Annotated in this window: 53 protein-coding genes and 1 tRNA gene (1 of these 54 only partly in view); 17 read left to right on the forward strand and 37 right to left on the reverse strand. The window is 70.8% G+C overall.

The features are described from left to right. Positions 1-88: 88 nt before the first annotated feature. Complete coding sequence (locus GE300_RS12290) at positions 89-736, reverse strand: protein-methionine-sulfoxide reductase heme-binding subunit MsrQ (RefSeq protein WP_154446872.1); 648 nt, start codon at positions 734-736, stop codon at positions 89-91. Further along, the gene (msrP, locus tag GE300_RS12295) at positions 736-1,671 is read right to left on the reverse strand and encodes a protein-methionine-sulfoxide reductase catalytic subunit MsrP (RefSeq protein ID WP_154446873.1); all 936 of its coding nucleotides are present in this window, start codon (positions 1,669-1,671) and stop codon (positions 736-738) included. The genes GE300_RS12290 and msrP overlap by 1 nt, the downstream gene beginning before the upstream one ends. A gap of 407 nt (positions 1,672-2,078) precedes the next feature. Here msrP and GE300_RS12300 point away from each other — a divergent pair, with 407 nt between their 5' ends. Then, complete coding sequence (locus tag GE300_RS12300) at positions 2,079-2,567, forward strand: fasciclin domain-containing protein (protein WP_233416975.1); 489 nt, start codon at positions 2,079-2,081, stop codon at positions 2,565-2,567. A gap of 66 nt (positions 2,568-2,633) precedes the next feature. Here GE300_RS12300 and clpB read toward each other — a convergent pair whose 3' ends face one another. Further along, a complete protein-coding gene (gene clpB / locus GE300_RS12305; RefSeq protein WP_154446875.1) occupies positions 2,634-5,237 on the reverse strand; it encodes an ATP-dependent chaperone ClpB in 2,604 nt (867 codons plus the stop codon). Between the two features lie 167 nt (positions 5,238-5,404). After that, complete coding sequence (locus tag GE300_RS12310; protein ID WP_154446876.1) at positions 5,405-5,812, reverse strand: hypothetical protein; 408 nt, start codon at positions 5,810-5,812, stop codon at positions 5,405-5,407. Between the two features lie 116 nt (positions 5,813-5,928). Here GE300_RS12310 and pyrF point away from each other — a divergent pair, with 116 nt between their 5' ends. The 4 genes from pyrF to GE300_RS12330 all read left to right on the forward strand — a co-directional run bounded on the left by pyrF (position 5,929) and on the right by GE300_RS12330 (position 10,074). After that, a complete protein-coding gene (pyrF, locus tag GE300_RS12315) occupies positions 5,929-6,630 on the forward strand; it encodes an orotidine-5'-phosphate decarboxylase (protein ID WP_154446877.1) in 702 nt (233 codons plus the stop codon). A gap of 64 nt (positions 6,631-6,694) precedes the next feature. Then, positions 6,695-7,471 carry a ParB/RepB/Spo0J family partition protein gene (locus tag GE300_RS12320; protein WP_233416976.1) on the forward strand — a complete coding sequence of 259 codons (777 nt, stop codon included), beginning with the start codon at positions 6,695-6,697 and terminating at the stop codon, positions 7,469-7,471. 1,002 nt (positions 7,472-8,473) lie between these two features. Further along, positions 8,474-8,611 (forward strand): hypothetical protein, encoded by a 138-nt coding sequence (locus tag GE300_RS12325; RefSeq protein ID WP_154446879.1) that lies wholly within the window; start codon positions 8,474-8,476, stop codon positions 8,609-8,611. A gap of 200 nt (positions 8,612-8,811) precedes the next feature. Then, positions 8,812-10,074, forward strand: coding sequence for a DNA polymerase IV (locus tag GE300_RS12330; RefSeq protein ID WP_154446880.1), 1,263 nt, complete (start codon positions 8,812-8,814; stop codon positions 10,072-10,074). A gap of 303 nt (positions 10,075-10,377) precedes the next feature. Here the strand turns inward: GE300_RS12330 and GE300_RS12335 are convergent, their stop codons facing one another. Continuing rightward, positions 10,378-11,235 carry an N-formylglutamate amidohydrolase gene (locus tag GE300_RS12335; protein ID WP_233416977.1) on the reverse strand — a complete coding sequence of 286 codons (858 nt, stop codon included), beginning with the start codon at positions 11,233-11,235 and terminating at the stop codon, positions 10,378-10,380. Between the two features lie 138 nt (positions 11,236-11,373). Between GE300_RS12335 and GE300_RS12340 the strand changes: the two genes are divergently transcribed. Further along, a tRNA-Val gene (locus tag GE300_RS12340) sits at positions 11,374-11,448 on the forward strand. A gap of 79 nt (positions 11,449-11,527) precedes the next feature. Further along, complete coding sequence (gene ykgO / locus GE300_RS12345; protein WP_010141322.1) at positions 11,528-11,653, forward strand: type B 50S ribosomal protein L36; 126 nt, start codon at positions 11,528-11,530, stop codon at positions 11,651-11,653. Positions 11,654-11,766: 113 nt separating this feature from the next. Here ykgO and GE300_RS12350 read toward each other — a convergent pair whose 3' ends face one another. Further along, positions 11,767-11,940, reverse strand: coding sequence for a DUF1059 domain-containing protein (locus tag GE300_RS12350; protein ID WP_154446882.1), 174 nt, complete (start codon positions 11,938-11,940; stop codon positions 11,767-11,769). A gap of 87 nt (positions 11,941-12,027) precedes the next feature. On the opposite strand from GE300_RS12350, the gene GE300_RS12355 reads away from it, so the two are divergent. Continuing rightward, complete coding sequence (locus tag GE300_RS12355) at positions 12,028-13,245, forward strand: MFS transporter (protein WP_154446883.1); 1,218 nt, start codon at positions 12,028-12,030, stop codon at positions 13,243-13,245. A 10-nt stretch (positions 13,246-13,255) separates the two neighbouring features. On the opposite strand, the gene GE300_RS12360 is transcribed toward GE300_RS12355, so the two are convergent. From GE300_RS12360 to GE300_RS12410, 11 genes are all read right to left on the reverse strand, one after another. Further along, positions 13,256-14,329: a peptidoglycan-binding domain-containing protein gene (locus GE300_RS12360; RefSeq protein ID WP_154446884.1), complete on the reverse strand. Its 1,074-nt coding sequence runs from the start codon at positions 14,327-14,329 to the stop codon at positions 13,256-13,258. A gap of 54 nt (positions 14,330-14,383) precedes the next feature. Continuing rightward, positions 14,384-15,622 carry a phenylacetate--CoA ligase family protein gene (locus GE300_RS12365; protein WP_154446885.1) on the reverse strand — a complete coding sequence of 413 codons (1,239 nt, stop codon included), beginning with the start codon at positions 15,620-15,622 and terminating at the stop codon, positions 14,384-14,386. A gap of 228 nt (positions 15,623-15,850) precedes the next feature. Next, positions 15,851-16,495 carry a hypothetical protein gene (locus GE300_RS12370; RefSeq protein WP_154446886.1) on the reverse strand — a complete coding sequence of 215 codons (645 nt, stop codon included), beginning with the start codon at positions 16,493-16,495 and terminating at the stop codon, positions 15,851-15,853. 48 nt (positions 16,496-16,543) lie between these two features. Then, a complete protein-coding gene (locus GE300_RS12375; RefSeq protein ID WP_154446887.1) occupies positions 16,544-17,365 on the reverse strand; it encodes an ABC transporter ATP-binding protein in 822 nt (273 codons plus the stop codon). 55 nt (positions 17,366-17,420) lie between these two features. Further along, positions 17,421-18,707, reverse strand: a complete 1,287-nt coding sequence (locus tag GE300_RS12380; protein WP_154446888.1) for an ABC transporter substrate-binding protein — start codon at positions 18,705-18,707, stop codon at positions 17,421-17,423. A gap of 60 nt (positions 18,708-18,767) precedes the next feature. Next, on the reverse strand, positions 18,768-19,844 hold the full coding sequence (locus GE300_RS12385) for a branched-chain amino acid ABC transporter permease (RefSeq protein ID WP_154446889.1): 1,077 nt from the start codon (positions 19,842-19,844) through the stop codon (positions 18,768-18,770). A gap of 40 nt (positions 19,845-19,884) precedes the next feature. Beyond that, positions 19,885-20,277, reverse strand: a complete 393-nt coding sequence (locus tag GE300_RS12390; RefSeq protein WP_154446890.1) for a hypothetical protein — start codon at positions 20,275-20,277, stop codon at positions 19,885-19,887. Positions 20,278-20,394: 117 nt separating this feature from the next. Further along, positions 20,395-21,396, reverse strand: a complete 1,002-nt coding sequence (locus GE300_RS12395; RefSeq protein WP_154446891.1) for a branched-chain amino acid ABC transporter permease — start codon at positions 21,394-21,396, stop codon at positions 20,395-20,397. Positions 21,397-21,399: 3 nt separating this feature from the next. Further along, positions 21,400-21,951, reverse strand: coding sequence for a hypothetical protein (locus GE300_RS12400; protein ID WP_154446892.1), 552 nt, complete (start codon positions 21,949-21,951; stop codon positions 21,400-21,402). After that, positions 21,944-22,759, reverse strand: coding sequence for an ABC transporter ATP-binding protein (locus GE300_RS12405; RefSeq protein WP_154446893.1), 816 nt, complete (start codon positions 22,757-22,759; stop codon positions 21,944-21,946). Before GE300_RS12405 ends, GE300_RS12400 begins: the two co-directional genes overlap by 8 nt. Further along, positions 22,756-24,717 (reverse strand): AMP-binding protein, encoded by a 1,962-nt coding sequence (locus tag GE300_RS12410; protein WP_154446894.1) that lies wholly within the window; start codon positions 24,715-24,717, stop codon positions 22,756-22,758. Before GE300_RS12410 ends, GE300_RS12405 begins: the two co-directional genes overlap by 4 nt. 208 nt (positions 24,718-24,925) lie before the next feature. Here GE300_RS12410 and GE300_RS12415 point away from each other — a divergent pair, with 208 nt between their 5' ends. After that, positions 24,926-25,462: an RNA polymerase sigma factor gene (locus GE300_RS12415; protein ID WP_233416978.1), complete on the forward strand. Its 537-nt coding sequence runs from the start codon at positions 24,926-24,928 to the stop codon at positions 25,460-25,462. Next, positions 25,459-27,540, forward strand: coding sequence for a vWA domain-containing protein (locus tag GE300_RS12420; RefSeq protein ID WP_154446896.1), 2,082 nt, complete (start codon positions 25,459-25,461; stop codon positions 27,538-27,540). The genes GE300_RS12415 and GE300_RS12420 overlap by 4 nt, the downstream gene beginning before the upstream one ends. A 238-nt stretch (positions 27,541-27,778) precedes the next feature. Here GE300_RS12420 and GE300_RS12425 read toward each other — a convergent pair whose 3' ends face one another. From GE300_RS12425 to GE300_RS12445, 5 genes are all read right to left on the reverse strand, one after another. Beyond that, complete coding sequence (locus GE300_RS12425; protein ID WP_154446897.1) at positions 27,779-28,228, reverse strand: Hsp20 family protein; 450 nt, start codon at positions 28,226-28,228, stop codon at positions 27,779-27,781. A 154-nt stretch (positions 28,229-28,382) separates the two neighbouring features. Then, positions 28,383-29,225 carry a trypsin-like serine peptidase gene (locus GE300_RS12430; RefSeq protein WP_154446898.1) on the reverse strand — a complete coding sequence of 281 codons (843 nt, stop codon included), beginning with the start codon at positions 29,223-29,225 and terminating at the stop codon, positions 28,383-28,385. An 80-nt stretch (positions 29,226-29,305) separates the two neighbouring features. Then, entirely contained in the window at positions 29,306-30,598 is a 1,293-nt protein-coding gene (gene glcF / locus GE300_RS12435) for a glycolate oxidase subunit GlcF (protein WP_154446899.1), read from the reverse strand. Positions 30,599-30,607: 9 nt separating this feature from the next. Beyond that, a complete protein-coding gene (gene glcE, locus GE300_RS12440) occupies positions 30,608-31,744 on the reverse strand; it encodes a glycolate oxidase subunit GlcE (protein WP_154446900.1) in 1,137 nt (378 codons plus the stop codon). Continuing rightward, on the reverse strand, positions 31,741-33,174 hold the full coding sequence (locus GE300_RS12445) for an FAD-linked oxidase C-terminal domain-containing protein (protein WP_154446901.1): 1,434 nt from the start codon (positions 33,172-33,174) through the stop codon (positions 31,741-31,743). Before GE300_RS12445 ends, glcE begins: the two co-directional genes overlap by 4 nt. A 100-nt stretch (positions 33,175-33,274) precedes the next feature. On the opposite strand from GE300_RS12445, the gene GE300_RS12450 reads away from it, so the two are divergent. Further along, entirely contained in the window at positions 33,275-34,006 is a 732-nt protein-coding gene (locus tag GE300_RS12450) for a DUF599 domain-containing protein (RefSeq protein ID WP_154446902.1), read from the forward strand. On the opposite strand, the gene GE300_RS12455 is transcribed toward GE300_RS12450, so the two are convergent. Genes GE300_RS12455 through uraH form a run of 4 tightly spaced genes read right to left on the reverse strand, consistent with a single transcriptional unit; the run spans position 34,003 to position 37,451 of the window. Then, positions 34,003-34,866 (reverse strand): sugar phosphate isomerase/epimerase family protein, encoded by an 864-nt coding sequence (locus tag GE300_RS12455; protein WP_154446903.1) that lies wholly within the window; start codon positions 34,864-34,866, stop codon positions 34,003-34,005. The genes GE300_RS12450 and GE300_RS12455 overlap by 4 nt on opposite strands. Continuing rightward, complete coding sequence (locus GE300_RS12460) at positions 34,863-35,816, reverse strand: NAD(P)-dependent oxidoreductase (RefSeq protein WP_267905443.1); 954 nt, start codon at positions 35,814-35,816, stop codon at positions 34,863-34,865. Before GE300_RS12460 ends, GE300_RS12455 begins: the two co-directional genes overlap by 4 nt. Before the next feature lie 38 nt (positions 35,817-35,854). Further along, positions 35,855-37,081: a urate hydroxylase PuuD gene (locus GE300_RS12465; RefSeq protein WP_154446905.1), complete on the reverse strand. Its 1,227-nt coding sequence runs from the start codon at positions 37,079-37,081 to the stop codon at positions 35,855-35,857. 1 nt (position 37,082) lies between these two features. After that, complete coding sequence (gene uraH, locus GE300_RS12470) at positions 37,083-37,451, reverse strand: hydroxyisourate hydrolase (RefSeq protein ID WP_154446906.1); 369 nt, start codon at positions 37,449-37,451, stop codon at positions 37,083-37,085. Between the two features lie 93 nt (positions 37,452-37,544). On the opposite strand from uraH, the gene puuE reads away from it, so the two are divergent. The 6 genes from puuE to GE300_RS12500 all read left to right on the forward strand — a co-directional run bounded on the left by puuE (position 37,545) and on the right by GE300_RS12500 (position 45,700). After that, on the forward strand, positions 37,545-38,963 hold the full coding sequence (gene puuE, locus GE300_RS12475) for an allantoinase PuuE (RefSeq protein ID WP_154446907.1): 1,419 nt from the start codon (positions 37,545-37,547) through the stop codon (positions 38,961-38,963). Beyond that, the gene (locus GE300_RS12480) at positions 38,960-39,781 is read left to right on the forward strand and encodes a bifunctional allantoicase/(S)-ureidoglycine aminohydrolase (protein WP_154446908.1); all 822 of its coding nucleotides are present in this window, start codon (positions 38,960-38,962) and stop codon (positions 39,779-39,781) included. Before puuE ends, GE300_RS12480 begins: the two co-directional genes overlap by 4 nt. Further along, a complete protein-coding gene (locus tag GE300_RS12485) occupies positions 39,778-40,254 on the forward strand; it encodes an ureidoglycolate lyase (protein ID WP_154446909.1) in 477 nt (158 codons plus the stop codon). Before GE300_RS12480 ends, GE300_RS12485 begins: the two co-directional genes overlap by 4 nt. A 239-nt stretch (positions 40,255-40,493) precedes the next feature. Next, positions 40,494-42,257 (forward strand): sulfotransferase, encoded by a 1,764-nt coding sequence (locus GE300_RS12490; protein WP_154446910.1) that lies wholly within the window; start codon positions 40,494-40,496, stop codon positions 42,255-42,257. Positions 42,258-42,314: 57 nt separating this feature from the next. Continuing rightward, positions 42,315-44,573, forward strand: a complete 2,259-nt coding sequence (locus tag GE300_RS12495) for a glycosyltransferase family 2 protein (protein WP_154446911.1) — start codon at positions 42,315-42,317, stop codon at positions 44,571-44,573. A 23-nt stretch (positions 44,574-44,596) separates the two neighbouring features. Beyond that, a complete protein-coding gene (locus GE300_RS12500; RefSeq protein ID WP_154446912.1) occupies positions 44,597-45,700 on the forward strand; it encodes a hypothetical protein in 1,104 nt (367 codons plus the stop codon). Between the two features lie 6 nt (positions 45,701-45,706). Here the strand turns inward: GE300_RS12500 and modC are convergent, their stop codons facing one another. From modC to GE300_RS12555, 11 genes are all read right to left on the reverse strand, one after another. Continuing rightward, positions 45,707-46,795: a molybdenum ABC transporter ATP-binding protein gene (gene modC, locus GE300_RS12505; RefSeq protein WP_154446913.1), complete on the reverse strand. Its 1,089-nt coding sequence runs from the start codon at positions 46,793-46,795 to the stop codon at positions 45,707-45,709. Next, positions 46,792-47,490: a molybdate ABC transporter permease subunit gene (gene modB, locus GE300_RS12510; RefSeq protein WP_325063216.1), complete on the reverse strand. Its 699-nt coding sequence runs from the start codon at positions 47,488-47,490 to the stop codon at positions 46,792-46,794. The genes modC and modB overlap by 4 nt, the downstream gene beginning before the upstream one ends. Then, positions 47,487-48,242: a molybdate ABC transporter substrate-binding protein gene (gene modA, locus GE300_RS12515; protein ID WP_154446914.1), complete on the reverse strand. Its 756-nt coding sequence runs from the start codon at positions 48,240-48,242 to the stop codon at positions 47,487-47,489. The genes modB and modA overlap by 4 nt, the downstream gene beginning before the upstream one ends. Before the next feature lie 62 nt (positions 48,243-48,304). Beyond that, the gene (locus GE300_RS12520) at positions 48,305-49,237 is read right to left on the reverse strand and encodes a hypothetical protein (RefSeq protein WP_154446915.1); all 933 of its coding nucleotides are present in this window, start codon (positions 49,235-49,237) and stop codon (positions 48,305-48,307) included. 3 nt (positions 49,238-49,240) lie between these two features. Next, positions 49,241-50,557 (reverse strand): TRAP transporter large permease, encoded by a 1,317-nt coding sequence (locus GE300_RS12525; RefSeq protein WP_154446916.1) that lies wholly within the window; start codon positions 50,555-50,557, stop codon positions 49,241-49,243. A gap of 3 nt (positions 50,558-50,560) precedes the next feature. Beyond that, positions 50,561-51,085 (reverse strand): TRAP transporter small permease, encoded by a 525-nt coding sequence (locus GE300_RS12530; RefSeq protein ID WP_154446917.1) that lies wholly within the window; start codon positions 51,083-51,085, stop codon positions 50,561-50,563. Next, positions 51,085-51,558, reverse strand: coding sequence for a hypothetical protein (locus tag GE300_RS12535; RefSeq protein ID WP_154446918.1), 474 nt, complete (start codon positions 51,556-51,558; stop codon positions 51,085-51,087). The genes GE300_RS12530 and GE300_RS12535 overlap by 1 nt, the downstream gene beginning before the upstream one ends. Positions 51,559-51,612: 54 nt before the next feature. Next, positions 51,613-52,587 (reverse strand): TRAP transporter substrate-binding protein, encoded by a 975-nt coding sequence (locus GE300_RS12540; RefSeq protein ID WP_154446919.1) that lies wholly within the window; start codon positions 52,585-52,587, stop codon positions 51,613-51,615. A 41-nt stretch (positions 52,588-52,628) separates the two neighbouring features. Next, the gene (locus tag GE300_RS12545; RefSeq protein WP_154446920.1) at positions 52,629-53,882 is read right to left on the reverse strand and encodes an NAD(P)/FAD-dependent oxidoreductase; all 1,254 of its coding nucleotides are present in this window, start codon (positions 53,880-53,882) and stop codon (positions 52,629-52,631) included. Then, positions 53,879-55,573, reverse strand: a complete 1,695-nt coding sequence (locus GE300_RS12550; protein WP_325063217.1) for a thiamine pyrophosphate-binding protein — start codon at positions 55,571-55,573, stop codon at positions 53,879-53,881. The genes GE300_RS12545 and GE300_RS12550 overlap by 4 nt, the downstream gene beginning before the upstream one ends. A gap of 88 nt (positions 55,574-55,661) precedes the next feature. Next, a protein-coding gene (locus tag GE300_RS12555) for an efflux RND transporter permease subunit (RefSeq protein WP_154446921.1) crosses the window boundary here: on the reverse strand, positions 55,662-56,016 show its final stretch. Its footprint extends 2,699 nt past the window's final position; only the last 355 of its 3,054 coding nucleotides appear in the window; its start codon lies beyond the right edge, outside the window — the gene reads right to left on this strand; it ends in the stop codon at positions 55,662-55,664.

Below are 56,016 nucleotides of genomic sequence, written 5' to 3' on the forward strand. Positions count from 1 at the left end.
GCCGCCGGTGAGGGGTTATCTACGGATCCACACCCCGACTCGCAAGACCAAAATGCGCTTTTCAGGCATTTTTTTGGCTGACCCAGCGTCAGGCGGCGGTCCGCAGCTCGCTCCGCGCCCGCCGGCGCCTTGTCCAGGCCCTGTGCAGCGGGCGATAGGCGACCAGCGCCACCGCCAGCGTCAGGTACAGCACCGGCTCGGCGGGCCAGGATTTTACCGCCCACAGGTAATGCACCCCGGCCAGGATCGCCGCCGGATAGACCAGCATGTGGATCCGGTGCCAGGTCTGCAGCCGCAGCCGGCGCACCGCGGCATTGTTCGAGCTGGCCGCCACCGGCGCCAGCAGCAGCAGCACGATCAGGCCGACGACGATGTGCGGCCGCTTGATCAGCTCGCGGCCGATCTCGCCCCAGGCCAGCTGCAGGTCCAGCACCAGCCAGACCGACAGGTGCAGCAGCATGTAGTAGAACGCCATCAGCCCGATCAGCCGCCGGAACCGGATCAGGCTGATCCGGGTCTGGTGCAGCAGCGGCGTCACCAGCAGGCTGGCCAGGAACAGCTGCAGCGCGAACTTGCCCAGCTCCTGCTCCAGCGCCTTCACCGGCTCGGCGCCCAGCCCGCCGGTCAGACCCAGGTACAGCCACCAGGCGGCGGGCACGAATCCCAGAACGTAGCCGGGCCAGATCGGCACCCGGCGCAGCCAGTGGTTCAGCTTCGATGCGACGGTGGTGGTCATCAGAAGTTCCGCGCCAGGTCCATGCCGGCATACAGCTCCGCGACCTGCTCGCCATAGCCGTTGAACATCTCGGTGTCGCGTTTCCTCGACAGCAGCCCGCCGCCGACCACGCGTTCGGCGGCCTGGCTCCAGCGCGGGTGGTCGACCTGCGGGTTGACGTTGGCGTAGAAACCGTACTCGTTCGGCGCCTGCCGGTTCCAGCTGGTCGGCGGCTGCTTCTCGGTCAGGGTGATGCGGACGATAGACTTGATCGACTTGAAGCCGTATTTCCACGGCACCACCAGGCGCAGCGGCGCGCCGTTCTGGTTCGGCAGTTCCTCGCCGTACAGCCCGGTGGCCAGGATCGTCAGCGGGTGCATCGCCTCGTCCAGCCGCAGCCCCTCGACATAGGGCCAGTCCAGCAGCTGGAAGAAGCCGCGCTGGCCGCGCATCTCGTCCGGGCGCACCACGGTCTCGAAGGCGACGTATTTCGCCGCGCCCAGCGGCTCGGCCCGCCGCAGCAGGTCGGCCAGCGGAAAGCCGACCCAGGGCACGACCATCGACCAGGCCTCGACGCAGCGCAGCCGGTAGATGCGCTCTTCCTGGGTGGCGGGGACGATGTCCTCAAGCGCGTGCTTGCCGGGGTTCGCCACCAGCCCGTCGATGGTCACGGTCCAAGGCTCGGTGGTCAGCGCGTCGGCGTATTTCTCGGGATCGCCCTTGTCGAGGCCGAACTCGTAGAAGTTGTTGTAGCTGGTGACCAGCTCCTTCGGCGTCGGCTTGTCAGGGGCGGGACCGGTCCAGGGCGTATACTCCAGCGCCGCCGCGGGCCGCGCCCCGGCGGCGCCGGCCAGCGCCAGCGCGCCGGCGCCGGCGAGCAGCTGGCGGCGGTCCAGGTAGGCCTGTTTCGGCGTGATCTCGGAAGGCCGGATCCCGGCAGTGTGTCGTATCAGCATGGCGATCTCCGCTTCAGGTCGTCAGGGGTGTGCGCCCGCAATGCAGGTGGCGCGGCGCACGCTTCCCCAAAGATACGGTACGGAAACGAAATTTGGCTCACGATCGCTCCATCCCGGCGTGTGCGGCAGCGGCCCGCGACGGCTCAGGTAACTGGAATAGCTTGTAAAAACCCGGAAAACACCGCGCGTAAACCTTTTGTGACTTCAGGTTCCCGACGGCCGCGGCACCGGCGCCGCCGTCGCGATCCGGTGCCCCTCGCGGCCCGGTGAGCATCGCGGCTCGCGGCCGCCGGGCGGGTTCCGCCGGTCCGCGCGATCGGCGGGACATCGCCGTTCGTTTGGCGCCGCGCCGCGGCTGCGCTAGCATGCACGACGGCGCCTGTCGCCGAAACCTTGGGGAGTCCACAATGAATCGCAGATCCGTCGTGGTGGGTGCGCTGGCCGCATCGGCGGTGGCCGCCTGCACGCCCGAGCCGCCCGAAGCGCCGCGCACGCTGGTCGACGTGGCCCGCGCCGACGGGCGCTTCAACACCCTGCTGACGGTGATGGAGATCGCCGGGCTGACGCCGACCCTGGCCGCGCCGGGGCCGTTCACCCTGTTCGCGCCGACCGACACCGCCTTCGCGCAGGCGCCGCAGGGCGCGGTGGCGCAGCTGATGCAGACCCGCAACCGGGCGCAGCTGGCGACGCTGATGGCCTATCACCTGGTCGCCGGACAGCTGACCACCGCCGACATTCCGCTGGGCCGCTCGCAGGTGGTCTCGCTGCAGGGCACGCCGCTGTCGCTGGAATGGAACGGGCTGCTGCTGTCGGTGAACGGGGCGCTGGCGTCCAGATCCGACGTCACCGCCGACAACGGCGTGATCCACGCCGTCAACCAGGTGCTGCTGCCCTGAGCGGCAAGGGCCGGCCCGAACCCGGACCGGCCCCATACTATATTATACGCCCCCAGTCGGCGCGGCTCAGTGTACCGTCGCCTCGCGCGGGGTGCGGCCGGCGGCGTGATCGCCCACCGCCAGTTCGCCGGCGACCTCGGTCACCGGCACCGTGGCGCCGTCCAGCACCTCGCCGGCGAGCAGCATCTCGGCCAGCGGGTCCTGCACCGCCTTCTGGATCACCCGCTTCAGCGGGCGCGCGCCGTAGACCGGGTCGTAGCCCTTGTCGGCCAGCCAGGTCCGCGCGGCCTGGTCCACGTCCAGCGCGATCTTCCGGCCCGCCAGGCGCTGCTCCAGGATGCCCAGCTGGATGTCGACGATCCCGTCCATGTCGGCCCGACTCAGCCGGTCGAACAGCACGATCTCGTCCAGCCGGTTCAGGAACTCGGGGCGGAAGTGCGCCCGCACCGCGGTCATCACCTGCTCGCGCACCGAGGCGCTGGCCGCCCCTTCGGGCAGCTCGCTCAGCGCCTGGCTGCCAAGGTTCGAGGTCAGGACGATCAGCGTGTTCTTGAAGTCCACCACATGGCCCTGGCCGTCGGTCAGCCGACCGTCGTCCAGCACCTGCAGCAGCACGTTGAACACGTCCGAATGCGCCTTTTCGACCTCGTCGAACAGGATCACCTGGTAGGGCCGGCGCCGCACCGCCTCGGTCAGCACGCCGCCCTCGTCATAGCCGACATAGCCCGGCGGCGCGCCGATCAGACGGGCGACCGCGTGCTTCTCCATGAACTCGGACATGTCCACGCGGGTCATCGCGGTGTCGTCGTCGAACAGGAACTCGGCCAGCGCCTTGGTCAGCTCGGTCTTGCCGACGCCGGTGGGGCCGAGGAACAGGAAGCTGCCCATCGGCCGGTTCGGATCGTTCAGCCCGGCGCGCGCCCGGCGCACGGCGTTCGACACCGCGGCCACCGCCTCGTTCTGGCCGATCACCCGGCGGCCGATCTCGTCCTCCATGCGCAGCAGCTTGTCGCGCTCGCCCTCCAGCATCCGGTCCATCGGGATCCCGGTCCAGCGTTCGACCACGGCGGCGACATGCTCGGGCAGCACCGCCTCCTCGACCATGACGTCCGACTCCTCGGCCGCCTCGGCCTCCGCCAGCCGCTTCTCCAGCCCCGGGATGACGCCGAACTGCAATTCCCCGGCGCGCGCCAGGTTGCCCTCGCGCTTGGCCTGGTCCAGCTCGGCGCGGGCCCGGTCCAGCTGCTCCTTGATGTCGCGGGCGCCGGCCAGCTTGTCGCGCTCGGCCTGCCACTGCGCGGTCATCTCGGCGGAACGCTCCTGCAGCACCGACAGCTCCTTCTCCAGCGTCGCCAGACGGTCCTTCGAGGCCTCGTCGGTCTCCTTCTTCAGCGCCTCGGCCTCGATCTGCTTCTGCATGATGTCGCGGTCCAGCGCGTCCAGTTCCTCGGGCTTACTGTCGACCTCCATCCGCAGCCGGCTTGCGGCCTCGTCCATCAGGTCGATCGCCTTGTCCGGCAGGAACCGGTCGGTGATGTAGCGGTTCGACAGCGTGGCCGCCGACACCAGCGCCCGGTCACTGATCCGGATGCCGTGGTGCAGTTCGTACTTCTCCTTGATCCCGCGCAGGATGCTGATCGTGTCCTCGACCGTCGGCTCGGAAACCATCAGCGGCTGGAACCGCCGCGCCAGCGCCGCGTCCTTCTCGACGTGCTTGCGGTACTCGTCCAGCGTGGTCGCGCCGATGCAGTGCAGCTCGCCCCGCGCCAGCGCCGGTTTCAGCAGGTTCGAGGCGTCCATCGCCCCGTCCGCCTTGCCGGCCCCGACCAGCGTGTGCATCTCGTCGATGAACAGGATGATCTCGCCGGCGGCGTCGGTGACCTCGTTCAGCACCGCCTTCAGACGCTCCTCGAACTCGCCGCGGTACTTCGCCCCGGCGATCAGCGCGCCCATGTCCAGCGCCATAAGCTTCTTGTTTTCCAGGCTTTCCGGCACGTCGCGGTTGACGATGCGTAGCGCAAGGCCCTCGGCAATCGCGGTCTTGCCCACGCCGGGCTCGCCGATCAGCACCGGGTTGTTCTTGGTGCGGCGCGACAGGATCTGCATGGCGCGGCGGATCTCCTCGTCGCGGCCGATGATCGGATCGATCTTGCCCTGCTCGGCGGCCTCGGTCAGATCGCGCGCGAACTTCTTCAGCGCCTCGAACGTGTCCTCGGCGCTGGCGCTGTCGGCGGTGCGGCCCTTGCGCAGATCGTTGATCGCCTCGTTCAGCGCCTGCGCGGTGACGCCGCCCTCGGCCAGCGCGTCCTTGGCGCCGCCCTTGACCACCGCCAGCGCCGTCAGCAGCCGTTCGACGGTGACATAGCTGTCGCCCGCCTTCTCGGCCAGCTTCTCGGCCTCGGCCAGCACCTTGCCGGCCTGCTGGTCCATGTAGATCTGCCCGCCCTCGACCCGGGGCTGCTTGTCCAGCGCCGCCTCGACCGCGCCCAGCACCCGCGCCGGGTCGCCGCCGGCGCGCTTGATCAGGTTCGCGGCCAGGCCCTGGTCGTCGTCCAGCAGCGCCTTGAGAAGATGCTCGGGAACGAAGCGCTGGTGGCTCTCGCGCATCGCGATGGTCTGGGCGGCCTGCACGAATCCCCGCGCCCGCTCGGTGAACTTCTCGAAGTTCATGTGTCTCTCCGTTACAGCGCCCCGTTCCGCGCCTTCTACGAAGCACACGCTGACGGGACCTCGGGTTGATATCTGCACAAGATATGGGCAGAGGCCCCGCCACGCACAAGGCGCGCGATCCGGTTTCCGGACCGCGCGCCAAGCCGTTCATCGCGCGTGGGGCGCGGTTACTGCGAGGTCTCCGGCGCGGGCTCGGTCTCGGCCGGCGCGGCGTCCTCGGCGGGCGCTGCATCGGCGGGCGCCGCGTCCTCGGCGGGGGCGGCCTCGTCGGTCGCCGGCGCGGTCTGCTCGGTGGTCACGCCCGACTCGACCTCGACGTCGACCTCCGCCGGGGCGGCGCCGTCCGCCGGCACCTGCTCGACCGCCGGCGGCGCGGTCTGCACGATGTCGTCGTCGCCGCCGCCGGCGAAGATGAGCAGCAGCCCCAGCACGATCACCAGCGCGACCACCGCCACGACGATCGCCCCGGTGCGCCCGCCGCCGGTGGCGGGCGGCGGCGGGGTAACGCCGTCGTTCGGGCCGTAGCCGGGACGGGGTTTGGTTTCCTGACGCACGATCTCGCGTTCGTCGACCATGATCTCCTCCTATCGACTGTCCGCAGGGCAAACGCTTGCGCAGGCAGCATCGTTCCGCCCCCCTTGCGCCCGGCCCCGGCCTGCGCGAAAACCCGCCCAAACCGCAGGAGAGCGCGATGACCGACGCCGACGACCGCCTGATCGTGGCCCTCGACCGCCCCGACGCCCTGTCGAACCTCGACCTGGTGCGGCAGCTCGGCGCCTCGGTCGGCTTCTACAAGATCGGCCTCGGGCTGCTGACCGGCGGCGGACTGGCGCTGGCCGACGAGCTGAAGCAGTCCGGCAACCGGGTGTTCCTCGACCTCAAGCTGTTCGACATCCCGGCCACCGTCGCCGCCGCGGTGCGCGGGCTGGCGCAGTACCGGCTCGACCTGCTGACGGTGCACGGCGATCCGGCGGTGGTCGCCGCCGCCGCCGACGGGCGCGGCGCCGCGCCGACCCGGATCATGGCGGTCACCTTCCTGACCTCGGCCGACCGGGCCGATCTCGACACCATGCTGATCCGGCCCGGCGACATCGCCGCGCTGACCTGCGAGCGCGCCGCCCGCGCGCTCGACGCCGGCGCCGACGGGGTGATCGCCGCGCCGGGCGAGGCGGCGGCGATCCGCGCCCTGCCGCAGGCCCGCGGCAAGCTGATCGTCACCCCCGGCGTGCGCCCCGCGGGCAGCGCGCAGGGCGACCAGAAGCGCACCGCCACCCCGGCCGAGGCGATCGCCGCCGGCGCCGACCACATCGTCGTCGGCCGCCCGATCCACGCCGCCGCCGACCCGCGCGCGGCGGCGCGGGCGATCCTGGCCGCACTGCCGAGCCGCCGCTGACGCAACGCCACGCGGCGTTAACCACGCCCTGCCCATGCTGCCGGTCCCACGGAAAGGACCGGCCATGACCCACGCGATCACCCTGATCCCGCTCGCCAGCATCGACGACCACGCGCTGACCCGCGACCGGCCGGAGCCGGACCCCGGGGAACTGCGCCAGCTCAGGCACGCGATCTTCACCGGCGGCCTGCGCCAGCCGATCGAGGTCTTCGCCCTGGCCGAGGGCGGCAGCCACGCCTACGGCCTGCTCGCCGGCTACCGCCGGATCACCGCCTGCCGCGAACTGCTGGCCGAGGGCCGGACCGGGACCGACCGCATCGCCGCCTTCGTGCGCACCCCGCGCGACGCCGCCGAAGGCTACCGCGCGATGATCGAGGAGAACGAGATCCGCGCCCGGCCGACCCCGTGGGAGCGGGCGATGATCGCGGTCGAGGCGCACTGCCAGAACCTGTTCGCCTCGATCGACGAGGCGGTGACCGGGCTCTGCAAGGACGCCAGCCCCACCAGGCGCAGCCGGATCCGCGCCGTCGCCCGGGTGATCGAGCATCCGGGCGAGGTGCTGCACCACGGCCGCGCGCTCAGCCTGACCCGGTGCCTGCGGATCGCCGCGCGCTGCGCCAAGGGCTTCGCCGGGGTGATGTACGCGGCGCCGCAGACCCTCGCGCGCCGCAACGCCGGGCGCGAGCGGGAGGCGCTGCGCCCCTGTGTCGTAGCGGCCGAGGCGCTGCTGCGCGACCGCCCCACGCCCCCGAGCCCCACCCCGGCCGCCCGCGCCGCGTCGCCTACCTCAAGCCCAACCTGGTGCTGCGCCGCAAACGCTGCCCTGACGGGTCCGGCCTGAAGTTCACCGGCCGCGGAGCGGACGCGCACCTGATTGATCTGGCGATGGCGCACATTGAGGGGCTGTTTGAGCCGGGGGGAGGAAAGTACCGATATACAAGCTACTCGCCACAGCCTTGGACAGGTGCATCAAGACTAAGGAAGCTTACATACACTTGCGCACTTCCCACCAGAGCCAAGGCGAGCGTTAGAATAACTGCAACGTTCTGAATTCGAATGACGTCGGCATGCTTCCTATTTTCCTCATCCATAACAGACAGGGTATGGTGTGCTTTCGGTAGTATTTCATATCTGTGGTCTTTATAATGAACGTCCCCCGTGGCGAATACCCACAAATAATATGCCCGCAGAATATCGCGTTCTGGATGCCACACCCAGAGATTTCCATACCGCCAATTAATGTAGTCCACAATACTCACACCAGATGTTCCGTTTTTAGTCAACATTCTATGCATATACTTAAGAACATCATTCCTTTGGTCCCAAAACAATCTCTTTTTCCCAAATATCCACCGTCGAAACCGATCATAGAGAAGTGAACGCCGCCCCCTAAACGTAAGCCTTCCCAAAATATAATTTACGGGCCCGCTATATATTATCTGGATCTCTCCAAAATACTGCTCTATTGTCACAAAGCTTCCGTGAAAAATGTCAGTAGAAATTAGAGCCTTATGTGGTAAATCCCTCTTATTCGCCCAATACAAACCTCTTATAGTAGAATCATCGCACACGACTATGAGAAATTTTCTTTTATCACTATAGTCGCCTAAGTATACAGCGTTATAATTTCTCGCTGAAAGCCTGTTTGCGCCCGATAGCGGTATGCGATGCGGCGCAGGTCGCTTCATAGCAACCTTGATCGCGAATAGTTTAATCTTTGTAATTATGCTCGCTTTCAATTTCCTAATCACTTTCTCTTTCTGGCTATCGCGCCAGTCTAACCTTTCAATATGAGTCGAAGTTGTTTATATCGTAGGGATCCTAAACAACCAACGAGGATGGCATGACGCGCCTGCACAGCGCAATCACGACCCTTTGGGACTATCTCAACCCGTCCGAGCCCTCGGCGCTCTACCTGATCGGGTTCCTGGCCTTCGCCCTGGCCGCCTTCGCCGCCGGGCTGCTCATCGGGCAGATCTGACCGCGGATCGCGCCGGCGGCGGCGCCCTCACGGTGCCTCCCGGCCCCCCGCGCCGCGCCCGGAAATCCGCGTCAACACAGTTTTCATGGACGGTCCCTGTGATTTCAGGGGGTTGAGGCGGTTTTCACTGTGACAACCGCCGTTTCCACGCGGCCACGCCGGCTCTCGCCCCCGCCCCGCCGGGGGCATAGAATACCCGCATGGACACGCTCTGCCGCGACTGCTGCACCCTGGTCGACCTCGCCCCCGGCGCGCGGCGCTGCCCGGCGTGCCGCTCGCCCCGGCTGACGTCTCACCCCGAACTGACGCAGCTGTCCATCGCCCACATCGACTGCGACGCCTTCTACGCCACCGTGGAAAAGCGCGACGATCCGGCCCTGCGCGACAAGCCGGTGATCGTCGGCGGCGGCAAGCGCGGCGTGGTCTCGACCTGCTGCTACATCGCCCGGATCCGCGGCGTCCGCTCGGCGATGCCGATGTTCAAGGCGCTGCAGCTCTGCCCCGAGGCGGTCGTGGTGAAACCCCGCGGCGCGGTCTACGTCGAGGTCTCGGGCCGGATCCGCCGGATGATGGAGGAACTGACCCCGGTGATCGAGCCGCTGTCGCTCGACGAGGCGTTTCTCGACCTGACCGGCACCGCCCGCCTGCACCACGCCCCGCCCGCCGTGCTGATGGCCAGGCTGGCCCGCCGGGTCGAGGTCGAGCTGGGGATCACCGCCTCGGTCGGCCTGTCCCACAACAAGTTCCTGGCCAAGATCGCCTCGGACCGCGACAAGCCCCGCGGCTTCACCGTGATCGGCCGCGCCGAGACCGGGGCGTTCCTCGCCGCCCAGCCGGTCGGCGTGATCTGGGGCGTCGGCCACGTCACCCGCGAGAAGCTGGCCAACGACGGCATCCGCACCATCGCCGACCTGCTGGGCCGCGACCGCAAGGCGCTGGCCGCCCGCTACGGGCAGATGGGCGACCGGCTGTGGCGGCTGGCCCGCGGCCAGGACAGCCGCCCGGTTTCATCGCGCAACGCGGTGAAGGGCCTGTCGAACGAGACCACCTTCCACGAGGACACCTCGGACCCCGAGCTGCTCGACGGGCACCTCTGGCGGCTGGCCGACAAGGTGTCCTCGCGGCTCAAGGCCAAGGACATCGCCGGCCGGGTCGTCACCGTGAAGCTGAAGCGCGCCGACCACCGGCTGCTGACCCGGCGCCACGCCCTCGACCAGCCCACCCAGCTGGCCGGGGTGATCCACGCGACGGCGGCCCCCCTGCTGCGAAGATCGCTGGCCGAGGCGCCGTTCCGCCTGCTCGGCGTCGGCCTGTCCGACCTCGTTCCCGGGCATCTGGCCGACCGCGAGGCCGACCTGCTCGACCCCACCGCCCGCAGCCGCACCGAGGCGGAACGGGCGACCGACCGGATCCGGGCCCGTTTCGGCGAGGATTCGATCCTCAAGGGCCGGGCGCTGCGCTAGGAAGCATGCAAGCTGTTCATCCCGTGGGCGAATTGCCTGATTTCCGCGCAGCCGTGGCAGAATCGCACCGATCTGCATCAATATCAGGCGGGCCCCGTTGACTTCGCTGCAGTGCGGCATAATTCTGGTCATGTTGATGCGCTGCATCACGCGCCCGTTCCCGGGCGTTTCCTCCCTAGACTTGGGCCGTGCCTTGCGCACGGCCCTTTTTTCGTCGCCACCGGCCGCGCATCGGGCAGCTGCGGCCGCTGAGCCGGATGCCGTCGGGGCGGGCTGTCCGGGGCGGGCTGTCTGGGGCGCGGATTATTCGGCGGCGAGCGGCGTGGCGGCGTCCATCAGCCGGCTCAGCCCGGCGACCACCGCGTCGATGCGCGCGGCGACGTCGTCGTAGTCGTGCCGCGGCGCCAGCCGCCGCTCGTCCATGTAGAGCGCGCGGTCGATCTCGATCTGCAGCGCGTGCACGCCGCGCGCCGGGCGGCCGTACTGCTGGGTGATGTACCCGCCCGCGAACGGCGCGTTGCGCGCCACCACGAAGCCCTGGCCGGCGAACAGCTCGGCGGCGCCGTCGATCAGCCAGCGCCCGCAGGCGGCGCCGAACCGGTCGCCGAGAATCACCTCGGGGCGGCGGCCGCGCACCAGCGGCGCGGCGCCCACCGCGTCGTGCGGCATCGAGTGGCAGTCGATCAGGATGGCGTGGCCGAATGCGTCGCGCTGGCGCGCCAGCAGCGTGTCGAGCTGGGCGTGATAGGGGTGATAGCCGTGGCGCAGCCGGCGGAACGCCTCGCGCAGGGGGATCTTGCCGCTGCGGATCGGCCGCCCCTCGGAGACGACGCGGGGAATCACCCCCAGCCCGGCGGCGACCCGCGGGTTCGCGCCGCGCCGCTGCGCACCGACGATCAGCGCCGGGTCCAGTTCGTCCGCGCCGCGGTTCAGGTCGACATAGGCCCGTGGCAGCGTCGCCGCCAGCAGCGGCGCGCCGTGGCTGGGCGCGGTCGCGAACAGCCGGTCGACGAAGGCGTCCTCGGACGAGCGGATGCTCATCGGGTCGAGTTCGGTTGTGGCCAGAAATTCAGCCGGATAACGGTCGCCGGAATGGGGCGAGCTGAACACCGCCGGAGAGGTCCACCGGCTGGGTTCGCTCAGGGTGAAGGCACTCGTCAACGGGCGGCACTCCGGTCTGTGTGATGGCTGCGCAGAGTAGTGCAAGATCCGGGCCGGCAAAAGGGCTTGAACCCCCCGGCGCATGTTATTATACGAACGGCTCACACCGGGTCGCTTCGGCGGGCCGGCAGCTGTTTCGGGCGTATAGCTCAGCGGGAGAGCACTTCGTTGACATCGAAGGGGTCACTGGTTCAATCCCAGTTACGCCCACCATTCCTTCTCGCCGGTCCCGCGGCGTGCAACGCAACCAAGGCGCAGGCAAGTCCGCGCGCCGCATGACAGGAGAGAGGCCATGAAGGTCAGAAACTCGCTTCGCTCCCTCAAGCAGCGCCATCGCGATTGCCGCGTGGTGCGCCGCAAGGGCCGCGTCTATGTGATCAACAAGACCCAGCGCCGGTTCAAGGCCCGCCAGGGCTGAACCCGCCGCAGGGATCGGATCCAGATCGGAAAGGCCGCCTTCACGGGCGGCCTTTCTGGTTTGCGGCGTCTTTCCGGTTTGCGGGGGCCGGGTCGCGATTCCCCGCCGCCGGGCTATTCCTCGCGGATCGCCGATCTCACCTTCTCGACCAGCTCCGGCGTGGGTTCCAGGTTGTGCGCCTCGCGGGCGTGGGTGGCGGCGGCCTGCAGGATCTCGTCCTCGGTCTCGGCCTTCGCCTGGAAGGTGCAGCCGGGCATCAGGTCGCCGCACTTCAGTACCTTGGTCATCGCTTCCTCCCCTGTGGTTGTCAGGCGCGGGCAGCTTAGCACAGCGGCGCGGTTGACGCTGCCGCGGCGGTCGCCATTGTGTCGCGGATGAGCGCCGCAGCCGAACACGACAGCCGCTATTCCTGGGTCCGCCTGGGGCTGACCCTGCTGATCGCCACCGTCGGCAACGCCGGGATGTGGGCGATCATCGTGGTGCTGCCGCAGGTGCAGGCGGAATTCGGCGTCGGCCGCGCCGGCGCCGCGCTGCCCTACACGCTGACCATGGTGGGCTATGCGCTGGGCAACCTGCTGATCGGCCGGGCGGTGGACCGGTTCGGCGTCACCGCCGCGCTGAGCGCCGCCGCCCTGGGCCTGGGCGCGGGCTTTGCCGCCGCCGCCGCCGCGCCGTCGCTGATGGTGCTGTCGGCGGTGCAGCTGCTGATCGGGATCTGCACGGCGGCGAGTTTCGGGCCGCTGATCGCCGACATCTCGCACTGGTTCCTGCGCCGGCGCGGCATCGCCGTGGCGGTGGCGGCCAGCGGCAACTACCTGTCTGGCGCGATCTGGCCCACAGCCCTGGCCGGCACGTTGACTGAGCATGGCTGGCGCGGCGCCTACCTGACGCTGGCGGTCGTCAGCGTCGCGGCGATGCTGCCGCTGGCGCAGACCCTGCGCCGCCGGCTGAGCGCCGAGGCCACCGGCCGCGCCCGCGCCGACGCCGCCGGACGGGCGCGGACGGTGCGCTTTCCGCCGGCCCGGCTGCAGCGGTTGCTGGCGCTGGCCGGCGTGGGCTGTTGCGTGGCGATGTCGATGCCGCAGGTGCACATCGTCGCGCTGAGCGTCGATCTGGGCTACGGGCCGGCGGCGGGCGCGCAGATGCTGTCGCTGATGCTGCTGGGCGGCGTCGCCTCGCGGCTGGTCTCGGGGTTCCTGGCCGATGCGCTGGGGGGTGTGCGCACGCTGCTGATCGGCTCGGCCCTGCAATGCCTGGCGCTGTTCCTGTACCTGCCGTTCGACGGGCTGATGTCGTTGTACGTCGTCAGCCTGGTGTTCGGCCTGTCCCAGGGCGGCATCGTGCCCAGCTATGCCATCGTGGTGCGCGAGTACATGCCGCCCGCCGAGGCCGGCGCGCGCGTCGGCTTCGTGATCATGGCGACGATCGTCGGCATGGCGCTGGGCGGCTGGATGTCGGGCTGGATCCATGACCTGACCGGCAGCTACCGCATGGCGTTCCTGAACGGGATCGCCTGGAACATGCTGAACATCCTGATCCTGCTGGCGATCCTGCTGCGCTCTCAGGGGCGGCGGGCGCCGGCCGCCGCCTGAGGGGCGGGGCCTAGCCGCCCTCGGCGACGATCAGGCGCTGCACCGTGGCGGTGTTGAAATAGCCGGTCGGCGTCAGCCCGGCGCGGGCCTGGAAGGCGGCGACCGCCTGCCGGGTACGCCGGTCGATGGTGCCGTCCGGCGCGCCGATGTCGAAGCCCATCGCCGACAGCCGCCGCTCCAGCTCGGTGACGCTGGCGACGGTCAGCGCCAGCCCGACCTCGATCTCGCGGTAGCGGCCGACGCGCTGCGCGGTCTCGGCCGCGGTCTCGAGCGTCTCGATCCGGTCGCGGGCGCGGTCGGCGAAGCGGCCCTGACCCCAGTCGCGCAGGAAGGTGCGGTACGCCTGCAGCGTGTCGACGTCGCGCGCCGCGTCCCAGGCGATCCGCTCCTGGTCGGGAAGATCCTCGGGCAGGCCGGGTGCGGGCGCCGGCGCGGCGGCGGGGTCGGGTCCGGGCGCGGCCGCGCCAAGGCGCAGCAGGTCCGAGACCAGCCCGGCGAACACCACGCCCTCGGCGTCGGCGTCGATCTCGACCGCGGTGCGGTTCGCCGCCAGCATCTGCTCGGCCAGCACCCGGTCGACGTCCTCGGGCGCGCCGGCCAGCACCAGCACGCCCTGCGGCACCGTCATCGCGCGCCCGTCCGGCCCGCCGGGGGTGGCCAGCGCCAGCAGGCTGTGCCCGGGCCGGCGCGCGGCGATGTCGAGGAACAGCGCCATCGGCACGCCTTCGGTCAGCAGTTCGGCCGGGGTGTCGCCGTCGGTGCCGGCGGGCAGCAGCACGGTCAGCCCGGCGGCGGTGGCGGCGCGGCCGGTCAGGTGCAGCACCAGCCGGTCGGCGTCCGCCGCCCGCCGCTCGAACCCGGTGAGCAGCGCGGTCAGCGCGGCGCGGTCCGGATCGAGCGCCTCGGTCACCTCGTAGCCGGCGGCGCGGAACGCGTCGGCGACGGCGGCGTGGCGGCCGGGTTGGCCGGCGGCGCCGTCCGACAGGATCAGCGCAAGATCCGCCGCGGCGGCGGATCCACCCGCAAGGCCCAGGCCCAGCGCCAGCGCGCGCAGCAGCGCGAGGGGTGTCGTGATCCGGGGCATCGGCTCTCCAACCGGTTGTGATCTCCGCACGAAACCCGTCCGCCGGCCGCGCTGTCAAGCCCGCGGCGGCTGGTCGTAGCGGCGCGTGTCCTCGATCACCAGCCCGTCGTTGGGCAGCGTGCCGGGCGCGACCACCTCAACCGTGCCGGACAGCTTCAGCACCTCGGGCAGGCTGGCGGCGACGGCGGCGGCGATGTCGCGGTCCGACTCGACGCGCACGGTCAGCGAGTCGCGCTCGTCCGCGCGTCCGGCGACGACGCGGATCCGGGCCGCCTCGGGGTGGCGGGCGGCGAGTTCTGCCACCTGTTCGGGGCGCACGAACATGCCCTTGATCTTGGTGGTCTGATCGGCGCGGCCCATCCAGCCGCGGATGCACATGTTGGTGCGCCCGCAGGGGCTGGTCCCCGGCAGCACGGCGGACAGATCGCCGGTGGCGAAGCGGATCAGCGGGTAGTCCGGGTTCAGCGACGTCACCAGCACCTCGCCGACCTCGCCGTCGGGCAGCGGATCGCCGGTGCCGGGGCGGACGATCTCGACGATCACGCCGTCGTCGACCACCATGCCCTCGGGGGCGCCGGTCTCGTAGGCGATCAGGCCCAGATCGGCGGTGGCGTAGCACTGCCGGCAGGTGATGCCGCGCCCGGCGTAATAGGCGCGCAGGCTGGGAAACAGCGCCCCGCCCGAGACCGCGGCGCTGGTGAAGGCCAGTTCCTGCCCCATCTCGTCGGCCTTCTCCAGGATCAGCTTCAGAAAGTCCGGCGTGCCGGCGTAGGCGGTGCAGCGCAGATGCGCCGCCGCCTGCACCTGCTGCTCGGTCTGGCCGGTGCCGGCGGGCAGGACGGTCGCGCCCACCGCGGCGCAGGCGTTCTCGAACATCGCGCCGGCGGGGGTCAGGTGGTAGGAGAAGCAGTTCTGCACCAGATCGTCCGGACCGATGCCCAGCGCGTGCACGAAGCGGCCGACGCGCCACCAGTCGTGCGCGCCGCCGCCGGGCTCGAAGATCGGGCCGGGCGACATAAACACCTGGGCGAACCCCGACACCGGCCGCGCCGCCAGCCCGCCCAGCGGCGGATGCGCGGCCTGCGCCGCGGCCAGGTCGGCCTTGCGCAGCACCGGCAGGCGGGCCAGCGCGGCGCGGTCGGTCACAGCCGCCGCGTCGACCCCGTCCAGACGCGCCGCGATGCCCGGCGCATGCGCCCGCGCCCGCGCGATCTGCGCCGGCAATTTCCGCGCCAGGTCGGCGGCGCGCTCGTCGGCGCTGCGGATTTCCAGGCTGTCATAGTGCGGGCGCATGGCGGCCTCCTTCGGTTGGTTCGCCGCGGCGATCGGACCCCGCGCCGGGCGCCGGGTCAAGCGCCGTGCGCGGCGCGCCCCGGCTCGAATTTCCGGCGCGCGATGTTGGTCACGCCGTCGGCGCCGGGCGCCGGGGTGCGGCAGGGCCCCTAGGTGCCGTCCGCGGCGGTCATGGCGGCGCTGCCCGCCGCAGCGGCGTTTCGGGGCGCATCCGGCCGCGCCCGCGCATCAGCCCGCCGCCCGGCGCACGGCGTCCGAGGGTCCTTCCAGCGCGGCACGGGTCAGGGCCGCGACCAGCCGGGTGAATCCCCGGCGCGAGGGCGCGAGGCGGACCAGCGCCTCGGCGTCGGCGGGCAGGCCCAGCGCGCGGGCGGCATCGAGGCAGGGGCCCTCGGCGAACGGAAACAGCACGTCCCAGACCAGCTGCGCCTCGCGGCAGAAGATCTGCGCGCCGGTGGCGCCGATGCCGCGCACCTGGCGCAGCCGCTGCAGCACGTCGGCGCGGTCGCAGGCATCGGCCACCAGACGGCGCAGATCGCCGCCGTAGCGGTCGGCGACCAGCCGCGCGGCGTCGTGCAGGTAATCCGCGCCCTGGTTGTCGTAGCGGGCATAGCCGTTGGCGTTCAGCACCCGCACCCGCGCGGCGCGGTCGCTGGCCAGCACCGCGCCCGCGGTCGCCAACCCATCGGCCCTGAGCGCGGCGGCGGCGCGCACCGCCTGCGCAGCGTCGATCCGCGCCGACATCAGCAGCGCGGCCGACAGCCACAGGAACCATTGCGCCGGCTCGTCGCGGCCCAGCTCGATGCCGGCCTGTTCGCTGTAGAGCACGCCCTGGCTGTCGATCAGCGCCTCGACGACGTCCTGCTTGCCCATCTTCTTCCCCTCGGAGGTGAAACGGCGCCCGGCGGGCGCCGGTTCCACTCAGCTGAGCCAGCGCTTGCGGCGGCGGTAGGAGCGCACGTCGCGGAACGACTTGCGCCCGCTGTCCGACATGCCGAGGTAGAATTCCTTCACGTCCGGATTCTCGCGCAGCTCGGCGGCGGGTCCGTCCATCACCACCCGGCCCGATTCGAGAATATACCCGTAATGCGCGAAACGCAGCGCCACGTTGGTGTTCTGCTCGGCCAGCAGGAAGGACACGCCCTCGTTCTCGTTCAGCGACCGGACGATGCCGAAGATCTCCTCGACCAGCTGCGGGGCCAGGCCCATCGACGGCTCGTCCAGCAGGATCGTCTCGGGGCGGGACATCAGCGCGCGGCCGATGGCGCACATCTGCTGCTCGCCGCCCGAGGTGTAGCCGGCCTGGCTGCGGCGGCGCTCCTTGAGCCGCGGGAAGTAGGAATAGACCAGCTCCAGATCGGCCTCGACCGCGGCGCGGCCGTCGCGGCGGGTGTAGGCGCCGGTCATCAGGTTCTCCTCTACGGTCAGGTGCTCGAAGCAGTGCCGGCCCTCCATCACCTGGATCACGCCCTTGCGCACCAGGTCCGACGGGCTGAGGTTGGCGACCGGCTGGCCGTGGTAGAGGATGCTGCCCTTGGTGATCTCGCCGCGCTCGGACTGCAGCAGGTTCGAGATCGCCTTCAGCGTCGTGGTCTTGCCGGCGCCGTTGCCGCCCAGCAGCGCGGTGATGCCGCCCTTGGGCACCGACAGGCTGACGCCCTTCAGCACCAGGATCACATGGTTGTAGATCACCTCGATGTTGTTGACCTCGAGCAGCTGGCGGTCGTCGGTCCGGTCGAACATGGGCGGGTTCCCGTCACTGGGCCCGCCCCCGGCCGGGGCCGGGGGCGGGCGGCTTTCAGCAGTCGCGCGGCGTGATGCCGTTCTCGGCGGCATAGGCGGCGCTGTCCTCGTCGATCAGCTTCTGGATCAGCTCGCGGTCGGCGGCGATGAAGTCGGTGATCGGCGTCCAGGTCCTGGCCTCGGCGTCCCATTGCTGGACCAGGGCCACGCCGGGGCCGGCGTGGTTGGCGCAGCTGACCTCGACGGCGGGGCCGAAACTGGGCATGCCCAGCTCGGCCATGCGGTCCTCGGTCAGGTTCAGCGCCTCCATGCCGTCGCGCATCTGCGCGGCGTTGATCGCGCTGGTGCCGTGGATCTCCTGCGCGGTGCGGGCGGCCTCGGCGGCCAGCATCGCGGCGTAGAGACCGCGGTTGTACTGCACCTGACCGACGCTGCTGCCGTCGCCGGCGGCCAGGCCCTTGTCGACGACATGGGTCCTGATGTCGTCGAAGATCGGGAAGTCGGTGCCGACGCCGGTGAAGTTCACCGACTTGTAGCCGTGCGCGCCCTTGCCGGCGGGCATCACGTCGGGCTCGGCCCCCGACCACCAGACGCCGATGAAGTTCTCCATCGGGTAGCGGATGTTGGCGGCTTCCTGGATCGCGACCTGGTTCATAACCCCCCAGCCCCAGAAGAACACGAAGTCGGGCCGCTCGCGCCGGATCTGCAGCCATTGCGACTTCTGCTCCTGGCCGGGGCTGTCGACCGGGATCAGCGTCAGGTCGAAGCCCTCGCGCTCGGCCAGGGTCTCGAGCGTGCGAATCGGCTCCTTGCCGTAGGCCGAGTTGTGGTGCAGCAGGGCGATGGTCTTGCCCTGAAGGCTGCCGTCGGACATGTCCTTGGCGTGCTGGGTCATGATCGAGGCGGCGTCCCAGTAGTTGCCGGGGTAGTTGAACACCCATTCGAACACGGTGCCGTTCGCCGCCGAGGTGCGCCCGTAGCCCATCGAATGGATCGGGATGCCGTCGGCGCTGGCCTTGGGGATCAGCTGGTAGGTGATGCCGGTCGACAGCGGCTGGTAGACCAGCGCGCCCTCGCCCTTGGTCGCCTCGTAGCACTCGACGCCCTTTTCGGTGTTGTAGCCGGTCTCGCAGGGGAGGACGCGGGTCATCTCGCCGCCGATGCCGCCGTCGCGCTCGTTCAGCAGGGTGAAATAGTCGGTGTAGCCGTCGGCGAAGGGGATGCCGCTGGCGGCGAACGGGCCGGTGCGGTAGTCGAGCGAGGGAAACACCAGCTCGGCCATCGCCGGCCCCGCGGCCAGCAGCGCCGCCGCCAGCGCGGCGGCCTGTCGTGTCAGTCTCATGGTTCGATCCTCCCAGTTCTTCGGATGTCCGGGTGGTCCCGGTTTGCTTGGTGCCCGCCCCTAGTGCGGGAAGGGCCAGAGGCGCAGCTTCTCCTTGGCGGTGCGCCACAGGGCGGCCAGCCCGTGCGGCTCGACCACCAGGAAGAAGACGATCAGCGCGCCGACGATCATGAACTCGAAATGCGCCGCGATCGCGGTGGGCCAGGACAGCGTGTCGACCATCAGGTTCTTCAGCAGCACCGGCATCAGCACCATGAACGCCGCCCCCGCGAACGAGCCGAAGATCGAGCCCAGGCCGCCGATGATGATCATGAACAGCGCCAGGAACGACTTGTTGATGCCGAACGCCTCGCCGACCTCGACCGCGCCCAGGTAGACGGTGAAGAACAGCGCCCCGCCGACGCCGACGAAGAAGGACGAGATCGCGAACGCCGACAGCTTGGCCCGCAGCGGGTTCACGCCGATGATCTCGGCGGCGATGTCCATGTCGCGGATCGCCATCCACGACCGGCCCAGCCGCCCGCGCGTCAGGTTCCGCGCCAGCCAGGCGAGGGCGAACAGGATCACCAGGCAGAACAGGTATTTCGGCACCGCCCCGGCCTGCGGCCCGGTCACCGCCATGCCCAGGATGCTGCGCTCCGGCGCGGTGATCTGCCCCGAGGCCGAGTTGTTGTAGAACCACGGCACCCGGTTGAACAGCCACACCAGGAAGAACTGCGCCGCCAGCGTCGCCACCGCCAGGTAGAAGCCCTTGATCCGCAGGCTGGGCAGCCCGAACAGCATCCCCACCGCGGCCGTCACCCCGCCCGACAGCAGCACCACGAACAGAATGTTCAGTTCGGGCGCGGCGGTCATGATCTTGTAGGCGGCATAGGCGCCCACCGCCATGAACCCCCCGGTGCCCAGGCTGACCTGCCCGCAATAGCCGGTCAGGATGTTCAGACCGATCGCCACGATCGCCCAGATCAGGAACGGGATCATCACCGCGTTGGCGGTGTATTCGGTCAGCACCAGCGGGATGCCGACGAAGCCCACCAGCAGCACGAAGTAGTAGCGCCAGCGGTCGAAGGCGATCGGGAAGGTCTGCCCGTCGTCGCGGTAGCTGGTCTTGAAGTCGCCGGCCTCGCGATAGAACATCAGCGCGCCCCCTGCCGCTGCGGGCGCTGCGGGCGCCGCCCTACATCGGGCGCCGCTGCCGGCCCGGGCGCGGCAGCAGTTCCAGCAGCTCGGGCGCGCGCCAGGCGATCAGCGCCGCGCCGCCGGCGAAGGCCGGCAGGAACCAGATCCCGAAGCCGTGCAGCCCCGCCACCGCGAACAGCGCCGGCGTGCCCCAGACGATCACCGGATCGCCCCCCTGCCCGGTGCGGTCCAGCCGCGGCAGCAGCGCGCGCAGCAGCGCGTAGGTCAGCAGCGCCAGCGCCAGCACCATCACCGGCACCAGCGGGTAGTAGATCCAGCCCAGCCAGCCGCGCAGCAGCACGATCAGGTAGGCCAGCAGCGCCGCGCCCAGAATCGTGCGCGGCGCCAGCGTCTCGTCCTCGCGGAACAGGCGGTTGCAGATCCGGTCCATCGTCGGCGCCCCCTCTCCGAGCCGGGGCGTGCGTGCGCCCGGCGGTGTCAGGAAACCGGATGGCGGCGCGCGAGGCAAACCAAAACTGCACGGGACGGCAAAGCTGGCGCGGCATGGTCAGACCCTTTCGATGATGCGTTCGCCGAACAGGCCCTGGGGCCGGAACACCAGGAACAGCAGCGCCAGCACGTAGGCGAACCAGTTCTCGGTCGCGCCGCCGATCAGCGGGCCGACCGAGAATTCGAACAGCTTCTCGCCGACGCCGATGATCAGCCCGCCGACGATCGCGCCGGGGATCGAGGTGAACCCGCCCAGCATCAGCACCGGCAGCGCCTTGAGCGCGATCAGGCTGAGCGAGAACTGCACCCCCAGCTTGGCGCCCCACATGATCCCCGCGACCAGCGCCACGAACCCGGCGATCGACCAGACGATCACCCAGATCACCCGCAGGCTGATGCCCACCGACAGCGCCGCCTGGTGGTCGTCGGCCACCGCGCGCAGCGCCCGGCCGGTGCGGGTGTACTGCGAGAACAGCATCAGCGCCGCCACCAGCGCCACCGCGATCACGGTGGCCCAGACATCCAGCAGGTCGATGTACATGCCGTAGTAGTCCGCGCCCTCGGCGGCCCAGCCGCGGGTCACGTCCTCGAGCCAGAACGACCCGCCCGACGGCAGGCCGACGTCCAGCGTCTTCAGGTCCGAGCCCCACATCAGGTCGCCCAGCCCCTCCATGAAATAGGCCAGGCCGATGGTGGCCATGAACAGGATGATCGGCGCCTGGTTGACCAGGTGGCGCAGCACCAGCGCATTCACCGCCCAGGCGAACAGCACCATCACCCCCAGCGCCAGCAGGATCGCCAGCAGCGTCGGCACGGTCCAGCCGAAATCGCGCACCTCGGTGCCGAACACGGCGTTGATCAGGTGCGCGAACGGCACCTGCCCCTGCTGGATGCCGACCAGGGTCAGCGCCGCGAACAGCGCCATCACCCCCTGGGCGTAGTTGAAGATGCCGCTGGCCTTGAAGATCAGCACGAAGCCCAGCGCCACCAGCGCGTACATCACGCCCGCCATCAGCCCGTTCAGGATCACTTCCAGCGTGTAGAGGAAGGTGGGGGACATGGCTCAGGCCTCGGCGTTGATTTCGAGCGCGCGGATACGGACGGTGCCCGCCGCCGGATCCGCCTCGAAGTGGATGTTCAGGCGCGGCTCGCGCCACAGCGTGCTGTCCAGCACCGCCGGCGCGTCGCCGGGCACGCGGCGATAGCGCCCTTCGGCGATCGCCTGCTGCGCCCAGGCCTCGAACGCCGCGGCCACCGCCACGATGTCGGCGCGGGCATCGACGGTGCAGGCGGTCAGCTCGTCCGGCGCGGCGCCCGACAGGCTGAGGTAGATGCCCTCGCCCATCGCCCAGGTCTCGGCCCCGGCGGGCGGGCGCAGCCAGTCCGGCAGCGCCTGCGGCCGGCCGACGTCCGACAGGTCCGGCACGGCGACATCCTCCAGCGGCGCGATGCAGCGCTCCAGCGCCACGATCCAGGCGCGCGGCGCGGCCGCGTCCTGCGCCGCCAGCGGCGCGGCGGCCAGACACGCCAGCGCCAGCGCCGGCCACGCGCGCCGGGCGGGCGGCGGGGTGGGCGGGCGGGAGCCGACCGCCCGGCGCGCCGGCGCGCTAGTCATGCGCCACGCCCAGGTAGGCATCGATCACCTGCGGGTTGGACCGCACCTCGTCCGGGGTGCCGTCGCCGATCTTGGCGCCGTAGTCCATCACCACCACCCGGTCCGAGATGTCCATCACCACGCCCATGTCGTGCTCGATCAGCGCGATGGTGGTGCCGAACTCGTCGTTCACGTCCAGGATGAAGCGGCTCATGTCCTCCTTCTCCTCGACGTTCATGCCCGCCATCGGCTCGTCCAGCAGCAGCAGCTTCGGCTCGGCGGCCAGGGCGCGGCCCAGTTCGACCCGTTTCTGCAGCCCGTAGGGCAGCCGGCCCACCGGCGTCTTGCGGATCGCCTGGATCTCGAGGAAGTCGATGATGTGCTCGACGAAGGCGCGGTTCGCGACCTCCTCGCGCTCGGCCGGGCCGGCCCAGACCGCCTGCTGCCACCACGGCGCGCGCATCCGGGTGAAGCGGCCGGTCATGATGTTGTCCAGCGTCGACATGCCCTTGAACAGGGCGATGTTCTGGAACGTCCGGGCGATGCCCTGGTGGGCGATCTGGTGCGGCTTCATCGGCTTTCGCCGCTGGCCGCGGAACCAGACCTCGCCCTCCTGCGGGTGGTAGAAGCCGTTGATCACGTTCAGCATCGACGACTTGCCGGCGCCGTTCGGGCCGATGATCGCGCGGATCTCGCCCGCGCGGATGTCGAAGCTGATGCCCCGGATCGCCACCACGCCGCCGAAGCGCAGGGTGATGTCGCGCATCTCCATCAGCACCTCGGCGGGCGCCTGCGCCGGGGCCGGACCGGACTGCGGGGCGACGCTCATTCCGCCGCCATCCGCGTGCCCGAGGCGCCGACCTTGGCGTCGCGGATCTCCAGCGTCGCGCGGATGCTGCCCTTGCGGCCGTCCTCGTAGGTGACCTCGGTCTCGGTGGCGATGGTCCCGGAGCCGTCGTAGAGCGCGTCGATCAGGTCGGCGTACTTCTGCTCGATGATCCGCCGGCGCACCTTGCGGGTGCGGGTCAGCTCGCCGTCGTCGGGGTCCAGCTCCTTGTGCAGGATCAGGAAGCGGTGCACCTGGCAGCCCGACAGCGTCTCGTCCTGCGCCAGGTCGGCGTTCACCGCCTCGACATGCTCCTGGATCATCGCGTAGACGCGCGGGTGCGCGGCGAGTTCCTGGTAGCTGGCGTAGGCGATGTTGTTGCGCTCGGCCCAGTTGCCGACCGCGTTCAGGTCGATGTTGACGAAGGCGCAGCACATCCGCCGGTCGGCGCCGAACACCACCGCCTCGAGGATGTTGGGATAGAACTTCAGCTTGTTCTCGACGTATTTCGGCGCGAACAGCGCCCCCGATGCCAGCTTGCCGACGTCCTTGGCGCGGTCGATGATCCGCAGATGGCCGGTGCCGTCCTCCAGGAAGCCGGCGTCGCCGGTCGCCACCCAGCCCTCGGCGTCCTTGGTCGCGGCGGTGCTGTCGGGGTTCTTGTAGTATTCCACGAACACCCCGGGCGAGCGGTAGAACACCTCGCCCGACTCGGCAATGCGCAGCTCGACCCCCGGCGTCGGCGGCCCGACGGTGTCGACGCGCACGTCGCCGTCGGCCTGCTGGGTGATGAACACGCTGGCCTCGGTCTGCCCGTAGAGCTGCTTCAGGTTGATCCCGATCGCGCGGTAGAAGCCGAACAGCTCGGGGCCGATCGCCTCGCCGGCGGTGTAGGCGACGCGCACCCGGCTGAGGCCCAGCGCGTTCTTCAGCGGCGCGAACACCAGCGCCTCGCCCAGCCGGTAGCGCAGCCGGTCGCGCAGGCCGACCGGCGCGCCGTCCAGCAGTGCGCCGCCGACCCGGCCCGCCAGCGCCATCGCGCGGCGGTACAGCGCCTGCTTGACCGGCGCGGCGTCCTCCATGCGGATGGTGACGCTGGTCAGCAGCCCCTCGAAGAACCGCGGCGGGGCGAAGAAATAGCTGGGGCCGATCTCGCGCAGGTCCTGCTGCATCGTCGCCTCGCTTTCCGGGCAGCAGACGCAGAAGCCGACCCAGTAGGCCTGGCCCATCGAGAAGATGAAGTCGCCGACCCAGGCCATCGGCAGGTAGGCGAGGATCGAATCCGTCGGCCGCAGCGCGTCGACCTCAGCCGCGGCGCGGGCGGTCAGGATGATGTTGTCGTGGCTCAGCACCACGCCCTTGGGCCGCCCGGTGGTGCCCGAGGTGTAGAGCATCACGCAGGTGTCGGCGCCGCCGAGCGCGGCGCTGCGGGCGGTCAGCTCGGCCGCGTGGGCGTCGTCGCGCCCGGCGTCGGCGACGGCGGCATATCGGTGCAGGCGCGCGTGGTCGTAGCGGCGCAGGCCGCGCGGGTCGAGATAGATGATCCGCTCAAGCCGCGGCAGACGGTCCTGGATCTCCAGCAGCTTGTCGACCTGTTCCTGGTCCTCGACCACGGCGAAGCGCGCGTCGCAATGGTCCAGCACATAGGCGATCTCGTCGGCGACCGAGTCCTGGTAGACCGGCACCGGGATCGCCCCCGCCGCCTGCGCCGATGCCATCGCCCAGTACAGGTGCGGCCGGTTGGTGCCGACGATGGCGACATGATCGCCCACCGCCAGACCCAGCCCGATCAGGCCGCGGGCGAAGGCGCGGATCTCGGTCCCGGCCTCGGCCCAGGTCCAGCTTTGCCAGATGCCGAATTCCTTTTCGCGGTACGCCGGGCGCGCGCCGAAGTCGGCGACGTTCCGCGCCAGCAACCGGGGAAATGTATCCAGCCGCGCGGCCGGATCCGCATCGCCCATCAGATCTCCTCCCTTGGCGGGTCGTTGCCCGCCGGCCGGCGTCTCGCGCGCCGTCCCTTGATCCTAGCAACAAACGTTCGCCGGTAAACAGAAAAATTGAACTACCGTTCATTTCCGCGGCGGCAACCTGCCGGGGTGACGGCGCGCGGAAAAAAACCCAAGCTGCCGCCAAGGACCGGCGCCTGGGCCGCGTCGAAGGATCATGAGGATGGAGCCGAGCGACCGTGCGCTGGTGGACCGTGCCCTGGCGGGCGACGCCGGGGCCTTCGGCCTGCTGGTCGCGCGGCACTACGACCGCATCTTCCGCGTCGCGTGGCGGGTGCTGGGCAGCCAGGCCGACGCCGAGGATCTGGCGCAGGACGTCTGCGCCGCCCTGCCCGGCAAGCTGGACGGGTTCCGCGCCGAGGCGCGGTTCACCACCTGGCTGCACCGGGTGGTGGTGAATGCCGCCCGCGACCGGCTGCGCCGCCACGCCACCCATGCCCGCGCCGTCCAGGGCTGGGGCGATGTCGAGACGCTGCGCCGGGACGAGGCGCGGCAGGCCGCCGACCAGCAGGAATGGCTGGTCCGGGCGATGACGGCCCTGCCCCTCGATCTGCGCGAGACCGTCGCGCTGGTGCTGGGCGAGGAGATGACACATGCCGAGGCCGCAGCAGCACTGGGCGTCTCGGAAGGAACCGTCAGCTGGCGCATGAGCGAGGTTCGCAAGCGCCTGCGCCGGCTGGCCGAGGAGGAACGGGCATGACCGATCCGCTGGACGATCTGAAGAAGGCGCTGAAGGCGCAGCAGCCGCGGCCCCGACCCGAGGCCCGCGCCGCCGCCCTGCGCGCCGCGGCCGAGGCGTTCGACGAAAAAAGATCCGCCGCCGCCCAAGGAACGGCGGATTTGGCGCGTCCCACCCAGGACCGACCCGACAGGCGGGCCGGATTCCGGAGGGGAGTTCTGACCATGTTTTCCAACCTGACGCAGCCGCGCATCCTGATGGGCACCTCGGCCCTGGCCACGGTGGTGATCGCCGTCGCCATCACCCAGAACCTGCCGCTGGGCGGCAGCGGGATCTCGCCCGCCGAGCTGACCGGCGCCGTGGACGAGCGGACCCGCGCCGACGGCGCCCGCCGCGCCGTGCGGCCGCCGGCCCAGTCGCCGGCCCCCGCGCCGCAGACGCGAACCGAGGCGGTCGAAGAGCAACCGGCCGCGCGGCGCGCGGACGCCGGTGACGCCGATGACGCCAACGCGCCCGTCGCCGAGTTCGAGGCGCTGGCCGACGCCCCCGCCGAGACGCGCACACGCGATCTTGTCGCCTCCCCGTCGTCGCAGGCGGCGCCGCCGCTCGCCCAGCGCCAGCTGGGCAAGATACAAGCCGAATCCTCGGCTGGCTTCCTGCCGCGCCCGATGCCGGAGCCGTTTCCCCAGGTGGTCGAGGGCAACACCGAGCGTTACCCGCAGGCGCAGCCGAACCCGCTTAAGCTGGTGGCGGACGAGCCGGTGTCCACCTTCTCGATCGACGTCGACACGGCCAGCTACGCGGTCGTCCGGTCCTCGTTGAACGCCGGGCAAATGCCGCCGCGAAACGCGGTGCGGGTCGAGGAGATGATCAACTACTTCGATTACGACTACCCCGCACCGGACAGCCGCGAGGTGCCGTTCGCGACCTCGGTCTCGGTCCAGCCGACGCCGTGGAACGACGGCACGCAGCTGCTGCACATCGGCATCCAGGGCTATGACATCGCACCCGCCGAGCGGCCGCCGCTGAACCTGGTGTTCCTGATCGACACCTCGGGCTCGATGAACGATCCGCGCAAGCTGCCGCTGCTGGTGAGGTCCTTCGGGCTGCTGCTGGACACGCTGGACGCGCGCGACACGGTCGCGATCGTGACCTATGCCGGGTCTGCCGGGCTGGTGCTGGAGCCGACCGCCGCGTCGGACAAGGTGACGATCCTGAACAGCCTCGACCGGCTGGCGGCGGGCGGGTCCACCGCCGGGCAGGCCGGGCTGCAGCAGGCCTATCAGGTGGCCGGGCGGATGGCGCAGGAGGGCGCGGTTAGCCGGGTGATCCTGGCGACGGACGGCGATTTCAACGTAGGCCTGTCCGACCCCGGGGCGCTGAAGGATTTCGTCGCCGAGCGGCGCGAGGACGGCACCTACCTGTCGGTGCTGGGCTTCGGGCGCGGCAACTACGACGACGCGATCACGCAGGCGCTGGCGCAGAACGGCAACGGCACGGCGGCCTATATCGACACCCTGGCCGAGGCGCAGAAGGTGCTGGTCGAGGACATGACCGGCGCGCTGTTCCCGATCGCCGACGACGTGAAGATCCAGATCGAGTTCAACCCGGCGCAGGTCAGCGAGTACCGGCTGATCGGCTACGAGACCCGCGCGCTGAATCGCGAGGATTTCAACGACGACACGGTGGACGCGGGCGAGATCGGCGCGGGCCATACCGTCACCGCGCTTTACGAGATCACGCCGGTCGGATCCTCGGCCGAACGGATCGGCGGGCTGCGCTATCAGTCCGAGCCGCAGCCGGTGGTGGACGACGGCGCGGAATACGCCTTCCTGAAACTGCGCTACAAGCTGCCGGGCGAGGAGACCTCGAAGCTGATCGAGACGCCGGTGCTGCCGGACCGGCAGGACATCGCGCCCGAGGAAACCCGCTTCGCCGCCGCCGTCGCCGGCTTCGGCCGGCTGCTGCGCGGCGAGACGCTGCCGGGCTGGAGCTGGGACGAGGCGCGCGAGCTGGCGGCGGCGAACCGCGGCGACGATCCCTACGGCTACCGCTCGGAACTGCTTTCGCTGATCCGCATGGCCGACGCGCTGGAGTAGGCACTCCGCCTGCGCGCCCGGTCGAGGCGGGCAGGCGCCCGGCGGGTCCTGCTCGCGCCGCTTCGGGCGCTGGTGACGCCGGCCCGGCGGCCCAGACTCCGCACCGCCCCTGCCGGCCAATCTGCGGCAGGACATCGGGCTGAAGCCCGGCGGGCGCCCCCGGCGGGGCAGCTGAGCCCTTGAGCGGAAAAAGCCCGCCGTCGCCGGCGGGCTTTCCCTTGTCGATCGTTGGTCGGGATCAGTTCGCGGCGTTTTCCAGCGCCGGAGCCTGACCGATCTCGATCTTGCGCGGCTTCAGCGCCTCGGGCACCTCGCGCACGAGGTCGACATGCAGCAGGCCGTTCTCGGTCGCGGCGCCGGTGGCGCGAACGTGGTCGGCCAGCTGGAAGCGGCGCTCGAAGGCGCGGGTGGCGATGCCGCGGTAGAGGAAGTTCGGCTCGCCTTCCCCGGCAGCTTTCTTGCCCGAGATAACCAGCTGCCCTTCGCGGGCCTCGATGGTCAGCTCGTCATCGGTGAAGCCCGCCACCGCCAGCGTGATGCGGTAGGCGTCGTCGCCGGTCTTCTCGATGTTGTAGGGCGGGTAGGTCTGGCCGCCGACGTCGTTGGTCAGGACGCTGTCCAGGACGTTGGCCAGACGGTCGAAACCGATCGTCGAACGGTAGAGCGGCGTGAAATCATAGGTGCGCATGAGTGCATCCTCCTTCAGAAGCGATACGTCACGGGCGGGCCTTCCACCATCGGACAGGCCCTTTTCCGTCGCCGGACCCTGTCAGAGGCGCCCGGCTGCGACATATCTGGGAAGCAGGATCGGGGCCGTCAAGACCCCGCCCATGCCCGGGGCTTCAGCGCGCGATCTGCGGCAGCCGCCCCGGCTGGCTGGCCGCCGTGCGGCCCAGCTGCTTGGCGATCGATGCGCGGTCGCCCTCGGCCTTGACCTGCAGCGACCGGAACACCGGGTCGCTGACCGCAAGCTGCCGCAGCAGCGAATCCAGCGGCGCGCCCAGCGAGGCGGCGAGCGAAACGTCCTGTTCGCGCCAGCTGGCCATCGCCGACATCACCGAGGCGATCTTGGGGCCGCTGGCGGACTGCACGAAGACCGGCGAGCCCGACGCCCCGAAGGTCACGGCGCAGGACATCACCAGCACGTCGCCGCGCTCGTCCAGCATCTCGCAGGCTTCCTGCAGCGACGGCGCGTCCTCGCGCCCGGCGGCGTAGGAGACGACCATGAACCGGTCCTCGGCGCGGGGCGTGCCGTAACGCTCGAACGGGATCACCGAGGCGTCGCGGATCGGCCGTTCCAGCTCGACGATGGCGACGTCCGAGGCGACCCGCCGCATCTTGTCGTCGTCGTCGTAGCGGTATTTGTCATGCACGATGAACCGGCGGGCCCGGCGGCTGGCGGTGGCGCGGCCGTTGCGCAGCCCCGCCCGGAACACGATGCGGCCGGGGTCGTACATCTCGCCCGAGCGCCGCGAGTAGACGCAGTGCGCCGCGGTCAGGACAAGGCTCTCGCTGATCAGCGCGCCGGTGCAAAACCCGGAATCGTCCAGATCCAGCCGCCCCACGGCCTGCCAGGCGCGCGCTTCGTCCGCGTTCACCAGCATGCGCAGTTCGGATGGCGACTGGGCCCAGACTCCGGTCCCGAGCGCCAGCGCAAGCAGACACCCCGCCAGCTTTCCTATCATGTATTGCCTCGTTCGATTTCTGCCTGTTTCGAAGGACAAGCTTGCCGGGGAAATGTGGCAAGAATAGCGACGCCTTCGGCCTAGTTTTCCCTCAGCTTCCTTGGCTGCGGCCCACCCGTGGCCCAATCGAGCAGTTCGGCGGTGTGAACAACCGGCACAGCGGTGTCCGAACCGATCTGCATCATGCAGCCGATATTGCCCGCGGCGATCACTTGCGGCCGGGTCGCTTCCAGCGTTGCGATCTTGCGCGATTTCAGCTCGCCCGAGATCTCGGGCTGCATCAGGTTATACGTGCCCGCGCTGCCGCAGCACAAGTGCGGATCTTGCGGTTCCACCACCTCGAACCCGGCGGCCTTCAGCAACTTCTTCGGCTGCGCGGTAATTTTCTGCCCGTGCTGCAGCGAGCAGGCGGCGTGATAGGCCACCCGCAGCCGCGGTGCATCCTCGACCGGCGCGATGCCCAGATCGGCCATCACCTCGGTCACGTCGCGGGCGATGGCGGCCACCCGGGCGGCGTCTTCGGCCAGTTGCTCGGTGCGGAACATGTGGCCGTAGTCCTTCACCGTGGTGCCGCAGCCGCTGGTGTTGATGACGACGGCGTCCAGACCGTCGCCGTCCATCTCGGCCGTCCAGGCGCGGATGTTCGCCGCCGCGCTGGCGTGGCTTTCGGCGGTCTTGCCCATGTGGTGGGTCAAAGCGCCGCAGCAGCCGGCGCCGCGCGCCACGACCACCTCGCAGCCGTGCCGGGTCAGCAGCCGGATGGTGGCGTCGTTGATGTCGGTATCCAGCACCCGCTGCGCGCAGCCGGTCAGCAGCGCCACGCGCCGGCGGCGCGCGCCCTCGGCCGGGAACACCTGCGGGCGGTCGTTCGGGCTTGCGGCGGGGATCGCCTCCGGCGCCATGTCGAGCATCGCCCGGAGGCGCGCGTCCGGCATCAGCCCGCGCAGCGGCCGGGCCAGCCGCGCCGCGCGCAGCGCCAGGCGGAAGCGGCCCGGATGCGGCAGGATCCGCGCCAGCAGCCAGCGCAGCGCGCGCTCGGCGGGCGGCCGGCGGTAGGTGTTCTCGATATGCTCGCGGGCGTGGTCGACCAGGTGCATGTAGTGCACGCCCGAGGGGCAGGTGGTCATGCAGGCAAGGCAGGACAGGCAGCGGTCGATGTGCTTGACCGTCTTCTCGTCCGCCGGGCGGCCGCTTTCCAGCATGTCCTTGATCAGGTAGATCCGCCCGCGCGGGCTGTCCAGCTCGTCCCCCAGCACCTGGTAGGTCGGGCAGGTCGCGGTGCAGAAGCCGCAGTGCACGCAGGCGCGCAGCACCTGGTTGGAACGGGCGGTCTGCGGATCGGCAAGCTGTTCGGGGGTGAAATTGGTCTGCATGTCGGATCCTCAGCCGCCCATCCGGCCCGGGTTCAGCACGCCCTGCGGGTCGAACTGCGCGCGCAGCCCGGCGGCGATCCTCGCCAGCGGCGCGGGCTCGGGGTGAAACACGCGCAGCCGCGCCTTGGTGCCCTCGTCGCCGCGCACCAGGGTGGCGTGGCCCGGCAGCCCCTCCAGCGCCGCGCGCAGATCGGTGCCCTTGGGCATCAGCAGCCATACCAGCCCGCCGCCCCAGTCGTAGTAGACAGGATGATCGAGGCCGGCGCGGCGCCGCACCTCGGGGCCGTCGGTGGGCCGGACCGAGACGCGCCAGACGTCGCCGACCGCGTCGCCCAGCGTCTGGCCGTCGCGCACCGCCGTCCACGGCGCCGCATCGTCGCGTTCGGTGATCTCGTCGGCGTACTTGCGCAGCAGCTCGCGCAGCTGGCCGGCGCGGTAGGCGACCGACTCGGCGAAACCCTCGATGCGGAGCAGGGTGATCGGGCCGTCCGCGGGCCCCGGCAGGTGCGCGGCCCCGGTCACGTCGAACGGCGAGCCCAGCGCCGCCGACATCGCCGCCACCGCCGCGTTGTCCGTCAACCCGTGCAGGCAGAGCGTGGCGCTGCTTTCCGGCGCCGGCAGCAGCTTGAAGGCGACCTCGGTCAGCACGCCCAGCGTGCCGTGGCTGCCGGCCAACAGCTTGACCAGATCGTAGCCGGTGACGTTCTTCATCACCCGGCCGCCGTTCTTCAGCACCGTGCCGCGGCCGTCGACGAAGCGCACGCCGATCAGGCTGTCGCGGCAGGCGCCGGCCTGGATCCGGCGCGGCCCGGAGACGTTGGCCGCAACCACGCCGCCGATCGTCGGCGCGCCGTTGGTGCCGTAAAGCGCGCGGTGGTCCATCGGCTCGAACGGCAGACGCTGGTTCTCGGCGGCGAGCGCGGCCTCGATCTGCTCCAGCGGCGTGCCCGCGGCCGCGACCAGCGTCAGCGCGCCGGGCTCGTGCAGGCGGATGCCGGAAAGGCCGCCGGTCTCCAGCACCTCGCCGGTGACGGCGTGGCCCAGCCCGGCGCGGGTGCCGCCGCCGCGGATCGCCAGCGGCGTGCCGGCGGCGGCGGCCGCGGCGACGGCCTCGGCCAGATCGGATTCGGTCGTCGGCGAGATCATGCGGCGCGGCGGCTTTCGGTGGTGGACAGCGGGAACACCTTGGCCGGGTTCAGCAGCCAATTCGGGTCGAACACGTCCTTGACCCGCAACTGCGCCTCGATGTCCGCGGCGGTGTACTGGGTCAGCATCAGGTCGCGCTTTTCTACGCCGACACCGTGTTCGCCGGTCAGGCAGCCGCCGACCTCGACGCACAGCTTCAGGATCTCGGCGCCCAACGCCTCGCAGGTTTCCAGCTGGCCGGGGGCGTTGGCGTCGAACAGGATCAGCGGGTGCATGTTGCCGTCGCCGGCGTGGAACACGTTGGCGACCTCCAGCCCGTATTCCTTCGACAGCGCGCCGATGCGGCCCAGCACATGCGGCAGCTGGCTGACCGGGATGGTCCCGTCCAGGCACATGTAGTCGTTGATCTGCCCCATCGCGCCGAAGGCGGACTTGCGGCCCAGCCAGATCGCGGCGGATTCCTCGGCCGAACGGCTTTCGCGCCATTCGGTCGGGCTGTGGCGGTCGGCGATGGTCTTGATCCGCGCCAGCTGCGCGTCGATCTCGGCCTCGGAGCCCTCGACCTCGACGATCAGCAGCGCCTCGACATCCGGATAGCCGGCGTGGGCGAACGCCTCGCAGGCGCGGATGCAGGGGCGGTCCATGAACTCGATGGCGACCGGCAGCACGCCGGCCTTGATGATGTCCGACACGCACGCGCCGGCGACCTCGTTCGAGTCGAACCCCATCAGCACCGGGCGCGCGCCCTCGGGCTTGCGCAGGATGCGCAGCGTCGCCTCGGTCACCACGCCAAGCTGCCCTTCCGAGCCGCAGAGCACGCCCAGCAGGTCGTAGCCCGGCGCGTCCAGATGCGCGCCGCCAAGCTGGACGATCTCGCCCGCCATCGTCACCAGCGTCACGCCCAGCAGGTTGTTGGTGGTGACGCCGTATTTCAGGCAGTGCGCCCCGCCCGAGTTCATCGCGATGTTGCCGGCGATGGCGCAGGCCAGCTGGCTGGAGGGATCGGGGGCGTAGAAGAAATCGTCGGCCTCGACCGCGCCGGTGACGGACAGGTTGGTGCGGCCGGACTGCACGCGGATCACGCGGTTGTCGTAGTCGGTTTCCAGCACGCGGTTGAGCTTGGCCACGCCCAGGATGATGCTGTCGGCGGTGGGCAGCGCGCCGCCGGCCAGCGACGTGCCCGAGCCGCGCGGCACCACCGGCACGCCCTCGGCATGGCACAGCTTCAGCACCGCGGCGACCTGCTCGGTGGTGGACGGCAGCACCGCGGCCAGCGGCGGGCAGCGATAGGCGGTCAGCGCGTCGCACTCGTAGGCGCGGGTCTCGGCCGGGTCCGAGATCACCGCCTCGGGCGGCAGGATCCGGCACAGCCGGGCGACGATCTCGTCCTTGCGGGCAAGGATGGCCTGGGACGGCCGGGGCATCTGCATCGCGGTGGGCCTTTCGGGCGGGGGCCTTTCGGTACTGCGGCGGATTTTCGCCCGCCGCGCGGAGGATTGCAAACGCCATCGACGCGGGCGACAAGGCGGCATGCTGAACCTCACCGACCCCGGCCCGCTGCTGAGCGCCTTTTCCGCCATCGACTGGGCCGCGGCGGCGCTGACGCTGGCGACGCTGTTCCTGTCCACCTGGGTGATCGAGCATCCGCCGAAGGGGCGGCCGTCGACGCATGTGCTGATGCACCACTACCGCCGCGCCTGGCTGCACGAGATGGCGCTGCGCGACGTGCGCATCTTCGACGCGCAGCTGCTGGCGACGCTGCGGCAGGGCACCGCCTTTTTCGCATCCACGACGATGATCGCCATCGGCGGCGGCGCGGCGGCGCTGGGCCGGACCGAGCAACTGGATTCGGTGGCGAGCGACCTGAACCAGGCGCTGTCGGCGCCGATCGTGGTGTGGGAGGTCAAGATCCTGTTCGTGATCGCCTTCCTGACCTTCGCCTTCCTGAAGTTCGTCTGGTCGATGCGGCTGTTCGGCTATTGCGCGGTGCTGATGGCGGCCACCCCCAGCGAGCAGGACCCCGAGGCGGCGATGGCGATGGCGACCCGCGCGGCGCGGGTGAACATCCTCGCCGACCGTGCCTTCACCCGCGGGCTGCGCGGGCTGTATTTCGCCATCGCCGCGCTGGGCTGGTTCCTGGGCCCGGCGGTGATGATCGGCGCGGTGCTGCTGACCGGCTCGATCCTGTGGCGGCGCGAGTTCAAGTCGCAGACCCGCACCGCGCTGCTGGAAGGCATGCCGAGGCCCTGGACCCCGAGCTAGCCGAACAGCGACTTGAAGAGCTCGACGTTCTGCCGGAAGCCGGCCTCGAAATCGCCGTCGCCGGGGTGGTAGACGCTTTCGAACGACACCGGGCCGGCATAGCCGTCGCGCTTCAGCGCCGCGGCGATGCTCGGGTAGGCGCCCGCCAGCTGGCCCGCGCCCATCGGCCGCACCTCGAGCGTCGCCTTCGGCGTGTCGACCTGCACGTCCTTGATGTGGATATGGCCGATATAGCCGTCGCGGAGGGTCTGATAGGCGTCTTCCGGGTCCTCGTGGCAGTAGCAGGCGTTGGCCGGATCCCACAGCACCTTGAGCGTGTCCTTCGCATCCAGATCGTCGATCAGCCTGCGCGCCGTCCAGGCCGAGTGGACCATGGTACCGTTGCCGGTCTCGACCACCAGCGTCACGCCCTCGGACCGGGCCAGTTCCACCGCCGGGGCGATCAGGGGAAGCTGCGCATCCCATGCGCCCCTGGCGACGTTCCAGACCTCGGCGCCGTGGCTGCCCCAGAGGATCATCTCCTTCTTGCCGGTCATGATCCGCACCAGCCCGCAGTCCAGCGCCTGCGCCATGCCGATGCAGCGCCTGAGCGCCTCCATGTGGCGGGTGTGCTCGGCGTCGCCAGGGCGGGCGTCGGACATCCGCATGCCCGCGAACAGGTGCCGCGAGATGCAGGAGACGGGGGTGCCGTGGCTGTTGGTCAGGTCACGCACCGCGCCGGTCTGCTCGGGCGTCAGGTCGCCGACCTCGGTGTCGCCGATGAACTGCAGCTCGGCCTCGGCCAGCCCGGATTCGGTCGCGACGCACAGCGCGTGGTCGAGGTCGCGGCTGATGCCGTCGGTGATGACGCCCAGCCTCATCGGTGCAGCTCCTTGCCGGTGATCTCTTCGGTGATGCGGGTGACGGACCAGTTGTCGCCGTTCGGGTATCTGGTCTTGCCGGCCTGGAACAGCTGCATCGCGGTGGACGCGGTGAACTGCGGCACGCCCAGCGACCGGGCCATGTCCATGACGATGGTCAGGTCCTTGTACATGGTCGCGATATGGCTGCCGGTGCCCTCGAACCTGCGGTCGATGATGTTCTCCAGCGCGGCGCGCACCGCCGGGCAGCCGGCCGAGGAGTTCACGAACACGTCGTGGACCACCTGGCCCTTCACCCCGGCGGCGGCGGCCAGCGCGGCGGATTCGAACACGCCGGCGAAGATCGCGCCGTTCAGCGATTGCAGGCAGGCCTTGACCGTCTGCCCCATGCCGGGCTCGGTCCCGACGCGGTGGATGGTGGCCGAGACCGCCTCCATCGCCGGGCGGGCCCTGTCCAGCGCCGCGTCCGAGCCGGCGGCCATCATCACCAGGGTGCCGTTCTGCGCGCCGGGAAAGCCGCCCGAGACCGGCGTGTCGACCAGCGCGATGCCGGTGCCGTCCAGCGCGCGGCCGATCGCGGCGGCCTCGTCCGGAAGGATGGTGGCGGTCAGCAGGACCACCGATCCGGGGGCCATCGCCGGCGCGACCTGATCGACGATGACGTCGTGCGCCTGCGCGCCGGTCATCACCATGACGAACACCGCGTCCGCGCCGGTCGCCGCCTCGGCGGCCGACGCCGCCGGGATGCCGCCCAGCGCGGCGAACGCCTCCATCCGGCCTTGCGCCAGGTCGAAGCCGGTACACTCGAACCCGGCCGCGATCACATTCTTCGCCAGCCCGGAGCCCATGTCCCCGAGACCAATCACGCCTATACGCATCGCCACCACCTCCATCGCGTGCGCCCAGGCCTTCTTCCGCCACGCACGTGACCAGGTGAGGCAAACCGTCAACCCGTGCGGCGAGCCTGCCGCAGGTGCGCGTGATTTGTCTAGAGCGCGCCGCCGCTGGCGCGGCGATACCAGTCGACGATCAGCGCGCGCTCGGCGTCCTCCATGTGCGACAGGTTCGCGGGCGGCATGGCGCGGGTGACGCCGGCCTGAAGATAGATCTCGCGGGCGTGGCGGGCGATGTCCTCGGGGGTGTCCAGCCGCACGCCCTTGGGCGGCCAGAGAATGCCGTCCCAGCCCGGCTCGGCCGCGTGGCACATCGCGCAGCGGCCGGTCACCACGTCGGTCACCTGCGCGAAGCCGTCGGCGGCGGCGAAGCGCTGCGCGGCGGGGGTCATCGCCTGCGCCTCGGGCTGGCGCAGCGGCTGCGCGGACAGCCACATGATCACGATGAAGATCACCGCCGTCGCCGCCCAGGTCCAGGTCGGGTTGCCCCGGCGCGCGTGCAGCGTGTTGAAGTAGTGCCGGATGGTGACGCCCATCAGGAACACCAGGCTGGCGATCGCCCAGTTCCACGGGCTGGCGAAGGCCAGCGGATAATGGTTCGACAGCATCAGGAACAGCACCGGCAGCGTCAGGTAGTTGTTGTGCGTGCTGCGCTGCTTGGCGATCCTGCCGTACTTCGCATCCGGCGTGCGGCCGGCCTTCAGGTCCGCGACCACGATCTTCTGGTTCGGGATGATGATGAAGAACACGTTCGCCGACATGATCGTGGCGGTGAACGCGCCCAGATGCAGCAGCGCCGCCCGCCCCGAGAACACCTGCGCGTAGCCCCAGGCCATCGCCACCAGGATCAGGTAAAGGCCCAGCATCAGCCGGGTGTTGTCGTCGCCGAAGCGGCTCTTGCAGATCAGGTCGTAGGCAAGCCAGCCGAAGCCGATCGAGGCCAGCGAGATCAGGATCGCGACCCAGATCGGCAGGTCCAGCACCGACGGGTCCACCAGATACAGCTCGGCGCCGACATAATAGACCAGCACCAGCATGGCGAAACCGGTCAGCCAGGTGGAATAGCTTTCCCATTTGAACCAGACCAGGTGGTCGGGAAGGTTCGACGGGGCGACCAGGTATTTCTGGATGTGGTAGAAGCCGCCGCCGTGGACCTGCCATTCCTCGCCGTCCGCCCCGCTTGCCAGGTTCCGGTCCCGGTGCAGCCCCAGGTCCAGCGCAATGAAATAGAAGGACGAGCCGATCCAGGCGATGCCGGTAATGACATGCGCCCAGCGGACCGCGAACTCGATCCAGGCGCCGATGACGGCGGCATCGTACATCTCAGCTGCCCCGGTAGGTGGAATAGCCGTAGGGCGAGACCAGCAGCGGCACGTGGTAGTGCGCGGCCGCGTCGGCGATGCCGAAGCGGATCGGCACCACCTCCAGGAACGCCGGCTCGGGCAGGTCGCTGCCCATGCGCAGGTGATAGTCGCCGACGTGGAACTCCAGCTGGTAAGTGCCGGTGGCGAAGGTCTCGACCGGCAGGATCGGCGCGTCGGTGCGCCCGTCGCTGTTGGTGACGCGTGTGGTCAGGTGCACGCGCCCGCCGTCGTCGACGCGGTAGAGCGAGATCTCGAGACCCTCGGCCGGCAGGCCCAGCGCCGTATCCAGCACATGCGTGGTCAGGAAACCGCCCGCAGGTTCGTTCATCGCGTGTCTCCGGATTGTCCTTGCCCGCGCGGGGCGTCTATTCTGCGCCGGATGTTGCGTCGCGACGCAGCCCGACACAAGACCCGAGGTCCCATGCCCGACCGCTATCCCCGCGACTTGCACGGCCACGGCCCCGCGCCCCGGGACCCGAAGTGGCCAGGCGGCGCCAAGGTCGTCGTCCAGATCGTCCTGAACTACGAGGAGGGCGGCGAGAACTGCCTGCTGCACGGCGATCCGGCCTCCGAGGCGTTCCTGTCCGAGGTCGTCGGCGCCCAGCCCTGGCCCGGCCAGCGGCACTGGAACGTCGAGACGATGTACGAGTACGGCGCCCGCGTCGGCTTCTGGCGGCTGCACCGGCTGCTGACGCAGATGAACGTGCCGGTCACCGTCTACGGCGTCGCCGCGGCGCTGGCGCGCAGCCCGGCGCAGGTCGCCGCGATGCAGGACGCCGGCTGGGAGATCGCCAGCCACGGCCTGCGCTGGATCGAGTACAAGGATTTCTCCGAGGCCGAGGAACGCGCCCACATGGACGAGGCGATCCGGCTGCACACCGAGGTGACGGGCGAGCGCCCGCGCGGCTGGTACACCGGCCGCTGCACCGAGCGCACGCTGGACCTGGTGACGCAGGAGGGCGGTTTCGCCTACGCCGCCGACAGCTACGCCGACGAGCTGCCGTACTGGCACCGGCACGGCGGGCGGGATCAGCTGGTGATCCCCTATTCGCTGGACGCCAATGACTCGCGCTTCGTCGGCGCACCCGGGTTCAGCCACGGGCAGGACTTCTTCACCTACCTGCACGACGCCTTCGACGTGATGTACGAGGAAGGCCACCACGGCCCGGCGCGGATCCTGTCGGTCGGCCTGCACTGCCGGCTGGCGGGCCGTCCGGGGCGGCTGGCGGGGCTGAAGAAGTTCCTCGAGCACGCGAAGCGGCACGAGGGCGTCTGGATCGCGCGCCGCGTCGACATCGCCGGGCACTGGGCGAAGGCGCATCCGCCGCAGGCATGGGACCGGCCCTCGCAGATGGACCGCGAGACGTTCGTGGCGAAGTGGGGCGGGATCTTCGAGAACTCTGCCTGGGTGGCGGAACGGGCCTACGAGCTGGAACTGGGTCCGGCGCACGACACCGCCGTCGGGATGCATTCGGCGCTGGCGCGGGCGTTCCGCGCGGCCTCGGACGCCGAACGTCTGGGCGTGCTGCGGGCGCACCCGGATCTGGCGGGCAAGCTGGCCGCCGCACGGGCGCTGACCCCGGAAAGCACCGCCGAGCAGGCCGGCGCCGGGCTCGACATGCTGACCGACGCCGAGCGCGCCCGGTTTGCCGAACTGAACACGCGCTACACCGACCGGTTCGGCTTTCCGTTCATCATCGCGGTCAAGGACCACGACAAGGCGGGGATCCTGGCCGCCTTCGAGGCCCGGCTGGAGAACGACCCCGAGGACGAGCGCGCCGCCGCCTGCCGGCAGGTCGAGCGCATCGCCGCGCTGCGGCTGAAGGACCGGCTGCCATGACCCGCTATGCCCTGCCGGCCGCCGGCCTGCCCGACCAGCGAGCGGTGATGACCGACCGGGCGATCTTCACCGACGCCTACGCGGTGATCCCGCGCGGCGTGATGCGCGACATCGTCACCAGCTTTCTGCCCGGCTGGACCGGCACCCGCGCCTGGATCATCGCGCGGCCGCTGAGCGGCTTCGCCGAGACCTTCGCGCAGTACATCGTCGAGGTTTCCGCCAGCGGCGGCTCGGACACGCCCGAGCCGGACAGCCGGGCGCAGGCGGTGCTGTTCGTCGTCGGCGGCACCCTGACGGTGACGGTCGACGGCGCGACCGAGGCGCTGGCCGCGGGCGGCTTCGCCTACATCCCCTGCGGCGCGGACTGGTCGGTGCGCAACGACGCGGCCGAGCCCGCGACCTTCCACTGGGTCCGCAAGCGCTGGGAGCCTGCGCCGGGCCTCGACCGGCCCGACCCGGTCTTCGCCGACGAGGCGCGGATCGACCCGACGCCGATGCCCGGCACCGACGCCTGGACGACCACGCGCTTCGTCGATCCGGCCGATCTGCGCCACGACATGCACGTCACCGTCGTCACCTTCCGGCCCGGCGGCAACATCCCCTTCGCCGAGACGCATGTGATGGAGCACGGGCTCTATGTGCTGGAGGGCAAGGCGGTCTACCGGCTGAACGGCGACTGGGTCGAGGTCGAGGCCGGCGATTTCATGTGGCTGCGCGCGTTCTGCCCGCAGGCCTGCGTCGCCGCCGGCCCCGGTCCGTTCCGCTACCTGCTCTACAAGGACGTGAACCGGCACCCGAAGCTGGGAGTGGGCGGATGATCCGCACCGAGCCGCTGACCGCCGAGGCGTTCGCGCCGTTCGGCCAGGTGCTGCAGGTCGCGGGCGAGCCGTCGATGATCATCAACCAGGGCAATTGCGGGCGCTGGCACGACCTGGCCGACCTGGACATGGGCGGCGGGCGCGCCGGCCTGAGCCTGTTCCGGGCGAAGCCGCGCGCCCTGCCCTATGCGCTCGAGATGCTGGAACGGCACCCGCTGGGCGCGCAGGCGTTCGTGCCGATGACCGCCGATCCGTTCCTGGTGATCGTCGCCCCGGACGCGGGCGGGCGGCCCGGCGCGCCCCGCGCCTTCGTGACCGCGCCGGGCCAGGGGGTGAATTATCGCCGGGGCACCTGGCACGGAGTGCTGACGCCGCTGACCGGGCCTGGCCTGTTCGCGGTGGTGGACCGGATCGGCGACGGCGACAACCTTCAGGAACACTGGCTCGAGACGCCGCTCACCATCGCCCGGTGACCCGGATGCGGCGAAGGCCGCGCACTTCGCCCCCTGCCGCCGGGTCGCAGCCGCGACGCCCGCGCCGCCGCGGATCGAAGGCGAATTACCGTCATTCTGCCCGCGCAGCAGAAAAATAATTTGTACCGCAACACAAAATGGGCACTTTCTCGCGAAAATTAGCTGCTCATGATCCAGACGCGCTGCCGGCCGACGGTGTTCGGCGGTGCATGACCAGATAGTATTGAGGGCCTTGTATTGTGACTATCCCGGACGATCGCCTTGACCCCGCACCCGCCCCGATCGGCAAACTGGTTGACCTGGCTGAAGCTGCCTCGAACGAACGGAACTGGTCCGAGGCGATTGCCCGCTGGACCGCCTGTTTCGCACACCCCGAGGCGCACCCCGCACCGCGCTGGCACGCGGCCCTGGGCAACGCACTGCTGGCGTCCGGACAGGCGAATCGCGCCGTCGACGTTTTCGAGCCCGCACGCGTCCGGCATCCGAAGGCGCCGGAAATCGCGCTCGGGCTGGCGCGCGCCTACACCCGCGCCGAGCGGTGGGACGACGCGGCCGGCGTGTGGGCGGCCTGCATCGCCGAGTTTCCCGACCGGGTCCGATCCGACTGGCGCGTGAATTATGCCGAATGCCTGGGCCATCTCGAGCGCTGGGCCGAGGCCGAGGAGCAGACAACGCTGGTAGTCGATACCGAGCCGGTGCGGGTGGCGATCATGGCGCTGCACGCGCGCTGCGCGCAGCAGCGCGGCGACTGGCCGGCCGCGCTGGAACGGTGGGACCGCTGCATCGCCGCGGCGGACGACGCGCGGCCGATCTGGCTGATGGACCGTGCCACCGCCCTGCAGGCGGTCGGGCGCAGCGCCGAGGCGACCGCGGCCTTCAACCTGATCCGCGACTCCGGCCGCGCCACCTGCAACGAAACGCGCCGCGCCTTCGTGCAGGCGATGACGCGGGCCCGGCGGGGCGACGAGCTGGCGCAGGCGTTCACCGAAGGTTTCCTGAAGGACGCGCCGCCGGACCCGAGCGATCTGACCGCGGCGCGCGGGCTGATCACCTGCAACCGCGTCGACGACGCGCGGCGGCTGTTCGCGCGCCTGCTGCCCGAGCTGCACAACGCTCAGGGGCTGGTCCGCAGCCTGAACATCGTCGCGCTGGCCCATGACGCCGACGAACGCCCGGCGCTCTACCGCCGGATCGCCGATCGCGCCCACGAGATGCTGGCCGCGGAGCCGACGGACGTGGCGCCGCTGCACCGCGCGCGGGTCGGCGCCGCCTTCGGCACCCGGGACATCGGCCTGATCCGAACGGCGGTCGCCGACGCCGAGGCGGACGATCCCGCCGCCGCCGCGCCTGCGCGCGAGATCCTGCGGCGCATCGAAACCCCGGACGATCCGGCGCACCGGCGCGGCAAGGTGTTCTGCATCGGCCTGTCCAAGACCGGCACCACCTCGCTGTCGCGGGCCCTCGGGATGCTTGGCTATGCCTCGGCGCACTGGGCGAACCCCTACACCTGGGAATTGCTGGGCGAGCGGGATCTGCTGCTGTTCGATGCGCTGGCCGACACCCCGATCACCTGGCAGTTCCGGCAGCTGGAGGAATCGTTTCCCGACGCGCGGTTCATCTTCACCAGCCGGCCGCTGGAGGACTGGCGCAGGTCCTGGAGGAAACACATGATCCGCGACCTGGGCGTGGCGGATTTCGACGGCTTCAAGGCAATGATCGAAAGCCCCGATCGCGTTCGCTATGGCGAGCGGTACCGCCGCATTCACCGGGATCTCTATGGCCGATACGACGACCCCGACAGCGCGTTCCTGGGCCTGGGCGAGGAGATCCGCGCGCATTTCTCCGGCGCCAGGGCGGACAAGCTGCTGGAATTCGACGTGTTCGCCGGAGACGGGTTCAACAAGCTTTGCGGATTTCTGCGGCGGCCGATCCCGAAAGACCCCTTCCCGTGGAGCAATGCCGCCCACGAGAAGCCGCGGGTGGTCTACGCCACCGCCTCCTGACAAGATGTCTCGCGCATTCCCGGCCTGGGACGGACCCGGCCAGCCAAGGTGGACGACATGACGATCGACTTCGGGGCACACGGCGATGACGCCGCGCCGGACATGGGTTCCGCCGCGGACGGCGCGGCGAGCATCGAGGACGTGGTGGCGCGGGCCGAACAGGCGCGCGCGGACCGGAACTGGACCGCCGCCGCCGAGCTGTGGTCCGAGGCGTTGCGCCGGTTCCCGGGAAAGGCGCGGCCGGCCTGGTTCCTGAGCCTGGGCGACACGCTGCTGGACCTGCGCCGCACCGGCCGGGCCGAGCAGGTGTTCCAGGCGGGCGCCGAGCGCTTTCCCGCCGCCGTCGGGCTGCAGGCCGCGCTGGCCCGCACCGCCGTCGCCCGCCGCGACTGGCCTGCGGCCGCGCTGCGCTGGCAGGCGTGCGTCGACCGCTTTCCCGACGAGGTGCGGCCGCACTGGCTGATCTCGCTGGGCAGCGCGCTGATCAGCATGGGCAGCCTCGACCGGGCCGAGCGGGTGCTGGCCGATGCGGTCGCGCGGTTTCCCGACAACCGCCGGGCCTTCGTCTCGCAGGCCAGGGTCGCAGCGGAACGCCAGGACTGGGCGGAATGCGCCGCGCGCTGGCGCACGGTCATCGCCACCTTCCCCGATCAGGACCTGCCCGAGAACGGCGCCGGCCTCGCCCGTGCCCTGCGCATGGCCGGCCGCTTCGACGAGGCCGACGCCGTGCTGCGCAGCTATATTGCCGCACACCCGAACGAGGCCGAGCTGTACATGGCGCTGGCGACCAACGCGCACATTGCGCGCGATACCGACGCGCGCGCGCGTCGCTGGGCGGATGCGCGGCAGCGGTTCCCCGCCGCGGTCGAGACCAGCCCGCTGTTCAAGGCGTTCCAGCTGGACGCGCAGACCGGCGCGGATGTCTCGGACGACTACCGGTTCGACCCCGGCCTGACCGAGGCCGCCGCGCTGGCGCGGGTGAACTCGCTGTCGGCGCACCTGCTCGTGATCGACGCGGTGGCGCTGATCGGCCGCTATCACCAGCTCTACCCCGACAACCTGCGGATCTGGGCCAAGTACGTCCGCGGCCTGGCCCGGCAGCTGTCCGGTCCGGCCGACCTGGCGCGGCTGCTGGACGAGACCGCGCGCCTGTGCCGGGCGGCCCCGGAGAGCCGGCAGGCGATGCAGGAACGCGGCCTGGCGCTGATCTGTGCCGACGACCGCGACGCGATGCAGGATCATGTCGGGCGGATGGAGCGCGACCTGGGGCGCGGCGCAGACACCGACACGATGCGGATCTGGCTCCGCGCGGCGCAGGGCGACGCCGCGGGCGCCGCGCGGCTGTACGCCGAGCGGAAGCAGCACACCTACGTCCCGGCCAGCGACGCGCCGATCCGCCGGTTCGAGCGGCTGGACGACACGCCCGCGCCGGCGATGCGCGACGGCATCGTGCTGTTCGCGCCGATGCGCAACGAACGGGCCTTCCTGCCCTGGTTCCTGAAGCATTATCGCGGCATCGGCGTCGAGCGATTCGTGCTGGTCGACAACGGCTCGACCGACGGATCGCGGGACTACGCCGCGGCGCAGCCCGACGTGCTGCTCTACGGCACCGACGACAATTTCTTCCAGGCCGCCTCGGGGATGCGGTGGATCAACCACATGATCGCGCTGCACGGCCAGGACAACTGGTGCCTGTTCGTGGACATGGACGAACAGCTGGTGTTTCCCGGCATGGACGGCACCGGGCTGCGCGGCCTGGTGACGGCGATGGCGGACCGCGGCGACGAGGTGATGCCGGCGTTCATGCTGGACACCTTTCCGCGGCGGATCGGCGATCTTTACGACTGGCAGCCCGAACAGGACCCGCTGGAAGCGGTGCCGCTGTTCGACCGGACGCACTTCGCCTATGGCGGGCCGGATGCGCCGCACCGGCAGGTGCGCGGCGGCGTCCGCAACCGTCTGTTCGGCATGGCCGAGGTCCTGGAGAAGGCGCCGATCCTGCGCGGCCGGCCCGGGCTGCACTACACCGGCAACCACACCACCGCGCCGGCGCGGGTCAGCGATGCCGGCTGCGTGCTGCTGCACCACAAGATGCTGCAGGAGGGCATCGGCCTGAAATCGGAAATCCACATCACCGCCAACGAACGCGTCCGCGACCGCAACCCCGCCTGCCAGCGCCGCTACCTGCGCTACCGCGACGTGCTGCAGGCGCTGGGCCGAGATGCGGGGCTGGAATCGGAGCAAAGCGAGTGCTACCGCTCGGCCGAACAGCTGGTGCAACTGGGACTGATGAAGGAGATCGGCGATGCCGTGTGACGCCGCGGGGCGCGAGACCTGACATGCGCATCCTGGTTCATTTCGGACAGGCCAAGACCGGCACCACCGCCCTGCAGCACACGTTCGGCAAGCACCGGCGCGACCTCGCCGGGCGCGGCATCCTCTACCCGCGGCTGCCGAAGGTTCCGCACAACCACGGCCTGCTGGCGATCGGCTTCAAGGCGGCCGAAACCCTGCATCCCAACTTCCTGCGGATGTTCGGCGGCGATGCCGAGGCGATGCGCGCGGGCGGCGAACAGGCCTGGGACGCGGTCAGGCAGCAGGTCGAACAGGAACGGCCGGAGCTGCTGGTGCTCAGCGCCGAGGAGTATTTCTCGCAGCTGAACGCCGAGGCGGCCGAACGGCTGCGGTCGCGGCTGGAGGGTCTGGGCGCGGCGCGCGCGGACATCGCGACCTGCGTCTACCTGCGCGACCCGGCCTCGCAACTGCTGTCCCTGATCGCGCAGAACGCGGTTTCGATGATGCCGCTGAGCAACCAGTTGCGGCTGCACGCGAAGGGCCGGCTGGCGGCGCTTGAGGCGACGTTTCCCGCAGCGCCGACGGTCTGTGCCTACGACCGCGCGCGTCTGGCCGGCGGCGACATCGTGCAGGATTTCGTCACCCGCTTCCTGCCCGAGATCGCCGATCTGACCCTGACCGCGCCGCAGCGCAAGAACGTGTCGCTGTCCGGCGAGGGCACCGCGATCGTTCTGTGGTACCGCGACCGGCTGCTGACCGAGCGCCGGCCGGACACGATCCACCAGGTGCGCCGGATCCGTCAGTTCCTCGCGCGGATCGAGGTCGCCGACGGCATTTCGCGCAAGGCGCGGCTGCGGCCCGAGGTCCACGACGCCATCATCCGCGGCTCGGAGGAGCTGATCTGGCTGCGCGACACCCACGGGCTGACCTACACCGGCATCGACTACGCGACGATCGACGGCAAGGCGCCGAAGCTGCCGGCGCCGACCCCGGCGACGATCGACCGGTTCCTGGATCTGGACCTGGACCTGCGCGACCATCTGCTGGCGCGGCTGGTGCAGGATCTGCTGCCGGAGATGCCGGCGGCCGGCATCGGTCCGAGAGCGGATCTGGACGACGACAGCGACGACGCCGTCGACGCGGCGTGACCGGCGTCAGTCGCCGATCAGGCCGACGTTCTGCCGGGTGACGGCCACCGTCTTCACGATCCCGAAGCAGTCCACGCCCTCGCCGATGCCCAGCGCGCGGGCCGAGCGCCGGGTGATCCGCGCCAGCAGCAGGTCCTGCCCGGCGCGCAGCTGAACCATGACCCCGGGCCCTTCGCCCTCGCGCACGGCGGCGACGGTGGCGGGCAGGATGTTCAGCGCCGACAGCCCCTCGGGGCGGGCGCGGGACAGGATCACGTCGCGCGCCTCGATCCGGATGCGGATCTGCGCCCCGGGCGGCGCATCCACCATCGGCAGGTACAGCACGCCGCCGGACACCGCGATCTCGGTCAGCCCGTCGTCGTGCTGCCGCGCCACGCGGCCGGTCAGCACCGCGCCGGCGTCGGCCACGCCCAGGGTGGGGATCGCGCCGATGTCGGACAGGATCTCGGCCGCCGGGCCGGCGCGCTGCACCCGGCCCGCGTCCAGCATCACCACGGTCGTCGCCAGGCGGGCGACCTCGGGGACCGAATGGCTGACGTAGATCAGCGGCACCCGCGTCTCGTCGCGCAGACGCTCGAGATAGGGCAGGATCTCGGCCTTGCGCGGATCGTCCAGCGCCGCCAGCGGCTCGTCCATCAGCAGCAGTTGCGGCGCCGACAGCAGCGCCCGGCCGATGGCGACGCGCTGGCGCTCGCCGCCCGACAGGTCGGCGGTGCGGCGGCGCAGCAGATCGCCGATGCCCAGCAGCGCGACGACGTGGCCGAAATCCTCGGGCGTGCCGCGGGCGAAAAGCCGTCCGTACTTCAGGTTCCGCGCCACCGACAAATGCGGGAACAGCCGGTCCTGCTGGAACACATAGCCGACGCGGCGGCGGTGCGGCGGCAGGAACCGCCCGGCCTCGGTGTCCAGCAGCACCGCGCCGTTGACCGCGACCCGGCCGGCGCGCGGGCGCAGCAGCCCGGCGACGGCGTTCGCCACCGTGGTCTTGCCCGAGCCGGAGCGTCCGAACAGCACCGTCACCCCCGGCGGCGCGTCGAAGGCGACATCCAGCGCGAAGCCGGGAAAGTCGTGGGCCAGGCGCACCGACAGCGTCATCGGCCCGCGATCCACCTGGCGACGCGGGTCGCGACCAGTTCCGACAGCAGCAGCGCGCCCATCGCCACCGCGACCGAGACCAGCACCAGCCGCAGCGCCGAGGCCTCGCCGCCGGGCACCTGCAGGAAGGCGTAGATCGCCGAGGGCAGGGTCTGGGTCTGGCCGGGGATGTTGGACACGAAGGTGATCGTCGCGCCGAACTCGCCCATCGCCTTGGCGAAGGCGAGGATCGCGCCGACGATCACGCCGGGCAGGATCAGCGGCAGGGTCACGGTCAGGAACACCAGCGGCCGCGCCGCGCCCAGCGTCGCCGCGGCCTGCTCCAGCCGCGGGTCCACCGCCTCGATCGCCAGCCGGATCGCACGCACCATCAGCGGAAACGCCATGATCCCCGCCGCCAGCGCGGCGCCGGTCCAGCGGAAGGCGAAAACGATGCCGAGGGTCTGCTCGAGGAACTGCCCGACCGGCGCGCGGCGGCCGAAGGTCGCCAGCAGCAGGTAGCCGGTGGCGACCGGCGGCAGGATCAGCGGCAGGTGCACCAGCCCGTTGAGCAGCTGCCGCCCCGGAAACCGCCACCGCGCCAGCGCGTGCGCCACCAGGATCCCCGGCGGCAGGCTGACCAGCGTGGCCCAGAACGCCACCCGCAGCGACAGCGCCACCGCATCCCATTCCTCGGGGCTCAGCCAGCCGCTCACGGCGCGCGGTCCGGCACGGTGAAGCCATGGTCGCGGAAGATCGCGGCCGCCTGCGGCCCGTTCAGCCAGCGCAGCAGCGCCCGCGCCTCGGGCCCGGCGTCGCGCATCGCCGCCAGCGGGTAGCGGATCGGCGGGTGGCTGTCCGGCGGGAACCGCGCGGCGACGGTGACCGCGGGCTCGGCGGCGGCGTCGGTGGCGTAGACCACGCCGAACGGCGCCTCGCCGCGCGCGACCAGCGCCAGCGCCGCACGCACGTTGTCGGCCTGCGCCACCTTGGGCGCCAGCGCGTCCCACAGCCCCAGGTGCGCCAGCGCCGCCTTGCCGTAGATGCCGGCGGGAACCGCGTCGACCAGCGCCATCGCCAGCCGCTCGTCATCCAGCGCCCGCGCCAGCGCCCCCGGCGCCAGCGGATCGGGCAGCACCGCGCCGGGCGCGGCGATCAGCACCAGGCGGTTGCCCAGCAGGTCGGACCGGGTGTCCGGGTCGATCAGCCCTTCGTCCTGCAGCACGTCCATCCAGTCCGCGTTCGCCGACAGGAACAGCTGCGCCGGCGCGCCCTGCTGGATCTGCCGCGCCAGCGCCGAACTGCCGGCGTAGGAGAGCACGACCTCGTGGCCGGTCTCGGCCTCCCATGCCTCGGCCGCGCGGTCCAGCGCCTCGCGGGTGCTGGCGGCGGCGAACACCGTCACCGTGCCGGCCGCCGCCGGGGCGGCCAGTGCGAGCAGTGCCAGAAGGGCAAGGCGAAGCGGCATCGGGTCTCGGCTCGGTTGCAATGGTCCGCACCTAAGCGACCGGGCGGGGCCGGGGCAAGTCCCTAGGCCGGCGCGCGGCGGCCGTAGAGGCGGGTCAGCAGGATCGGCGTCAGGTACATCGGCACCTGGTAGCAGCCGATGAAGATCAGCAGCGGGTCGGTGACCGCCGGCGGCAGCGCCACCAGGAACAGCGCGATGTTGCGGTTGCCGGCGACGATCGACACCGGCACCGCCGCCTCGGCGTGGCCCGCGCCGCGCATCGCGGCGTGCGTGGCCAGTTGCAGCCCGAAGTTCGCCGCGACCGCGACCGCCAGCCAGCCGGCGACCGTCCAGGGCTCGGTGCGCAGCGCCGGGCCAAGCGCCGCCATCAGCCCCACGACCAGCACCCCCAGCAGGATCGAGGAGGCCCCGTCGAGCGCGTCGCGGTGCCGGTCCGACAGCGCCGGCGGCAGCGCGGCGCGCAGCGCGAACGCCGCCAGCACCGACGCGGCAATCACCGCGAACAGGCGCAGCGCCGCCAGCACCACCGCCTGAACCTCGCCCAGCGCGGGTGACAGCAGCAGCACCGGCAGCACCGTCAGCGGCACCAGCCCGGTGCCCAGGATCAGCAGCCGCATCGCCGGCGCCGGGTCGCGGCCCAGCATGACGGTGAAGTTCGGGCTGCCGGTGATCGACGGCGCGGACAGCATCAGCACCAGCGCCACCGCCAGCGGCGCCTGCGCCAGGCCCAGCGGCATCAGCGCCAGCACCAGGCCCAGCGGCAGCGCGCACTGCAGCAGCAGCACCAGCCCGGCCGAGCGGCCGAGATCCCGCAGCCCGCCCACCGCCCGGCGCGGCCCGATGCGGAAGGCGTTGAGGAACAGCAGCAGCGCCACCAGCTGCGGCAGCCAGTCGCGCAGCACCGCCGCCAGCGCCGGCAGCAGCAGCCCGGCCAGCAGCCCGGCGACAAGGCAGACCCGCCCGTGGCGGGCGGCCAGGTGCAGGACCGGGATCACCGCTCAGCCGCCGCCCGGCGCCTGGCGGATGTTCTCGGGCAGCCAGGTGGCGAGGTCCGGAAACGCGATCAGCACGAACACCATCACCACCATGATCGCGAACATCGGCAGCGCGGCGCGGGCGATGAAGCTCATCTCGTGGTTGGTCATGCCCTGCAGCACGAACAGGTTGAAGCCGATCGGCGGGGTGATCTGCGCCATCTCGACCACCACGACGATGAAGATGCCGAACCAGACCAGGTCGATCCCCGCCTGGCGGATCATCGGCTCGACCACCGCCATGGTCAGCACCACCGACGAGATTCCGTCGAGAAAGCAGCCGAGGATGATGTAGAACACCAGCAGCGCCATCAGCAGCTCGAACCGCGACAAATCCAGCGAGGCGATCAGGTTCGCCAGCCCGCGCGGGATGCCGGTAAAGCCCATCGACAGCGACAGGAACGCCGCCCCCGCCAGGATCAGCGCGATCATCGCCGAGGTGCGCACCGCGCCCATCAGGCTTTCGCTGAAGCTGCCCCAGCTGAGCGAGCCCTGCCCGGCGGCCAGCGTCAGCGAGCCCAGCACGCCGAAGGCCGCAGCCTCGGTCGCGGTGGCGAAGCCAAGGTACATCGAGCCGATCACCAGCATGATCAGCAGGATCACCGGCACCAGGAAGCGGGAATTCTTCAGCTTCGCGCCGAAACTCATCGGCGGGTCGGCCTTGGGGTTGAAGTTGCGCGATAGCTGCGAGGTGACGGCGACATAGGCCATGAACATCGCCGCCAGCACCAGACCGGGCAGGATCCCGGCGATGAACAGCTTCGAGATGCTCTCGCGCACGGTCACGCCGTAGACGATCAGCGTCAGCGACGGCGGGATCATCAGGCCCAGCGTCGCCGCGCCCGCCAGCGTGCCGATGATCATGCGCTCGGGGTAGTCGCGGGCGCGAAGTTCCGGGACCGACATCTTGCCGACGGTGGTCAGGGTCGCGGCGGACGATCCCGAAACCGCGGCGAACACGGTGCAGCCGACGATGTTGGTGTGGATCAGCCCGCCCGGCAGCCGCGCCATCCACGGCGACAGGCCGCGGAACATGTCCTCGGACAATCGCGTGCGATAGAGGATCTCGCCCATCCAGATGAACAGCGGCAGCGCCGTCAGCGTCCACGACGAGGACGCGGTCCAGACGATCGTCGCCATGGCGTCGCCGACGGGGCGCGGGGTGAACAGCTCCATCCCCACCCAGGCGACGCCCAGCAGGGCAAGGCCGACCCAGACGCCGCTGCCCAGCAGCAGGAACAGGACGAACAGGAAGATGGTGATCGCGCCGATCTCGCCCATGCGCTATTCCGCCCGGCTTTGCTGGGCGGTGTCCGACCGGATGCCGTGATCGCCGGCGAAGACGATCTGCAGCAGGTGGTCGGTCAGCGCCACCGCGAACACCACCGAGCCAATCGCCATCGGCATCTGCGGGATCCACAGCGGCGTCGCGTCCTGGCCCTGGCTGACATCGCCAAGCTTGCGCGACCACAGGACAAGGTTGACCGCATAGCGCGCCAGGAACCAGGCGGCGACCGAGCCGACGGCGAAGCACCACAGCTCCAGCCAGCGGCGGTGGCGGCCGGCGGCGTTCAGCAGGATGCCGACGCGGATGTGCGCGCCCCGGTTCAGCGCGTGGGCGAAGGCGAAAAAGCTGGCCCCGGCCATGCAGTAGCCGGCGTAGCTGGCCGCACCCGGGAACACCAGGCCGGTCCAGCGCGCGATCATCTGCGCGACGATGATGCCCAGCATGGCGATCAGGAAGGCCGCGGCGATCACGCCGCAGCCGAAGTAGATCGCATCGAGGCCCTGGCGCAGCCGGCGCAGCATCAGTGCGCCGCCCGGGCTTGTCCCGGCCTGCCGGCCAGCCGACGCGGATGCCGGCGCGCGGCGGCCTCGTCGCCGGGGCACGCAAACGGCCAGGCCCGGTAGTCGCCGGCGCCGAGGAACGCGCGCGCACGGCGGCGGCCGCCGAACAGCGACACCCGCCTCGTGCTGTCCGGCAGCGGGCGAAAGGCGGGCAGCCGGTGCCGCGGCCAGACATAGGGCCGGTCGCTGTCGAGGAACAGGATCCAGCGCAGGCATTCGCGGCGCTCGATCGGGTGCAGGGCGTGGCGTCCGCTCAGCTCCGGCGCACCGTCGGAATAGAAACACCAGGCCGACTGCCATATTGCCCCGATCGCCGGGTCGCGGCTGTCCGGCATCGCGGCCTCGAAGGCATCGCTGGCGATCCGCCCCGAGACGAGGCGGCGCAGCAGCAGGGCGGCGCGGCGGCGCGCGGCACTGTCGACGGCAGGGGTCATGGCGGTCCTTTCGGGGTGGCCGGCCCCGGCGCCGCGCGCCGGGGCCGGTCCTGCTCAGTTCGCCTTGTAGGCGTCGATGATCGACTGGCCCTTCTCGCCGGCCGCGTCGAGCCACTCGGCGGTCATCGTCTCGCCGATCTTGGCCAGCCCGGCGCGCAGCTCGTCGCTGGGCGGCTCGACCGCCATGCCGCCTTCCTTCAGCCCGTCGAGGTAGAACTGCGTCAGCTCGCGGGACTTGGCCAGCCCCTCTTCCTGCGCGGCGGCGGCGCAGTCGCGGATCGCGGTCTGCTGGTCCTCGCCCAGGCCGTCCCAGGCGTCCTTGTTCGCGAACACGGTGTTGCGCGGCAGCCAGGCGTCGACCTCGTAGAAGTTCGACAGATGCTCCCACACCTTCTCGTCGTAGCCGGTGGAGCCGGACGAGATGAACGCCTCGGCCACGCCGGTCGCCAGCGCCTGCGAAAGCTCGGCCGCCTCGATCTGCACCGGCTGCATGTTCGCCAGTTCGGCCAGGCGCGCGGTGGCGGCGTTGTAGGCCCGGAACTTCAGCCCGGACAGATCCTCGACGGTGTTGATCTCTTTCGGTGCGTAGATGCCCTGCGGCGGCCACGGCACCGAGTAGAGGTGCACCAGGTTCTGGCTTTCCAGCAGTTCGGTCAGCGCCGGTTCGGCGGCCTCGGCCAGTTTCACCGAATCGTCGAACGAGGTGGCCAGGAACGGCACAGAATCATAGCCGAACAGCGCGTTCTCGTTAGCGTGCGCCGACAGCAGCCGCTCGCCGATCAGCGCCTGGCCGGTCTGCACCGCCCGCTTGATGTCGCCGCCCGAGAACAGCGCGCCGTTCGGGTGGGTGACGATGTCGATCTCGCCGCCGGTGGCCTCGCCGACGCAGGCGGCGAAGCTGGCGGCGGTCTCGGAATGGAAGTTCGTCGCCGGATACGCCAGCGGCATGTCCCAGGTCTCGGCCAGAACCGGCGCCGCCGAGGCCGCGGTCAGCGCGGTCGCGGCCAGCAGGTGCGTGAACTTTGTCATCGTGATTTTCCCTGATGTTGACGGTCTTTCCCGCGGGCGTGTCACCCGCCCTTGCGCACGAACCGTGACGGAGAATACGGGGCGAGGTCAACATTCGGTTGCCGGCCCGAGACCAGTTGCGCCAGCAGCCGGCCGGTTTTCGGCCCGCCGGTCAGGCCGATGTGGTGGTGGCCGAAGCCCATGTAGGCGCCGTCGACCCCCGGCACCGCGCCGATGACCGGCACCGAGTCGGCGGGCGCGGGGCGATGGCCCATCCATTCGCGGGTCTCGCCCCAGGTGATGCCGGGCAGCGCCGCCCGGACGTTGCGGCGCAGCAGCTCCAGCGGCGCGCGCGAGGGTGGCGCGTCGAGGCCGCCGAACTCGACCACGCCGGCCAGCCGCAGCCGGCCCTCCATCGGCGTGGCGACGAACTTGCCGGCGGCGACCATGACCGGCGCGCGGGGCATCACCGACGGCTCCCACAGCTCCAGGTGGTAGCCGCGCTCGCTTTCCAGCGGCACGTCGATGCCCAGCCGGCGGGCGATCGGCCCGGACCAGGCGCCCAGCGCCAGCACCGCGGCGTCGCAGGGCAGCGTCTCGGCGGTGGTGCGCACGCCGGTGACGGCGCCGTTCTCGCGCACGATGTCGGTGACCTCGGCCCGGACCATCCGCCCGCCCTGACGTTTGAAATGCGCGGCAAGGTCCTGCACGTAGCGGCCCGGATCGGCGATCCGCCCGTGCCCGCCCAGGCGGACGGCGTAGTTCAGGCCAGGCGCGAAGGCGGGATCGTAGGCGTGGAACTCCGGCCCCTCCAGCTCGTCCCAGTCGAAGCCGAAGCGGCGGCGCAGGTCCCAGCCGAAGGTGTCGGCGTGGAACTGGTCGCGGTCGCGGTAGATGTAGAGATAGTCCGAGGGCACGATCCAGCGTTCGGCCCCGGTATCGGCGGCCAGCGCCTGGTGGTCGTGCAGGCTGTCGCCGATGATGTCGACCAGCGCCGCGGCGGCGCGCGTTGCGCCCTGTTCGCTGGCGTTGCGCAGGTAGCGCGCCAGCCACGGCACCAGCCGCGGCAGGTAGCGCCAGCGCAGGAACAGCGGCTGGCGCGGGTCGAACAGCATCCGCGGCGCCTTGCGCACCAGCCCCGGCACCGTCACCGGCACGATCGAGCAGGACGCCAGCACCCCGCCGTTGCCGAAGCTGGCCCCTGCGGCGGGACCCTCGCGGTCGATCAGCGTCACCCGGTGACCGTCGCGCTGCAGCCAGATCGCCGTCGAGACGCCGACGATCCCCGCGCCGACGACGCAGACGCTGCGGCTCATGCCACCCACTCCGACACCGGGGCGGCGGCCTCGTGCAGCGGCTGGGCGATCACGTCGATCAGTGCCGGGCCGCCGTGGTCCAGTGCCTCGCGAATGCTGCGGCGCAGGTCGGCCGGATCCTCGACCGTCCACGCCTTCAAGCCGAAGGCGCGGGCCACGGCGGCATGATCGGTGCGGCCGAAGTCGACATTGTAGAACCGTTGCCCGAAGCCGGCGTCCTGGCCGGCCTTGATCCAGCCGAAGGTGGCGTTCGAGAACACCAGGCTGACCACCGGAAGGTCGTAGCGCACCAGCGTCTCGAACTCGCCGCAGCAGAAGTTGAACGAGCCGTCGCCCATCGCCGCGATCACCCGCGCCCCGGGCCGCCCCACCTGCGCGCCCATCGCCGCGGCCAGCGCGTAGCCGAGCGCGCCGTGGGCGCGGTTGGTGATGAACTGCCGCCCGGCCCGCGGCCAGCGGTAATGCGCCGAGAAATAGGGGCAGGGCGTGCCCGGGTCGGCGACGATGACGGCGTCGTCGTCCAGCGTGTCCTGCAACTCGGCGATCACCGCCTCGGGGCGGATCGGCCGCTCGGTGCTGCCGGCCAGCGGCGCGAACGCCGCCAGCTTGCCTTGCCATGCGGCGGCGGCGCGCGCGGCGCCGCCTTGCGCCGGCAGATCGCCGCGCGCCTCGGCCGCGTCGGCCAGCGCCTGCAGCGCCAGCCGCGCGTCGGCGCGGATCGCAACCTCGGTTCGGTAGCTGGCGCCGATCACCATCGGGTCGCTGTCGATGTGGATCACCGGCACGCCCGGCGCCGGGCTGCGCCAGCGCTCGGTGGTGACCGAGCCGGCGCGGCAGCCGACGAACAGCACCAGGTCGGCCGCGTCCACCACCGCGCGGGTCGCCGGCACGCCGCCGTTCGAGCCGACGACGCCGACCGCCAGCGGGTCGGTCTCGGCGATCGCGCCCTGCCCCGACACGGTGGTCGCCACCGGCAGGTCCAGCGCCCGCGCCAGCCGCGCCAGCGGCTCGAACGCGCCGGCGATCACCGGGCCGCCGCCGCAGATCGCCACCGCCCGCTTCGCCCGCGACAGCAGGTCCACCGCCGCGGCGATGGCGTCGGGATCGGGGCCCGCAGGCTCGGCCGGAAAGCTTCGGTGCCGCGGCTCGGCCCAGATCTCGGCGGCGTCGACCGGCGCCTTCTGGGTGTCGAAGGGCAGCGACAGATGCACCGCGCCGGGGCGGCCGGTGGTCATCGCGCGGAACGCCTGGCGCATCGCGGCGGGCAGGCGCGCGGGCGTGTCCAGCGCCGCGTTCCACTTGGTCAGCGGGCGGAACAGCGCGGTCTGGTCCAGCTCGGTCAGCGGGTAGCGGCCGGCCGAGGTCGTCGCCACGTCGGTGGTGATCGCCAGCACCGGCACCGAGCTTTCGTTGGCCTCGACCAGCCCCGGCAGGATGTAGGTCGCGCCGCCGCCGGACGGCCCCTCGCACACGCCGGGGCGGCCGGTGACGCGGGCATAGCCGTCGGCCATGTAGGCGGCGTGACGTTCGTCGCGGGTCAGGAAGTGGGTGATGCCGTGGTCCAGCCGGGCCAGCGCGTCATAAAGCGGCAGCGTGGTGTCGCCGCACAGGCCGAACAGGTGCCGCACGCCACAGGCCTGCAGCATGCGGACCATCGCCTCGGCCCCGGTAAGCTGGTTTCCATGCGGCACGGGCCACTCTCCCCTGTCCCGGCAAGTCGTTGACGGGACGGGCAAGTCTTGGCGAGCGGCCCGCGCGGTGTCAACGCCCGGCGGCGGTTCAGGCCGCCAGCGGCGCGGCGGCCGCCTGCCGCCGCTCGCTGCGCGCGAAGAACACATAGTAGAGTACCGGCGCCGCGATCAGCGTCAGCACCGAGGCGAACGCCAGCCCGCCCATGATCGTCACCGCCATCGACACGAAGAACGCGTCGGTCAGCAGCGGCGCCATGCCCAGGATGGTGGTCGCCGCGGCCAGCACCACCGGCCGCAGGCGCGAGGTCGAGGCGGTGACGATGGCCTCGCGCAGCGGCAGGCCCTCGGCGCGGACCAGGTCGATCTCCTCGACCAGCACGATGCCGTTCTTGATCAGCATCCCCGACAGGCTGAGCAGGCCCAGCAGCGCGGTGAAGGTGAAC

The organism is Halovulum marinum (genome assembly GCF_009697225.1).
Lineage (GTDB): Bacteria > Pseudomonadota > Alphaproteobacteria > Rhodobacterales > Rhodobacteraceae > Halovulum > Halovulum marinum.

Bases quoted from the DNA above. Each gene is read 5' to 3' on its own strand.
- GE300_RS12320 (WP_233416976.1), top strand. From the start codon at position 6,695: ATGACCCACGCGATCACCCTGATCCCGCTCGCCAGCATCGACGACCAC.
- GE300_RS12445 (WP_154446901.1), bottom strand. From the start codon at position 33,174: ATGCAGATGCCCCGGCCGTCCCAGGCCATCCTTGCCCGCAAGGACGAG.
- uraH (WP_154446906.1), bottom strand. From the start codon at position 37,451: ATGAACGAACCTGCGGGCGGTTTCCTGACCACGCATGTGCTGGATACG.
- GE300_RS12395 (WP_154446891.1), bottom strand. From the start codon at position 21,396: ATGTCCCCCACCTTCCTCTACACGCTGGAAGTGATCCTGAACGGGCTG.
- GE300_RS12300 (WP_233416975.1), top strand. From the start codon at position 2,079: ATGAATCGCAGATCCGTCGTGGTGGGTGCGCTGGCCGCATCGGCGGTG.
- GE300_RS12380 (WP_154446888.1), bottom strand. From the start codon at position 18,707: ATGAGACTGACACGACAGGCCGCCGCGCTGGCGGCGGCGCTGCTGGCC.
- GE300_RS12355 (WP_154446883.1), top strand. From the start codon at position 12,028: ATGAGCGCCGCAGCCGAACACGACAGCCGCTATTCCTGGGTCCGCCTG.
- clpB (WP_154446875.1), bottom strand. From the start codon at position 5,237: ATGAACTTCGAGAAGTTCACCGAGCGGGCGCGGGGATTCGTGCAGGCC.
- modC (WP_154446913.1), bottom strand. From the start codon at position 46,795: ATGACGCTGTCGGTGCGCCTGGCCCACGACTTTCCCGGCTTCGCGCTG.
- GE300_RS12290 (WP_154446872.1), bottom strand. From the start codon at position 736: ATGACCACCACCGTCGCATCGAAGCTGAACCACTGGCTGCGCCGGGTG.
- modA (WP_154446914.1), bottom strand. From the start codon at position 48,242: ATGCCGCTTCGCCTTGCCCTTCTGGCACTGCTCGCACTGGCCGCCCCG.
- ykgO (WP_010141322.1), top strand. From the start codon at position 11,528: ATGAAGGTCAGAAACTCGCTTCGCTCCCTCAAGCAGCGCCATCGCGAT.
- pyrF (WP_154446877.1), top strand. From the start codon at position 5,929: ATGACCGACGCCGACGACCGCCTGATCGTGGCCCTCGACCGCCCCGAC.
- GE300_RS12420 (WP_154446896.1), top strand. From the start codon at position 25,459: ATGACCGATCCGCTGGACGATCTGAAGAAGGCGCTGAAGGCGCAGCAG.
- glcE (WP_154446900.1), bottom strand. From the start codon at position 31,744: ATGATCTCGCCGACGACCGAATCCGATCTGGCCGAGGCCGTCGCCGCG.
- GE300_RS12400 (WP_154446892.1), bottom strand. From the start codon at position 21,951: ATGACTAGCGCGCCGGCGCGCCGGGCGGTCGGCTCCCGCCCGCCCACC.
- GE300_RS12330 (WP_154446880.1), top strand. From the start codon at position 8,812: ATGGACACGCTCTGCCGCGACTGCTGCACCCTGGTCGACCTCGCCCCC.
- GE300_RS12535 (WP_154446918.1), bottom strand. From the start codon at position 51,558: ATGACCCCTGCCGTCGACAGTGCCGCGCGCCGCCGCGCCGCCCTGCTG.
- GE300_RS12430 (WP_154446898.1), bottom strand. From the start codon at position 29,225: ATGATAGGAAAGCTGGCGGGGTGTCTGCTTGCGCTGGCGCTCGGGACC.
- GE300_RS12455 (WP_154446903.1), bottom strand. From the start codon at position 34,866: ATGAGGCTGGGCGTCATCACCGACGGCATCAGCCGCGACCTCGACCAC.
- GE300_RS12465 (WP_154446905.1), bottom strand. From the start codon at position 37,081: ATGTACGATGCCGCCGTCATCGGCGCCTGGATCGAGTTCGCGGTCCGC.
- msrP (WP_154446873.1), bottom strand. From the start codon at position 1,671: ATGCTGATACGACACACTGCCGGGATCCGGCCTTCCGAGATCACGCCG.
- GE300_RS12545 (WP_154446920.1), bottom strand. From the start codon at position 53,882: ATGAGCCGCAGCGTCTGCGTCGTCGGCGCGGGGATCGTCGGCGTCTCG.
- GE300_RS12485 (WP_154446909.1), top strand. From the start codon at position 39,778: ATGATCCGCACCGAGCCGCTGACCGCCGAGGCGTTCGCGCCGTTCGGC.
- GE300_RS12525 (WP_154446916.1), bottom strand. From the start codon at position 50,557: ATGGGCGAGATCGGCGCGATCACCATCTTCCTGTTCGTCCTGTTCCTG.
- GE300_RS12375 (WP_154446887.1), bottom strand. From the start codon at position 17,365: ATGTTCGACCGGACCGACGACCGCCAGCTGCTCGAGGTCAACAACATC.
- GE300_RS12360 (WP_154446884.1), bottom strand. From the start codon at position 14,329: ATGCCCCGGATCACGACACCCCTCGCGCTGCTGCGCGCGCTGGCGCTG.
- GE300_RS12350 (WP_154446882.1), bottom strand. From the start codon at position 11,940: ATGACCAAGGTACTGAAGTGCGGCGACCTGATGCCCGGCTGCACCTTC.
- GE300_RS12410 (WP_154446894.1), bottom strand. From the start codon at position 24,717: ATGGGCGATGCGGATCCGGCCGCGCGGCTGGATACATTTCCCCGGTTG.
- GE300_RS12540 (WP_154446919.1), bottom strand. From the start codon at position 52,587: ATGACAAAGTTCACGCACCTGCTGGCCGCGACCGCGCTGACCGCGGCC.
- GE300_RS12385 (WP_154446889.1), bottom strand. From the start codon at position 19,844: ATGTTCTATCGCGAGGCCGGCGACTTCAAGACCAGCTACCGCGACGAC.
- GE300_RS12325 (WP_154446879.1), top strand. From the start codon at position 8,474: ATGACGCGCCTGCACAGCGCAATCACGACCCTTTGGGACTATCTCAAC.
- GE300_RS12390 (WP_154446890.1), bottom strand. From the start codon at position 20,277: ATGGACCGGATCTGCAACCGCCTGTTCCGCGAGGACGAGACGCTGGCG.
- GE300_RS12310 (WP_154446876.1), bottom strand. From the start codon at position 5,812: ATGGTCGACGAACGCGAGATCGTGCGTCAGGAAACCAAACCCCGTCCC.
- GE300_RS12425 (WP_154446897.1), bottom strand. From the start codon at position 28,228: ATGCGCACCTATGATTTCACGCCGCTCTACCGTTCGACGATCGGTTTC.
- GE300_RS12495 (WP_154446911.1), top strand. From the start codon at position 42,315: ATGACGATCGACTTCGGGGCACACGGCGATGACGCCGCGCCGGACATG.
- glcF (WP_154446899.1), bottom strand. From the start codon at position 30,598: ATGCAGACCAATTTCACCCCCGAACAGCTTGCCGATCCGCAGACCGCC.
- GE300_RS12500 (WP_154446912.1), top strand. From the start codon at position 44,597: ATGCGCATCCTGGTTCATTTCGGACAGGCCAAGACCGGCACCACCGCC.
- GE300_RS12480 (WP_154446908.1), top strand. From the start codon at position 38,960: ATGACCCGCTATGCCCTGCCGGCCGCCGGCCTGCCCGACCAGCGAGCG.
- GE300_RS12405 (WP_154446893.1), bottom strand. From the start codon at position 22,759: ATGAGCGTCGCCCCGCAGTCCGGTCCGGCCCCGGCGCAGGCGCCCGCC.
- puuE (WP_154446907.1), top strand. From the start codon at position 37,545: ATGCCCGACCGCTATCCCCGCGACTTGCACGGCCACGGCCCCGCGCCC.
- GE300_RS12365 (WP_154446885.1), bottom strand. From the start codon at position 15,622: ATGCGCCCGCACTATGACAGCCTGGAAATCCGCAGCGCCGACGAGCGC.
- GE300_RS12450 (WP_154446902.1), top strand. From the start codon at position 33,275: ATGCTGAACCTCACCGACCCCGGCCCGCTGCTGAGCGCCTTTTCCGCC.
- GE300_RS12530 (WP_154446917.1), bottom strand. From the start codon at position 51,085: ATGCTGCGCCGGCTGCGCCAGGGCCTCGATGCGATCTACTTCGGCTGC.
- GE300_RS12415 (WP_233416978.1), top strand. From the start codon at position 24,926: ATGGAGCCGAGCGACCGTGCGCTGGTGGACCGTGCCCTGGCGGGCGAC.
- GE300_RS12370 (WP_154446886.1), bottom strand. From the start codon at position 16,495: ATGGGCAAGCAGGACGTCGTCGAGGCGCTGATCGACAGCCAGGGCGTG.